At 61.9% G+C, this 53,940-nt stretch carries 57 protein-coding genes, 1 other RNA gene and 1 riboswitch (1 of these 59 only partly in view); of the genes, 36 read left to right on the forward strand and 22 right to left on the reverse strand.

Going from position 1 to position 53,940, the window contains the following annotated elements; genetic code table 11:
• Positions 1–57 precede the first annotated feature (57 nt).
• The 5 genes from Q8M42_RS08865 to Q8M42_RS08885 all read right to left on the reverse strand — a co-directional run bounded on the left by Q8M42_RS08865 (position 58) and on the right by Q8M42_RS08885 (position 4,137).
• Entirely contained in the window at positions 58–609 is a 552-nt protein-coding gene (locus tag Q8M42_RS08865; RefSeq protein ID WP_304866643.1) for a tetratricopeptide repeat protein, read from the reverse strand.
• 92 nt (positions 610–701) lie between these two features.
• Positions 702–1,358, reverse strand: coding sequence for a hypothetical protein (locus tag Q8M42_RS08870; RefSeq protein WP_304866640.1), 657 nt, complete (start codon positions 1,356–1,358; stop codon positions 702–704).
• Complete coding sequence (hemL, locus tag Q8M42_RS08875) at positions 1,358–2,647, reverse strand: glutamate-1-semialdehyde 2,1-aminomutase (RefSeq protein WP_304866637.1); 1,290 nt, start codon at positions 2,645–2,647, stop codon at positions 1,358–1,360. The genes Q8M42_RS08870 and hemL overlap by 1 nt, the downstream gene beginning before the upstream one ends.
• A 55-nt stretch (positions 2,648–2,702) precedes the next feature.
• Positions 2,703–3,329, reverse strand: coding sequence for a thiamine phosphate synthase (gene thiE, locus Q8M42_RS08880; RefSeq protein ID WP_304866634.1), 627 nt, complete (start codon positions 3,327–3,329; stop codon positions 2,703–2,705).
• A 13-nt stretch (positions 3,330–3,342) separates the two neighbouring features.
• On the reverse strand, positions 3,343–4,137 hold the full coding sequence (locus Q8M42_RS08885) for a hydroxymethylpyrimidine/phosphomethylpyrimidine kinase (RefSeq protein ID WP_304866632.1): 795 nt from the start codon (positions 4,135–4,137) through the stop codon (positions 3,343–3,345).
• Positions 4,138–4,384: 247 nt separating this feature from the next.
• Between Q8M42_RS08885 and Q8M42_RS08890 the strand changes: the two genes are divergently transcribed.
• The 5 genes from Q8M42_RS08890 to Q8M42_RS08910 all read left to right on the forward strand — a co-directional run bounded on the left by Q8M42_RS08890 (position 4,385) and on the right by Q8M42_RS08910 (position 10,774).
• On the forward strand, positions 4,385–6,766 hold the full coding sequence (locus tag Q8M42_RS08890) for a hybrid sensor histidine kinase/response regulator (protein WP_304866629.1): 2,382 nt from the start codon (positions 4,385–4,387) through the stop codon (positions 6,764–6,766).
• 249 nt (positions 6,767–7,015) lie between these two features.
• Positions 7,016–7,684, forward strand: a complete 669-nt coding sequence (locus tag Q8M42_RS08895) for a TetR/AcrR family transcriptional regulator (RefSeq protein ID WP_304866626.1) — start codon at positions 7,016–7,018, stop codon at positions 7,682–7,684.
• Complete coding sequence (locus Q8M42_RS08900) at positions 7,681–9,333, forward strand: acyl-CoA dehydrogenase family protein (RefSeq protein ID WP_304866623.1); 1,653 nt, start codon at positions 7,681–7,683, stop codon at positions 9,331–9,333. The genes Q8M42_RS08895 and Q8M42_RS08900 overlap by 4 nt, the downstream gene beginning before the upstream one ends.
• A gap of 10 nt (positions 9,334–9,343) precedes the next feature.
• On the forward strand, positions 9,344–9,799 hold the full coding sequence (locus Q8M42_RS08905) for a PaaI family thioesterase (protein ID WP_304866620.1): 456 nt from the start codon (positions 9,344–9,346) through the stop codon (positions 9,797–9,799).
• Positions 9,800–9,831: 32 nt separating this feature from the next.
• Positions 9,832–10,039: riboswitch (cobalamin riboswitch) on the forward strand.
• A 54-nt stretch (positions 10,040–10,093) separates the two neighbouring features.
• Complete coding sequence (locus tag Q8M42_RS08910) at positions 10,094–10,774, forward strand: energy-coupling factor ABC transporter permease (RefSeq protein ID WP_304866617.1); 681 nt, start codon at positions 10,094–10,096, stop codon at positions 10,772–10,774.
• A gap of 4 nt (positions 10,775–10,778) precedes the next feature.
• Here Q8M42_RS08910 and Q8M42_RS08915 read toward each other — a convergent pair whose 3' ends face one another.
• Positions 10,779–11,522, reverse strand: coding sequence for a hypothetical protein (locus Q8M42_RS08915; RefSeq protein WP_304866614.1), 744 nt, complete (start codon positions 11,520–11,522; stop codon positions 10,779–10,781).
• 107 nt (positions 11,523–11,629) lie between these two features.
• Here Q8M42_RS08915 and Q8M42_RS08920 point away from each other — a divergent pair, with 107 nt between their 5' ends.
• Complete coding sequence (locus tag Q8M42_RS08920) at positions 11,630–11,956, forward strand: DUF3703 domain-containing protein (RefSeq protein ID WP_304866611.1); 327 nt, start codon at positions 11,630–11,632, stop codon at positions 11,954–11,956.
• An 83-nt stretch (positions 11,957–12,039) separates the two neighbouring features.
• A complete protein-coding gene (amn, locus tag Q8M42_RS08925; protein WP_304866608.1) occupies positions 12,040–13,512 on the forward strand; it encodes an AMP nucleosidase in 1,473 nt (490 codons plus the stop codon).
• A 61-nt stretch (positions 13,513–13,573) separates the two neighbouring features.
• On the opposite strand, the gene Q8M42_RS08930 is transcribed toward amn, so the two are convergent.
• The gene (locus Q8M42_RS08930; protein WP_304866606.1) at positions 13,574–14,608 is read right to left on the reverse strand and encodes an NAD(P)-dependent alcohol dehydrogenase; all 1,035 of its coding nucleotides are present in this window, start codon (positions 14,606–14,608) and stop codon (positions 13,574–13,576) included.
• A 204-nt stretch (positions 14,609–14,812) separates the two neighbouring features.
• Here Q8M42_RS08930 and Q8M42_RS08935 point away from each other — a divergent pair, with 204 nt between their 5' ends.
• Positions 14,813–15,382 (forward strand): pseudouridine synthase, encoded by a 570-nt coding sequence (locus Q8M42_RS08935; protein WP_304866780.1) that lies wholly within the window; start codon positions 14,813–14,815, stop codon positions 15,380–15,382.
• On the opposite strand, the gene Q8M42_RS08940 is transcribed toward Q8M42_RS08935, so the two are convergent.
• The 5 genes from Q8M42_RS08940 to Q8M42_RS08960 all read right to left on the reverse strand — a co-directional run bounded on the left by Q8M42_RS08940 (position 15,383) and on the right by Q8M42_RS08960 (position 18,522).
• Positions 15,383–15,775 carry a globin gene (locus tag Q8M42_RS08940; protein WP_304866603.1) on the reverse strand — a complete coding sequence of 131 codons (393 nt, stop codon included), beginning with the start codon at positions 15,773–15,775 and terminating at the stop codon, positions 15,383–15,385.
• Positions 15,776–15,860: 85 nt separating this feature from the next.
• Positions 15,861–16,079, reverse strand: coding sequence for a DUF2788 domain-containing protein (locus Q8M42_RS08945; RefSeq protein ID WP_304866600.1), 219 nt, complete (start codon positions 16,077–16,079; stop codon positions 15,861–15,863).
• Positions 16,080–16,218: 139 nt separating this feature from the next.
• Positions 16,219–16,698, reverse strand: coding sequence for an Lrp/AsnC family transcriptional regulator (locus tag Q8M42_RS08950; protein WP_304866598.1), 480 nt, complete (start codon positions 16,696–16,698; stop codon positions 16,219–16,221).
• A gap of 394 nt (positions 16,699–17,092) precedes the next feature.
• Complete coding sequence (locus Q8M42_RS08955) at positions 17,093–17,959, reverse strand: cation diffusion facilitator family transporter (RefSeq protein WP_370692709.1); 867 nt, start codon at positions 17,957–17,959, stop codon at positions 17,093–17,095.
• 143 nt (positions 17,960–18,102) lie between these two features.
• Positions 18,103–18,522 (reverse strand): polyribonucleotide nucleotidyltransferase, encoded by a 420-nt coding sequence (locus tag Q8M42_RS08960; protein ID WP_304866595.1) that lies wholly within the window; start codon positions 18,520–18,522, stop codon positions 18,103–18,105.
• A gap of 166 nt (positions 18,523–18,688) precedes the next feature.
• Here Q8M42_RS08960 and hrpB point away from each other — a divergent pair, with 166 nt between their 5' ends.
• Complete coding sequence (gene hrpB / locus Q8M42_RS08965; RefSeq protein WP_304866591.1) at positions 18,689–21,223, forward strand: ATP-dependent helicase HrpB; 2,535 nt, start codon at positions 18,689–18,691, stop codon at positions 21,221–21,223.
• A gap of 2 nt (positions 21,224–21,225) precedes the next feature.
• Here hrpB and Q8M42_RS08970 read toward each other — a convergent pair whose 3' ends face one another.
• Positions 21,226–21,969 carry an ABC transporter substrate-binding protein gene (locus tag Q8M42_RS08970; RefSeq protein ID WP_304866589.1) on the reverse strand — a complete coding sequence of 248 codons (744 nt, stop codon included), beginning with the start codon at positions 21,967–21,969 and terminating at the stop codon, positions 21,226–21,228.
• A 304-nt stretch (positions 21,970–22,273) separates the two neighbouring features.
• Between Q8M42_RS08970 and Q8M42_RS08975 the strand changes: the two genes are divergently transcribed.
• Genes Q8M42_RS08975 through Q8M42_RS08985 form a run of 3 tightly spaced genes read left to right on the forward strand, consistent with a single transcriptional unit; the run spans position 22,274 to position 24,141 of the window.
• Positions 22,274–22,513, forward strand: a complete 240-nt coding sequence (locus tag Q8M42_RS08975; protein WP_304866587.1) for a CDGSH iron-sulfur domain-containing protein — start codon at positions 22,274–22,276, stop codon at positions 22,511–22,513.
• Positions 22,514–22,549: 36 nt separating this feature from the next.
• Entirely contained in the window at positions 22,550–23,395 is an 846-nt protein-coding gene (locus Q8M42_RS08980) for an SDR family oxidoreductase (RefSeq protein ID WP_304866585.1), read from the forward strand.
• Entirely contained in the window at positions 23,395–24,141 is a 747-nt protein-coding gene (locus Q8M42_RS08985) for an ABC transporter substrate-binding protein (protein WP_304866583.1), read from the forward strand. Before Q8M42_RS08980 ends, Q8M42_RS08985 begins: the two co-directional genes overlap by 1 nt.
• 19 nt (positions 24,142–24,160) lie before the next feature.
• Here Q8M42_RS08985 and Q8M42_RS08990 read toward each other — a convergent pair whose 3' ends face one another.
• Both Q8M42_RS08990 and Q8M42_RS08995 read right to left on the reverse strand, forming a co-directional pair.
• Positions 24,161–24,595 (reverse strand): VOC family protein, encoded by a 435-nt coding sequence (locus Q8M42_RS08990; protein WP_304866580.1) that lies wholly within the window; start codon positions 24,593–24,595, stop codon positions 24,161–24,163.
• Between the two features lie 30 nt (positions 24,596–24,625).
• On the reverse strand, positions 24,626–25,288 hold the full coding sequence (locus Q8M42_RS08995; RefSeq protein ID WP_304866578.1) for a hypothetical protein: 663 nt from the start codon (positions 25,286–25,288) through the stop codon (positions 24,626–24,628).
• Positions 25,289–25,421: 133 nt separating this feature from the next.
• Between Q8M42_RS08995 and Q8M42_RS09000 the strand changes: the two genes are divergently transcribed.
• From Q8M42_RS09000 to Q8M42_RS09010, 3 genes are all read left to right on the forward strand, one after another.
• A complete protein-coding gene (locus Q8M42_RS09000; protein WP_304866576.1) occupies positions 25,422–25,901 on the forward strand; it encodes an NYN domain-containing protein in 480 nt (159 codons plus the stop codon).
• Between the two features lie 3 nt (positions 25,902–25,904).
• A complete protein-coding gene (locus Q8M42_RS09005) occupies positions 25,905–26,531 on the forward strand; it encodes a PolC-type DNA polymerase III (RefSeq protein WP_304866574.1) in 627 nt (208 codons plus the stop codon).
• Between the two features lie 105 nt (positions 26,532–26,636).
• Positions 26,637–26,813 (forward strand): DUF6435 family protein, encoded by a 177-nt coding sequence (locus Q8M42_RS09010; RefSeq protein WP_304866572.1) that lies wholly within the window; start codon positions 26,637–26,639, stop codon positions 26,811–26,813.
• 62 nt (positions 26,814–26,875) lie between these two features.
• Here Q8M42_RS09010 and Q8M42_RS09015 read toward each other — a convergent pair whose 3' ends face one another.
• Both Q8M42_RS09015 and Q8M42_RS09020 read right to left on the reverse strand, forming a co-directional pair.
• Positions 26,876–27,841, reverse strand: coding sequence for a hypothetical protein (locus Q8M42_RS09015; protein WP_304866570.1), 966 nt, complete (start codon positions 27,839–27,841; stop codon positions 26,876–26,878).
• 134 nt (positions 27,842–27,975) lie between these two features.
• Positions 27,976–28,881, reverse strand: coding sequence for a GlxA family transcriptional regulator (locus tag Q8M42_RS09020; RefSeq protein ID WP_304866774.1), 906 nt, complete (start codon positions 28,879–28,881; stop codon positions 27,976–27,978).
• Between the two features lie 240 nt (positions 28,882–29,121).
• Here Q8M42_RS09020 and Q8M42_RS09025 point away from each other — a divergent pair, with 240 nt between their 5' ends.
• Positions 29,122–30,258: an acyl-CoA dehydrogenase family protein gene (locus Q8M42_RS09025; protein WP_304866568.1), complete on the forward strand. Its 1,137-nt coding sequence runs from the start codon at positions 29,122–29,124 to the stop codon at positions 30,256–30,258.
• A gap of 59 nt (positions 30,259–30,317) precedes the next feature.
• Here the strand turns inward: Q8M42_RS09025 and Q8M42_RS09030 are convergent, their stop codons facing one another.
• Positions 30,318–31,355 (reverse strand): NADP(H)-dependent aldo-keto reductase, encoded by a 1,038-nt coding sequence (locus Q8M42_RS09030; RefSeq protein WP_304866566.1) that lies wholly within the window; start codon positions 31,353–31,355, stop codon positions 30,318–30,320.
• A gap of 248 nt (positions 31,356–31,603) precedes the next feature.
• On the opposite strand from Q8M42_RS09030, the gene rplM reads away from it, so the two are divergent.
• From rplM to Q8M42_RS09065, 7 genes are all read left to right on the forward strand, one after another.
• The gene (gene rplM, locus Q8M42_RS09035; protein WP_090249152.1) at positions 31,604–32,032 is read left to right on the forward strand and encodes a 50S ribosomal protein L13; all 429 of its coding nucleotides are present in this window, start codon (positions 31,604–31,606) and stop codon (positions 32,030–32,032) included.
• 14 nt (positions 32,033–32,046) lie between these two features.
• Positions 32,047–32,439 (forward strand): 30S ribosomal protein S9, encoded by a 393-nt coding sequence (gene rpsI / locus Q8M42_RS09040; RefSeq protein WP_090249150.1) that lies wholly within the window; start codon positions 32,047–32,049, stop codon positions 32,437–32,439.
• Positions 32,440–32,695: 256 nt separating this feature from the next.
• Complete coding sequence (gene petA / locus Q8M42_RS09045) at positions 32,696–33,289, forward strand: ubiquinol-cytochrome c reductase iron-sulfur subunit (protein WP_304866563.1); 594 nt, start codon at positions 32,696–32,698, stop codon at positions 33,287–33,289.
• Entirely contained in the window at positions 33,289–34,500 is a 1,212-nt protein-coding gene (locus Q8M42_RS09050) for a cytochrome bc complex cytochrome b subunit (protein WP_304866772.1), read from the forward strand. Before petA ends, Q8M42_RS09050 begins: the two co-directional genes overlap by 1 nt.
• On the forward strand, positions 34,500–35,282 hold the full coding sequence (locus tag Q8M42_RS09055) for a cytochrome c1 (protein WP_304866561.1): 783 nt from the start codon (positions 34,500–34,502) through the stop codon (positions 35,280–35,282). The genes Q8M42_RS09050 and Q8M42_RS09055 overlap by 1 nt, the downstream gene beginning before the upstream one ends.
• A 163-nt stretch (positions 35,283–35,445) precedes the next feature.
• Positions 35,446–36,063, forward strand: a complete 618-nt coding sequence (locus tag Q8M42_RS09060; protein WP_304866559.1) for a glutathione S-transferase N-terminal domain-containing protein — start codon at positions 35,446–35,448, stop codon at positions 36,061–36,063.
• 15 nt (positions 36,064–36,078) lie between these two features.
• Complete coding sequence (locus tag Q8M42_RS09065) at positions 36,079–36,492, forward strand: ClpXP protease specificity-enhancing factor (RefSeq protein WP_304866557.1); 414 nt, start codon at positions 36,079–36,081, stop codon at positions 36,490–36,492.
• A gap of 69 nt (positions 36,493–36,561) precedes the next feature.
• Here Q8M42_RS09065 and Q8M42_RS09070 read toward each other — a convergent pair whose 3' ends face one another.
• Genes Q8M42_RS09070 through Q8M42_RS09085 form a run of 4 tightly spaced genes read right to left on the reverse strand, consistent with a single transcriptional unit; the run spans position 36,562 to position 39,910 of the window.
• Positions 36,562–37,095, reverse strand: coding sequence for a BON domain-containing protein (locus tag Q8M42_RS09070; protein ID WP_304866556.1), 534 nt, complete (start codon positions 37,093–37,095; stop codon positions 36,562–36,564).
• The gene (locus tag Q8M42_RS09075) at positions 37,092–37,685 is read right to left on the reverse strand and encodes a phosphoheptose isomerase (RefSeq protein WP_304866554.1); all 594 of its coding nucleotides are present in this window, start codon (positions 37,683–37,685) and stop codon (positions 37,092–37,094) included. The genes Q8M42_RS09070 and Q8M42_RS09075 overlap by 4 nt, the downstream gene beginning before the upstream one ends.
• 42 nt (positions 37,686–37,727) lie before the next feature.
• Positions 37,728–38,102, reverse strand: coding sequence for a YraN family protein (locus tag Q8M42_RS09080; RefSeq protein WP_304866552.1), 375 nt, complete (start codon positions 38,100–38,102; stop codon positions 37,728–37,730).
• On the reverse strand, positions 38,099–39,910 hold the full coding sequence (locus Q8M42_RS09085; RefSeq protein ID WP_304866769.1) for a penicillin-binding protein activator: 1,812 nt from the start codon (positions 39,908–39,910) through the stop codon (positions 38,099–38,101). The genes Q8M42_RS09080 and Q8M42_RS09085 overlap by 4 nt, the downstream gene beginning before the upstream one ends.
• 168 nt (positions 39,911–40,078) lie before the next feature.
• Between Q8M42_RS09085 and rsmI the strand changes: the two genes are divergently transcribed.
• The 13 genes from rsmI to murC all read left to right on the forward strand — a co-directional run.
• The gene (gene rsmI / locus Q8M42_RS09090; RefSeq protein WP_304866551.1) at positions 40,079–40,921 is read left to right on the forward strand and encodes a 16S rRNA (cytidine(1402)-2'-O)-methyltransferase; all 843 of its coding nucleotides are present in this window, start codon (positions 40,079–40,081) and stop codon (positions 40,919–40,921) included.
• Positions 40,922–40,962: 41 nt separating this feature from the next.
• An RNA gene (rnpB, locus tag Q8M42_RS09095) (RNase P RNA component class A) lies at positions 40,963–41,321 on the forward strand.
• A gap of 308 nt (positions 41,322–41,629) precedes the next feature.
• Positions 41,630–42,085 (forward strand): division/cell wall cluster transcriptional repressor MraZ, encoded by a 456-nt coding sequence (gene mraZ / locus Q8M42_RS09100; protein WP_090249128.1) that lies wholly within the window; start codon positions 41,630–41,632, stop codon positions 42,083–42,085.
• Positions 42,086–42,087: 2 nt separating this feature from the next.
• Positions 42,088–43,029 (forward strand): 16S rRNA (cytosine(1402)-N(4))-methyltransferase RsmH, encoded by a 942-nt coding sequence (gene rsmH / locus Q8M42_RS09105; RefSeq protein WP_304870487.1) that lies wholly within the window; start codon positions 42,088–42,090, stop codon positions 43,027–43,029.
• The gene (ftsL, locus tag Q8M42_RS09110) at positions 43,026–43,319 is read left to right on the forward strand and encodes a cell division protein FtsL (RefSeq protein WP_304870485.1); all 294 of its coding nucleotides are present in this window, start codon (positions 43,026–43,028) and stop codon (positions 43,317–43,319) included. The genes rsmH and ftsL overlap by 4 nt, the downstream gene beginning before the upstream one ends.
• Complete coding sequence (locus Q8M42_RS09115) at positions 43,316–45,043, forward strand: penicillin-binding protein 2 (protein ID WP_304870483.1); 1,728 nt, start codon at positions 43,316–43,318, stop codon at positions 45,041–45,043. Before ftsL ends, Q8M42_RS09115 begins: the two co-directional genes overlap by 4 nt.
• Complete coding sequence (locus Q8M42_RS09120; RefSeq protein WP_304870481.1) at positions 45,043–46,506, forward strand: UDP-N-acetylmuramoyl-L-alanyl-D-glutamate--2,6-diaminopimelate ligase; 1,464 nt, start codon at positions 45,043–45,045, stop codon at positions 46,504–46,506. Before Q8M42_RS09115 ends, Q8M42_RS09120 begins: the two co-directional genes overlap by 1 nt.
• Positions 46,499–47,869 carry a UDP-N-acetylmuramoyl-tripeptide--D-alanyl-D-alanine ligase gene (gene murF / locus Q8M42_RS09125; protein WP_304870479.1) on the forward strand — a complete coding sequence of 457 codons (1,371 nt, stop codon included), beginning with the start codon at positions 46,499–46,501 and terminating at the stop codon, positions 47,867–47,869. The genes Q8M42_RS09120 and murF overlap by 8 nt, the downstream gene beginning before the upstream one ends.
• Positions 47,869–48,951: a phospho-N-acetylmuramoyl-pentapeptide-transferase gene (gene mraY, locus Q8M42_RS09130; RefSeq protein ID WP_304870478.1), complete on the forward strand. Its 1,083-nt coding sequence runs from the start codon at positions 47,869–47,871 to the stop codon at positions 48,949–48,951. Before murF ends, mraY begins: the two co-directional genes overlap by 1 nt.
• 21 nt (positions 48,952–48,972) lie before the next feature.
• Positions 48,973–50,319: a UDP-N-acetylmuramoyl-L-alanine--D-glutamate ligase gene (gene murD / locus Q8M42_RS09135; RefSeq protein WP_304870476.1), complete on the forward strand. Its 1,347-nt coding sequence runs from the start codon at positions 48,973–48,975 to the stop codon at positions 50,317–50,319.
• Positions 50,319–51,545 (forward strand): putative lipid II flippase FtsW, encoded by a 1,227-nt coding sequence (gene ftsW / locus Q8M42_RS09140; RefSeq protein WP_304870492.1) that lies wholly within the window; start codon positions 50,319–50,321, stop codon positions 51,543–51,545. The genes murD and ftsW overlap by 1 nt, the downstream gene beginning before the upstream one ends.
• Complete coding sequence (gene murG, locus Q8M42_RS09145) at positions 51,535–52,605, forward strand: undecaprenyldiphospho-muramoylpentapeptide beta-N-acetylglucosaminyltransferase (protein ID WP_304870474.1); 1,071 nt, start codon at positions 51,535–51,537, stop codon at positions 52,603–52,605. Before ftsW ends, murG begins: the two co-directional genes overlap by 11 nt.
• Before the next feature lie 34 nt (positions 52,606–52,639).
• Positions 52,640–53,940, forward strand: the 5' portion of a protein-coding gene (gene murC / locus Q8M42_RS09150; RefSeq protein ID WP_304870491.1) for a UDP-N-acetylmuramate--L-alanine ligase. Its footprint extends 109 nt past the window's final position; 1,301 of the gene's 1,410 nt are visible here — the first part of the coding sequence; the start codon lies at positions 52,640–52,642; the stop codon falls past the right edge of the window.

Raw genomic sequence — 53,940 nt, forward strand, 5'->3', positions numbered from 1 at the left:
GCAGGGCTCTAGCTCGCGAGATCTTAAGCAGCGTCTAAGCGTGTTAGATGGGTTGAATCAGGGCAGCGGGGCAAACGGCGAGGTGAAGGTGTCGGCGTTCTGCAGTTCCAGCAGGTAGTTGCGGAAGATCTGCCCGAGCACCTGGCTGGCGATTTCCAGTTCGTTGCGCGGCATCTGTGCGGCGATCAGGTCGGCGCTGTCCATGGCTTCGTCCGAGCCGTTCACTGCGGCCATCTTCAGCACGATATAAGCCTGTATCGCGTTCGCCGGTACACCTTCACCGCGGAAGAACATCATGCCCAGGCGGTACTGCGATTGCGCGTGGCCTTGCAGCGAGGCCTGCTCGAACCATTGCAGCGCCTGGCTGAGATCGCGTTCGACGCGCTTGCCGTCGTAATAGAACTCGCCCAGCTCGAACTCCGCCTGCAGGTCACCATTGCGCGCGGCCTGCTCGCAGGCCTCAAGGGCGGTGGGCAGTTCTTCGGGGGCGGTGTTGAGTGAGCAGCTGCCAAGCGCGGGGATCAGCAAGGAGTTGCCGCTCGCCAAGGCGAGCAGTGGCAGCAGGAGCAACAGGCAGCCCAGGGACAGGGTGCGGCCGGTGCGTTTCATGAAAATCCGTTTACCTCGGGATGCACAACAGGCGATGTGCCTGGCCGCCGGAACGCGGCAGCCATCACATTATGAAATAAGCAGCGGCGTTCTTACAAAGTCTTTACCGGGTTTTCTTCCGTGCGGCCATGTTTTGCGCTGCCAGGCAGGCTCAGTAGCAGCCAGGCCAGCAGTGGGTAGGCGGGTGTCAGCAGGGCGTGGAACAGGTCAACCCGGCGTAACGAACCGATAAAGCCCTCGGTGCCAACGGCTAAACCGGCCAGCAGAAACAGCCCGACTACCGCAATCGCCGCAGCCAGTGGCGCATGCCTGGGCCACTGCATGGCGCCGGCATAGACAATCAGCAGCAGGGTCGCCAGATTCAGCAGCAGGCGGTAATCCTCCAGCAGGTTCATCTGCCGGAACAGTTCAAAGAAGGCGCACAGCCCCAGCAGAATGCGTCCCCAATTGGCGCGACTCCATTGCCAGCCACGGCCCAAAGCCAGCGCGGCGGCGCCGAGCAATGGCAGGCCGAGAAAGCTGCTGGCCTGGCTTAGCCACAAATGTGCGGCTTGTGCGCCGGGGTCGATGCCGAAGCGAACCACACCAACGGCCGCCGCAGCAGCCGGCAGGAGAAACCCCAGCAGGGCGCAGAACAGCGCCGGCTGATCGGCCTCGCCATGGTGCTTGCGGGCTTTGCCGATGGCAATTGCGCAGGCCAGACAGGCCAGGGCCAGAACAGCGTCGCTAAAGGCGGTGCTGTACTGCATCAGGCTTTCTTCAGCTCAGCGAAGGCGCGCTCGGCGGCGTCCAGGGTGATTTTCAACTCGGCATCGCCATGGGCGATGGAGGTGAAACCGGCCTCGAAGGCGCTTGGTGCCAGGTATACGCCGCCGGCCAGCATCAGGTGGAAGAAGCGCTTGAAACGCTCGGCATCGCTGGCCATCACATCATTAAAGGTGACGATATCGTCGGCGCCGCTGAAATACAGGCCGAACATGCCGCCCGCCTGGGTGGTGACGAACGGAATTCCGGCGGCATCAGCGCGGTCCTGTAGGCCCTGCAGCATGCGGCTGGTGTAGTCGGTCAGCTCGGCGTGGAAGCCTGGGCGCTTGATCAGACGCAGGGTGGCCAGGCCGGCAGCCATGGCCAGCGGGTTACCGGACAGGGTGCCGGCCTGATAGACCGGGCCGAGCGGGGCGATGCAATGCATGATTTCGCGCTTGCCGCCGAAACAGCCCACCGGCATACCGCCGCCGATGATCTTGCCGAAGGTGGTCAGGTCCGGGGTCACGCCGTAATACGCCTGGGCGCCGCCAAGGGCAACGCGGAAACCGGTCATCACTTCGTCGAAAATCAGCACCACGCCGTGCTTGTCGCACTGCTCGCGCAGGCCTTGCAGGTAGCCCGGTGCCGGCGGTACGCAGTTCATATTGCCGGCTACCGGCTCGACGATGATACAGGCGACGGTCGAGCCGACCTCGCTGAGCATCTGCTCGACGGCGGCCAGGTCGTTGAATGGCAGGGTCAGGGTGTGTTTGGCGAAGTCCGCCGGCACGCCGGCCGAGCTCGGCACGCCCTGGGTCAGCAGGCCGGAGCCGGCTTTCACCAGCAAGCTGTCGGAATGACCGTGGTAGCAGCCTTCGAATTTAATGATGTTGTCGCGACCGGTGTAACCACGTGCCAGACGGATGGCGCTCATGGTCGCTTCGGTGCCGGAGCTGACCATGCGCACCATTTCCATCGACGGCACCAGGCTGCACACCAGGTCGGCCATCTCGGTTTCCATGGCGGTCGGTGCGCCATAGGACAAGCCGTGCTGCAACTGGTTGCGCACCGCGTCGAGGACTTCCGGGTGGCTGTGGCCGAGGATCATCGGGCCCCAGGAGCCGACGTAGTCGACGTAGCGCTTGTCGTCTTCATCGGTGACGTAGGCGCCCTCGGCGTGCTTGAAGAACAGCGGGGTGCCGCCGACGCTTTTAAAGGCGCGCACCGGCGAGTTGACTCCACCGGGGATGTGCTTTTGCGCGTTGGCGAAGAGGGTTTCGGAACGGGACATGGCAGGGCCTCTCAAGCTGGGAGCCGGGGCGAGCCGTGTCGCCCCTGAAAAACGATTAGTTAGAAATAAACAGGGCACTAAAGGCGCGGGCGCGGCGCTCGACTTCAGCAGCCGAGTCGACGCCGAACAGGCCGTGCACCACCGCGACCATGCTGGCGCCGTGGGCAATCAGCTCAGGTGCGTTGTCCAGGGTCACGCCGCCGATGGCGACAATCGGCAGGTTGACCTTGGCTTTCGCCGCCGTCAGCAACGCGACGTCGGCAGCCGGTGCGCCGGGCTTGGTGTTGGAATTGAAGAAGCGGCCAAAGGCGACATAGCTCGCGCCTTCCTTGGCTGCGGCCTCGGCCAGCTCGAGCTGGGCGTGGCAGGTGCCGCCGATAATCGCCTGGCGCCCAAGCAGGGCGCGGGCGACGGACAGCGAACCGTCGCCTTGGCCCAGATGCAGGCCCACACCCAGGCGGGCGGCCAGTTCGGCGTCGTCATTGATGATCAGTGCGGCGCCATAGCGGTTGCACAGCTCACGCAGCGCTTCGGCTTCGCGCAGGCGGCGGGCGTCATCGCTGGATTTGTCGCGGTACTGCAGCAATGTCGCGCCGCCCTTGAGCGCGGCTTCGACGTAGGGCAGCAGTTTGCCCTTGAGCAACTCGCTGTCGGTGATGGCATACAGGCCACGCAGTTTCATCTGAGGCGCTCCATCAAGAGAGGTCTAGCGGCAGGCGGCGCGGAATAAACTGGCCGTGGCCAGGTTGTTCGGCGTCGCGCAGGGTGCGCCAGGTGTAGTCGAGGGCAAATTGCACAGCGCTGACCAGTTCCTGACCCAGGGCCAGGCGCCCGGCCAAGGTGCTGGCCAGGGTGCAGCCGGAGCCGTGGTAGCTGCCGGGCAGGCGCTGGCAGGTAAAGGTGTGGCGGCTGCCGTCGCGGCTATAGAGGCGGTTGTGCACTTCGTGCTCATCACCATGGCCGCCGGTGATCAGCAGGTGCTGGATATACGGCAGCAGCTTCTCGGCACACTCATCGGCGCTGCCGTCGGGCAGTTCGGCGAGGATGCGTGCTTCCGGCAGGTTCGGCGTGGCGATGGTCGAGACGGCAAACAGGCGCTCGCGCATGGCAAAGCCGACTTCGTCCTTGCCCAGTGCGCCACCACCACCGGCGCGCAGCACCGGGTCGCAGACCAGCGGGATGCCCGGCAGGCGCTGCATGATTTCCAGCACGGTTTCGACCATCTCGACCGAGCCGAGCATGCCCAGTTTGACCGCTTCGACCGGCAGGTCATTGATCACTGCATTGGCCTGGGCCAATACCCACTCGCGGTCGAGCACGCGAAAATCGGAAACGTTGACGGTGTCCTGCACGGTCAGCGCGGTCACAGTAGGGGCAGCGTGACAGCATTGGGCGAGCAGGGCTTCGATATCGGCTTGCAGGCCGGCACCACCACTGGGGTCATGACCGGACAGGCACAGCACTACGGGGCGAGAGGTAGGCATTTTCATGGTGCGCGAGCTTACCACCAAACCACGGCTTGCAGACCTCGAAACGCCAGGAAAGCCCGCCTGGCGGACGATCTGTCGCATGCGCATACCGTGCTGCAGTCTGTGTCAGCTAAGGCGAAAAACCCCAGACAGTTCAGGTTTTTCCTGGGACTCTGGCGCAAATGCCTATGCTAGAGTGCGGAACTTCTGAATACACCGTTCCTGTGGCGCTGTTTAATGCGCTGCTGGCTTACTCTGGCTGAGTTGCATGCACTACATCCTCCTCTGTTTCTTCATGCTGGTGCCAGGGTTGGCCGGGGCATTGGTTTTTGACGAAAACACCCGCAGCCTGCCGCTCGGCAAGGCCATGTCGGTATTCGAGGATGTACGCGGCGATGCCAGCATCGAGGACATCACCTCGCCGGCCCTGCAGGCCAGTTTCCGCCAGCACGACAAGGGCGTACTGAACGCCGGTTATTCGCGCTCGGTGTTCTGGCTGCGCCTGGATCTGGAATACCGTCCGCAACAGGCCACAGGTGCGCAGCCCTGGTTGCTGGAGCTGGCCTACCCGCCGCTTGATCATGTGCAGCTGTACCTGCCCGATGCACAGGGGCGTTATCAGCTGAGTCAGCACACTGGCGATGCCTTGCCGTTCTCCAGTCGCGAAATCAAACAGCACAATTATGTGTTTGAGCTGAGGTTGCCGCCGGCACAGCGGCAAAGCGTTTACCTGCGCCTGGAAAGCCAGGGTTCGATTCAGGCGCCGCTGACCCTCTGGGCGCCCAACGCCTATCTGGAAGAACAGCCGGCACGCATCTATGTGCTGGGCATCATCTACGGCGTGCTGCTGGTGATGCTGATCTACAACCTGTTTATCTTCCTTAGCGTGCGCGATACCAGCTACCTGTATTACATCCTCTATATCGCCTCGTTCGGTTTCTATCAGCTGTCGGTCAACGGCGCGGCCATCGAGTATTTCTGGCCCAACAGCCCCTGGTGGGCGAACGCCGCCACGCCGTTCCTGATTGGTGCGGCGGCGTTGTTTGGTTGTCAGTTCGCCCGCAGTTTTCTGCACACCGCCGAGCACAGTCCCTGGGTCGATCGTGCGTTGTTGCTGATGATGGCCTCTGGCGTGCTGGTGATGACCCTGGCACTGACGGCCAGTTACGCGCTGTCGCTGCGCCTGGCCACCTACCTGGCGCTGGGCTTTACCGTGGTGATCTTCAGCGCCGGTATCCTCGCCTGGATGCGCGGCATGCGCGTGGCGCGCTATTTCATCATCGCCTGGACCGCCTTTCTCGCCGGCGGAATGATCAACACCCTGATGGTGCTGGGCTACCTGCCGAACATGTTCCTCACCATGTATGCCAGCCAGATCGGCTCAGCGCTGGAAGTCGGCCTGCTTTCGCTGGCCCTGGCCGACCGCATCAACGCGATGAAGGAAGAGCGCACGCGCATCCTCCAGGAGGCCGGACTCAAGCTTGAAGCCTTCAACCAGGAGTTGGCCAACAGCAACCGCCTCAAGGATGAATTCCTCGCCACCGTCACCCACGAACTGCGCACACCGATGAACGGGGTGATCGGGTCGCTGGAGCTGATGCAGATGCTGGAGATCGATGGCGAGTTGGCGCACTACCAGCGCACGGCCGCCAGCTCCGCCCGCGACATGATGCGCATGGTCAATGACATCCTCGCTCTCACCGAGCTGCAGGCAGGGCGCCTGTACCCACGGCGTGAGCCGTTCAGTCTGCGTGGGCTGTTTGATGGTTTGCGTGCGCAGCACGCACCGCGTGCAGAGGAGAAAGGCCTGCGTTTTGTGCTGGAGCTGGATGACAGCCTGCCCGACACCCTTGAGGGCGATGCCAGCAAGTTGGTGCAGAGCCTGAACTGTCTGCTGGATAACGCCATCAAGTTCACCCAGCATGGCGACGTGCGTGTACGGGTTACTCGCGGCGGCACGGCCAGCGATATTCTGCCGCTGCGTATCGAGGTGATCGACACTGGCGTGGGCTTCGCCGTGCCGGTCGACGGCAAGCTGTATCAGCGCTTCCAGCAGTTGGATGGTTCCATGACCCGTGAGTACGGCGGTCTGGGTATTGGCCTGGCGATCTGCCGGCAACTGGTCGACCTGCTTGGCGGCGACCTCAGCCATGAATCCCATCCGGGGCAGGGCAGCTGCTTTCGCCTGGAACTGCCACTGGCCTTGCCGGTGCAGATGACCACTCCAGCCGCCGTCGTGCTGCGCGCCACCGGCCCGGCGCTGCGCGCGCCTGAGCAGTGCACGGTATTGATCGTCGAAGACAACGCGATCAACCAACTGGTAACCCGTGGCATGCTACTCAAGCTGGGTTATCAGGTGCGCACCGCCGATAACGGTGCCGAAGCGCTGGAAGTGCTGCGCAACGAGCCCATCGACGCCGTGCTGCTGGATTGTCAGATGCCGGTAATGGATGGTTTCGCCACCTGCCGGGCGCTGCGCAATTTGCCCGGTTGCCAGCTGCTGCCGGTGCTGGCGATCACCGCCCACAGCCACAGCGGCGACCGCGAGCGCTGTCTGGCCGCCGGTATGAGCGACTACCTGGCCAAGCCGGTGAAGTTCGAGCAGCTGCGCAATCTGTTGCACGACTGGGTGCTCTGCCGCGAGTCCTGATCTTACGATCTGCTGCGCGTCGGCCCTACTGCGTTAAAAGCAGGCTCGGAATGCTCATTTACAGCTCGTAAACTCCGCTTCCTCGCCTGCTTTTGCCTTGTATGGCTCTAGCTCGCGAGATCGTAAATTTATTATTGAGTTGTATGCGCCAACGGCTGGCTAATATGCCTGCTGTTGTGCCCGGAATCGCCCTTTAGTCAAACTCTGAATCCTGATTCACTTGAGCAATAGTGAATCAGGATTCAGACCATGGCCTATCGCACCACCGCCCTGCGTATCGACCGCGATCAAGCACTGCGTGAGCGCATCATTGGCGCCGCACTGGTGCGGGTTGCTGAGGGCGGTTTTGCTGCCTTGACCATGCAGGCGCTGGCTGAGGATGTCGGTATTGCCACTGGCAGTCTGTACCGCCATTTCAGCAGCAAGGGCAGCCTGGCGGCCGAGGTGTTTGCGGTGGCCAGCCAGCGTGAAGTGGATGCGTTAGCGGTCAGCGTGCGTGGCCCTGGCAGCCCGGTGCAGCGTTTGGCCGCAGGGCTTGAGCGTTTTGCTGCGCGGGCCTGGGACAGCCGCCGCTTGGCCTTCGCCCTGATCGCCGAGCCAGTCGACCCGGAAGTCGACGAGCAGCGCCTGTTCTATCGCGAAGCCTATGCCGATCTGTTCGTCGAATTGCTGCAGGAAGGCGCTGCGCAAGGCGTGTTCCGTGTGCAGCAGATCAACCTGGTCGCCGCCTGCCTGGTTGGCGCCATCGCCGAAGCCCTGGTCGGCCCTTTGTCGCCGCCCGCCCGTGCGGCCCGCGAGGCCGGTTATCCCGCCCCCAGCCTGGCTGAAGTCAGCCAGGCCCTGGTCACCTTTTGTCTACGCGCCGTGGGCGCCCCATTGCTCGCCCCATTGCCCAAAAAAGAGGAGCCTCAGCCATGAATGCCAGCCAACACGCCGAAACCCATGAAGTGTTTAACCAAGTGCCGCCGCTGGACGGTGCCAACCTGTATCGCGTTGACCTGCCGCTGCAGGAGTGGAGCAAGCGCTTCGGCGGCGGCTGGGCCGAGCAGCGCCTGGATGTGTATGGCGGCCTGGCCGGCGGCGAGTTGATGGCCGCAGGCTTTCTCGCCAACGAAAACAAGCCGGTGTTCAAAAGCCACGACCGCTATGGTCATCGTGCCGATCTGGTGGAGTTTCACCCGGCTTATCACCAGTTGATGAGCGCAGCCATTGAGCATGGTCTGCCGTCCATGCCCTGGACCGACCCGCGTGCCGGCGCTCAGGTGGCGCGCGCCGCCATGAGTTACCTGCACAGCCAGGCCGAGGCTGGCAGCGGTTGCCCGCTGACCATGACTTTCGCCAGCGTGCCCGCGCTCAAGCTGCAGGCCGATGTGGCCGAGAAGTGGCTGCCGAAAATTCTTTCCACCCGGTACGACCCGCGCAACCTGCCGATCGAGCAGAAAACCGGCGCGACCATCGGCATGGCCATGACCGAGAAGCAGGGCGGTACCGATGTGCGCGCCAACACCACCCGCGCTTATCCAGTCGGCCTTGGCGGCCCGGGCCAGGCCTACGAGCTGGTCGGCCACAAGTGGTTCTGCTCGGCACCGATGTGCGATGCCTTCCTGACCCTGGCATACACCACCAAGGGCCTGACCTGCTTTCTGCTGCCGCGCCATCGTCCGGATGGCACGCGCAACGAGTTGTATATCCAGCGCCTGAAAAACAAGCTGGGCAACTGGTCGAACGCCTCCAGCGAAGTGGAATTTCGCGGCGCCCTGGCCTGGATGGTCGGCGAAGAAGGCCGTGGCGTGCCGACCATTATCGAGATGGTCGCGCTGACCCGCTTCGACTGCATGATCGGCTCCAGCGCCCTGATGCGTCAGGCCCTGACCCAGGCTGCGCACCACTGCGCCCATCGCCAGGTTGGCGGCCGCGTACTGAGCGAGCAGCCGCTGATGCAGAACGTGCTGGCCGACCTGGCCCTGGAAAGCGAAGCGGCTCTGGCGCTGACCATGCGCATGGGCAAGGCGCTGGACAACCCGCATGACGAGCAGGAGGACAAGTTCGCCCGCCTGGTCACCGCCGTGGGCAAGTACTGGATCTGCAAACGCGCGCCGGCAATGATCAACGAGGCCGCTGAATGCATGGGTGGCGCCGGGTATGTCGAGGACACCATCCTGCCGCGCCTGTACCGCGAAGCGCCGGTCAACTCCACCTGGGAAGGCTCAGGTAACGTGCAGTGCCTGGACGTGCTGCGCGCCCTGTCCAAGGAGCCGGGTGTACTCGATGCGCTGTTCCATGAGCTCGGCGACGGCCATGGTGATGCACGCCTCAAGGTGCATATCGCCAAGCTGCAGGCGGACTTCCGCGACACCGCCGATATCCAGTACCGCGCCCGCCAGCTCACCGAAGACGTGGCCCTGGCGCTGCAGGCCAAGCTGCTGCTGGAAGCAGGCAATGCCGTGGTCGCCGATGCCTTTATCGCCAGCCGTCTGGGCGGGCAGGGTGGTCGGGTCTACGGCACCCTGCCGCGCGGGGTGAATGTAGAAGCGCTAGTGGCGCGCAGTACGCCGCATCTGATCTAAGGCGCCGAGCATGCACGCCAGTCTTTTTCAGCAGTTACAGGCCTGGCTGGCCGGTGATATCGGTACGGACTACGTTATCACTCAGCTGCAGGCGGAAACCGGAGTGGCGAGCTTCAGCAGTCAGCCGCCAGGCGTGCACTTCAATCCGCTCGGCGGAGTACACGGCGGCTACACCGCCACGCTATTCGATGCGGCGCTGGGGCTGGCGGTGTATTCGCAGGCCTGCGCCGAAGAGGTCTATGTGACCGCCAGCCTGCAGGTAAATTACCTGCGTCCGATTGGTCTTGCGGCTTTGCCGCTACGTACCGAAGCCCGTGTGCAGCAACGCGATGGGCGACAGGTCGCAGTACAGGCCACGGTGCACGATGCCCAGGGGCAGCTGTGCGCCAATGCCAGTGGCGTCTTCACCTGCTTGCGTCATACGGAGTCAGGCGCTACTCAGTCCGTTGGTTTACCTGCGCGGTAAACGCCAGACTCTGTCATTTCTCTCAGCCGCCGGGTAAGGTGGCCGCCGATGGTTCCAGCTCGTGTGATGCGACTGGATGAAAAGGGAACATGGAAAGCACCACGACCGGTGCGAAGCCATGGCTGCCCCCGCAACTGTAAACGGTGAATAACGCCCAGATGCCACTGACCGCAAAGTCGGGAAGGCGGGCGAAGTATCAAGCCGTGAGCCAGGAGACCTGCCATCGAAGCCGGGCACTTAAGCCCATCCCCTCTATCCAGATCATCGCGCGGTGGGCGCGATACAGGAACCTCTATGCACATCGAACCCGAAGTCGTTACTGGCGCCAAACTCTTCCTCAGTTATGCAACCGCCGCAGGTGCCTTTGGCCTCACGGCCAAGCTTGCCCTCGACAGCGTACGCAGCAACGGTGGCGCCGCCGCCCTGGCGCTGCGTAGCCTGCTGACCACTGCCTTGGTGTTCTGCTTCTTCGAGGTCTTTCCGCATCATGCGGTCGGGGTTTCCGAGGTGCACCTGATCCTCGGTTCGACCTTGTTGTTGCTGTTCGGCGCCGGTGCCACGGCGATCGGTCTGGCGCTTGGCTTGTTGTTGCAGGGCTTGCTGTTTGCCCAGTTTGACCTGCCGCAGTACGGCATGAACGTCACCACGCTGCTGGTGCCGCTGTGGGCTATCAGTCTGCTGGCCAAGCGCATCATCGCGCCGGGCACCGCTTACGTGGACCTCTCCTACAAGCAGGCGCTGGCGCTGTCGACGGCTTATCAGGGTGGAATCGTTGCCTGGGTCGGCTTCTGGGCGTTCTATGGCAATGGTTTCTCCGGCGAGAACCTGGCGGCCGTGGGCAGTTTCGGTCTGGCCTATATGAGCGTGATCCTGATCGAGCCACTGGTTGATCTGGGTGTGCTGGCCGCCGCCAAGGCGCTGTCGGCTTATAGCCGTGGGCCGCTGTTCAACGCGCGTCTGCACCAGCCGGCCTGATCGGTCATCGGCGACGCTGCCAGATCAGCTTGCCGGTATTGCTCTCAGTGACCAGGTACTGGTCACTGAAGCGATAGTAGGCGGCAGGCTGGTAGTCACTGCGGCCCTGCATCTGCACTTCCAACAGGCCGTTGTTGCTCTGCCAGCGACCGCTGTATTGCAGCTCGCCAGGGCTGTCGTAGTTCCAGTCGGCGCCACCTGCCACGCTGCGTGTCCATTGCGAAACGCTGCCGTCGCCCTGCAGTTGCAGAATCATCTGAGTGGTCATCGAGGCGAAATTGGCGCCGCCGCTGTTGATGATCTTCTCGTGTACCCAGGTGCCGATCAGCGCCGGGTCGCGTGTTGCGTTGCTGCTCGGGTTGCTACTTGGCGTGGCCGCTGCCGCGCTAAGGTTTTGCCGGTGAAACAGCGCCTTGCGTTCTAGGGTTGCCCCAGTCGTCGGATTGCGCGCGGCGATATGGGTGTTGAGCACGCCGTTGGCGTAGGTGGCATTCATATTGGCGATCAACTGCCCGGATTGCGCTTCGCTGATCTGCGCGCTGAGCAGCTGGCCGTCAAAGCTGCCGCTGATCTGCAGGCGCAACCTGCCGCCCTCCACATATTCCCCCGTGACCTGCTGGCCCTGGCTGCGCAGGTGCATTTCGGCTGGCTGGCCGTCCAGCGTGGTCAGGTAATGGCCGTCCAGGCTATCGGCCAGCAGAACACTGGGTAACAGGCACAGCACAAGAGTGAGCAGGGCGCGCGGCATGCGTTTTCCTCTAGATGATGGGTTGTTGAAGATTAGCTGTTGTTGCTTGACCTGGGGGCCGCCCCGCACTTGCAGACTGGCGCCGCAGCTTACATTGGAGTGTTGCCATGACCCGCGAACAAGCCTTCCTGCAGGAATACCAATTGTCCCGCGCCCAGCGCGGCCTTGACCCCGCCGCCGAGCTGGGCCATCTGGAACGCGCGCATATTCTCGGCCAGCGCTATTTCAGCGAACACCTGCGCAGCCACCTATGGATGCTGGCCTGGGCTTGGCGCCAGCGTGACTGGGCCGAAGGGCTGGCGCAGTTGCTGCGCATCCCCGGTAGTCTGGGCTCGTTGTTAGGCCTATTCCCCTTGGGTAATCCGGGTACGCGTCGCGTCGGTCCGCTGACCCCGCAGGCGCTGCCCGAGGATCTGCAAGCGCTGCTCAAGTAGCCTGCACAGGCAACACCGCGCTATCGCAAACGCGGCGGATCAGGGCAAGATAGAGCCATTACGTACAGCCAGGAAGGTGCCTTGTGAACCCTTGTTCCGATGACTTTATTGTCGCCAACACTGCTGAAGAAGCGGTGGATCGTCTGGCCGCCTTGCACCTGCAGGCGACCACGGGCTTGAGTCAGGCGCTCAAGCGCTACCTGAAAGAGCGCGTCAAGCCGGATGCCGCCCAGCAGTGCCAGTTCCGCTACCCCGAATTGCGTTTGATCTACCTGTGCCAGGGCGAAGTGCCGACCACTGTACGGGCCTACGCCAAGGTGCAGGTGCCGGGCACTTACAGCGTCACCGTCACCCACCCTGCGGCGTTCCGCAAATACCTGCTGGAGCAGCTGCGCCCGTTGATGAGCGACTTCACCGTTCGCGTGGAAGTGGGCATCAGCCAGCAGAACATTCCTTATCCCTATGTGGTCGAGCAGGGCGATGAGCTGGCCGGCTCCGGGGTCACCGCCGCCGAACTGGCGCGGGTATTCCCCAGCACCGATCTGTCTGCCGCCACCGACGGCACCGCCGATGGCCTGTATGACTGGGAAAACACCGACCCGCTGCCGCTGGCGCTGTTCGATGCCGCAAGGGTGGATTTCTCCCTGCGCCGTCTGGTGCATTACACAGGCAGCGACTGGCGGCATGTGCAGCCGTGGATTCTGCTGACCAACTACCACCGTTACGTCGACCAGTTTATTCGTCATGGTCTGGACATGCTGGTGGGCGAGTCGCGCTTCAACCGCATGGTGCTGCCGGGCAACGTGGTGATCGAGCGCGGCATGGCCGAAGGCGAGATGCAGGCGATTATCGAGAACGTCATCTGGCACCGTTACCAGATGCCGGCTTACCACCTGCAGGCCGACGACGGCCATGGCATCACCTTGGTCAATATCGGCGTCGGCCCGTCCAACGCGAAGAACATCACCGACCACCTGGCTGTGTTGCGCCCGCACTGCTGGCTGATGATCGGCCACTGCGGCGGCCTGCGCCAGTCGCAGACCATCGGCGATTACGTACTGGCCCATGCTTACATGCGCCGCGACGGCATTCTCGACCGTGTATTGCCGCCGAATATCCCGCTGCCGGCCCTGGCCGAGGTGCAGCAGGCGTTGCAGGAGGCCGCCAAGCAGGTCACTGGCGAACAGGGCGATGAGCTGAAAAAGCGCCTGCGCACCGGCACTGTGCTGACCTATGACGACCGCAACTGGGAGCTGCGCTGGGCTCAGGAGCGGCCGCTGATCAACCTGTCGCGCGCCGTAGCGGTGGACATGGAAAGCGGCACCATCGCCGCGCAAGGTTATCGCCTGCGCGTGCCCTATGGCACGCTGCTATGTGTGTCCGACAAACCGCTGCACAGCGAGATCAAACTGCCGGGTGCGGCCGGTGCCTTCTATGAGCGCGCGGTAACCCAGCACCTGCATATCGGCATCACCGCGCTGGATTTGCTGCGCAACCAGCTCAACTCGTTGCACTCGCGCAAGCTGCGCAGCTTCGACGAGCCGCCGTTCCGTTAGCGTTTCGTGTTGCATAAAAAAGCCCGAGGTTTTTGCCTCGGGCTTTTTAATCCAGGTCAGTCTATTTGCTGGCGTCCAGCACCACGCGGTAGCGCGCTTTACCGGCACGCAGGTGGTCGATGGCCTCGTTGACCTTGCTCATGGGGAAGTGCTCGACCTGCGGCAGGATCTGATGGCGCGCGCAGAATTCCAGCATGGTCGCCATATTGCTAGGCGAGCCGACCGGCGAGCCGGACAGGCTCTTCTGCTTGGGTATCAGGTTGAACACATGCACCGGGATTGCGCTGGGCACGATACCGACAAAGTGCAGGCGACCTTTGCCGCGCAGGGTGCCGAGCATGGCGTTCCAGTCCAGGTCCGCGCTGGCGGTGACCAGCAGGAAATCCAGGCTGCCGGCAATCGCTTTCAGCGCGGCGCTGTCGGTGGAGGCGACGACCTTATGTGCGCCCAGGCGTTTGGCTTCTTCCTGTTTACTCAGTGATGAGGTGAAGGCGGTGACTTCGCAGCCCCAGGCATTGAGAAAGCCCAAGGCCAGGTGGCCGAGGCCGCCGATGCCAACCACGCCGACTTTATCGGTGGGTTTTACATCGAAATCCAGCAGCGGGCTGAACACTGTGGAGCCGGCGCAGAACAGCGGGCCGACCAAGGCTGGGTCGAGACCGTCCGGCAGCGGCACGGCCCAGGCCCAGTGGCTGCGCAAACGGTCGGCAAAACCACCGTTGCTGCCGACAATCGTCGGTTTTACCGTGCCGCACAGCTGGTGCGCACCTTCCATGCAGGAGCTGCAGTGCATGCAGCTGCCCTTGTACCAGCCGATGCCCACCCGCTGGCCGAGCTTCAGGCCACGCGCCTGCGGGCCGAGGCGCACCACAGTACCGACCACTTCATGGCCGGGGATAAAGGGGTAGCGCGCATTGCCCCATTCGTTGTCGATCATCGACTGATCGGAGTGGCAGATGCCGCAGTATTCCACCGCCACTTCGACTTCTTCGGCGCCGAGCGGGCCTGGGTCATAAGTGTGCGGTTCGAGGGGCGCACCGGGGGCTTTGGCGGCCCAGCCGGTAAAGGTTTCGACGATGGATTCGGACGAACTCATAACAATGGCCTCGGGACGGGAAACACAACCTTGCCAGCATAGCCCGCTACGTCGGCGCAGGCTGCGCGGATCACTCAGGCTGATAGTCCAACCGTGGCCTCGGTTACACTGGCCGCTTCGTAACCTGTTGCTGGATCACCTATGTCGCGCCCACCTCGCCCTGCGCCCTCTCGTCCGCACAGCAGCAAAGCTGCTGTGCGCCGTGTGGCCAAGGCGCCACCCGCAGAGCCGCGCTTGCTGCTGCTGAATAAGCCGTTCGATGTGCTGACCCAGTTCAACGACGAGCAGGGCCGCGCCACCCTCAAGGACTTTGTCGATGTCCCCGGCGTCTATCCGGCTGGCCGGCTGGACCGTGACAGCGAAGGTCTGTTGCTGTTAACCAATGACGGCGGCCTGCAGGCGCGCATCGCCGACCCCAAGCACAAACTGGCGAAAACCTATTGGGTGCAGGTCGAGGGCGAGCCGAGTGACGCGCAGTTGCAGCAGCTGCGTGACGGCGTGCAGTTGAATGACGGCCCGACCCTGCCGGCCGAAGCGCGGCTACTGGAAACGCCCGAGTTGTGGCAGCGCAACCCGCCGGTGCGCTTTCGCAAAAGCATCCCGACGGCCTGGCTGGAGCTGGTGATTCGTGAGGGGCGCAACCGTCAGGTGCGGCGTATGACGGCTGCCGTGGGCCTGCCGACGCTGCGCTTGGTGCGCGTGCGGATCGGCCCGTTCAGCCTGGACGGCTTGCAGCCGGGACAGTGGCGCGAAGTGCCGGCCCGGCTGGATTGATCAGTAACCGGCTTTGATCACGGCGATGCCTTTATCCAGCACCTCATTCCAGGCGCTGCGGGTTTCGCTGCAGTACTGCTGATCATGCTCGCCGATGGTCTGCAGCAGTGCTTGCTGCCACAGCACATACAGCTCTGGGCGAATGTCCATGGCGGCGCGGGAGTGGCTGCAGCCCAGGGCGCGCAGCTTGGTGTCAGGCATGCCGCGCGCATGCATCACTAGATTGAGAATGCCCTGGCGCAGCAGCAGCTTTTGCCCGTTCATCTCGGTATTGGCGAACTTCTCGCGCACCTCGGGTGAGCTGGCGAGGAAGTGCCGGTAAAAACTGTCGAAAAAATCAGGGCTGGCGCAGCAGCGGCCATAGCTCTGCATCACCCGGTCGGTGGGGGACATGAATACTCCTGGGGAACGGCGCAAAACCGCATTCTAGCGCGGTTTGCTGCGGCTGGACGTGCAGTAGTCGGCGCGGGGCCGCTTTCTAGCCGTGGATGCCGCGACTCGCTTCAATGATGTAGGTGATGATCGGCTTGGCCAGAAAGGCGAATAGGCACAGGCCCAGACCGAGGAACAGGATCGCCGTACCCAGGCGGCCGGCTTTGGAGGTTTTTGCCAGGTCCCAGATGATAAAGAACATAAACACCATTAGCCCGCCGACCAGTGCGTACATCATCAGCGATTCGAACTGTTCGGTTTCCATTCGGGCCTCGTGAACCTGCAGGTGCTCGGCTGGGTGCCGAAAATCGATGCGTAGGCGGGCGCGGTGACGCTCGCCAGAGGGGCGCGATTATACGCGCCGGGGGCGGCCCTGCCAGCCGCGCATGACGAGGGTGCGGCGATCAGCCGCGCAGGTGCTGCAACGGCAGCTGGGTGCTGGAGAGAATCTGCTGCAGCACGAAGCTGGAGCGCACGCTGGAGACCCCCTCGATACGGGTTAGGGTGCCCAGCAGCAGTTGCTGGTAGTGATCCATGTCCGGCACCACCACCTTGAGCTGGTAGTCCGCGTCCATCCCGGTGACCAGGCAGCATTCGAGCACTTGCGGGCATTTGCGGATTTCTTCCTGAAAATGCTCGAAGCGTTCCGGGGTGTGCTTGTCCATGCCGATCAGCACGTAGGCGGTCAGCGTCAGGCCGAGTTGCTTGCGGTCCAGCAGGGCGACCTGGCCGAGGATATAGCCATCATCTTCCAGCTGTTTGACCCGTCGCGAGCAGGGCGAGGGCGACAGGCCGATGCGTTCGGCCAGCTCCTGGTTGGACAGAGTGGCGTCGCGCTGCAATTCGGCGAGGATATTCAGGTCATAACGATCAAGTCTGTTCATGTTTGCCGTGCTTTCGTTATTAGGTTGTGCGGGATGATGCGCTTGTGGTGATTAATTGCGCAAGTGGTGGGTATTTCAGCAATGTTCGCAATCTTTCACTGCGTCGGCGGGCGTAAGCTTTACCTCAACTTCAAGGCCCGGACGACACGTCCAGCCGCCTCGCCCAATCAGGTGAGCGGTCGCCGCCGATCCCACCGGATCGCCACGGCTCCCGGGTCCGCACTGCCCAACCAGGCAGGCGAAGAAAAGGCGTTACCAGCGCCACAATGACGGACACGCAAAAAAGGGGAAGGCCTGCAGGCCTTCCCCTTTTTTGTGTCCGCTGTCCTTGGCGGATCTTCGCAGCACGACGTCAACATTGCTCCAGGCAATTTTTGTTGCCTGCTAGTTGCGCTTACGAGGCCGTCGCCGGTTTCACCACGTTGCTGGGGTCGGCATGCACCAGTACTTCGGCGCGGGGGAATTCGCTGCGGATCGCCGCTTCAACCTGATCACACAGACTGTGCGCCTGCTGCAGGCTTAGCTCACCCGGCAGTTCCACGTGTAGCTGCACGAACCAGTGGGTACCGGACAGCCGTGTGCGTAAGTCATGCACACCCAGCACGCCTGGTACGGCGCAGGCCAGGCTGTACATCTGCGTGCTGATCTGCGGGTCGAGCTCCTGGTCCATTAGCACGGTAGCGGCTTCGCGGACGATGGTGATGGCGCTCCAGAAGATATACAGCGCAATGCCGATGCCGAACAGGGCGTCCATTTGTGGCCAGCCGTAACTGGCCAGCAGCAATGCCAGGAGGATACTGCTGTTGAGCAGCAGGTCTGAACGGTAGTGCAGTGAGTCGGCGCGAATCGCCGTGGAGCCGGTCAGTTTCACCACATGGCTCTGGAACAGCAGCAGGGCGATGGTCACCGCCAGTGACAGCAGCATCACCGCGATGCCCAGGGCCGGTGCACCGATCGGTTCGGGGTTGAGCAGGCGGTCGATGGCGTGACTGCCTACCAGCACGGCGCTGGCGCCGATAAACAGCGCTTGGCCCAGTCCCGCCAGGGCTTCGGCCTTGCCGTGACCGTAGCGGTGATCCTCATCGGCCGGGCGCAGGGCGTAGTGCACGGCAATCAGGTTGAGCAGCGAGGCGGCGCCATCGAGCAGCGAGTCAGTCAGTCCCGCCAGCAGGCTGACCGAGCCGCTGAGCCACCAAGCGATGGCTTTGGCCAGCGCCAGAGTGAGGGCAGCCGCCAGCGCGGCGAAGGTCGCCAGGCGCATCAGGCGGGCATGTTGCGGCGATATGTTCACGGGTTATCCAGAGTGGGGTGAGTTCTGCCAAGGCTAGCGCACCTGGATTTATAGAATAAGAAAAGCCCGTCGCAATAACGGGCTTTTACTTTGGAGGCTTTCTAGTGACGAGCTTAGGCTGCTGGGCGCAGACCATAGGCCGCCAGCTGCTCGACACTGCCGCTGTGCTGAATCAGGCGCGGGTCATCCAGTGGCAGGCTGTGGCCCGTCTGCACTTCGATCAGCGCCTTGAGCTTGGCGGCGTCGATCTTGCCGTCAGCATCCACCACATTCTGCAGGTCTTGTGGGTCAACCTGCGAGGTCAGGCCGCCAGGCAGGTAGATCGCGCCGGTGGCGAAGTCGATACCAAAGGCGATCAGCCCTGGGAGTACATAGAAGAGAATGCCGATTGCGTTGAGTCCGGCCACCACGGGGTCGATGCGGCCTTCGATCTGGCCGCGGCGATCCGGGAAGAACAGGGTGCCGCAGGCGGTCAGTTGAGTGAGCAGCGCGGCGACGATAAGGCCACCGATAACGCGGGTTTGGGTGCGCATTGAACATCTCCATGGAAAAAGTGGCGCAACTATACCAATGCCTGTATTGCAATGCCGCTGCGTCAGGCGCTGTCAGCGCTATTTCGCGCAGCCATACCTAACACTCAGACAGCGCCAATGCTCCACAGGTTCGCCGTTATAATCCTGCGCCTTGAATGGAGCCCGCATGAATTCCCTGCCCATCGATGTGCTGCTGCCTGAACTCTGCCAGGCCCTTGCTCTGCGTGATGAAGCCGTGCTGGAAGCGCCGCCCGGTGCCGGCAAGACTACCCGTGTGCCGCTGGCGCTGCTAACGCAGCCCTGGCTGGCCGGGCAGACCATTATCATGCTCGAACCACGGCGCCTGGCGGCGAGAGCGGCGGCCGAGCGACTGGCCAGCGAGTTGGGCGAGGCGGTGGGGGAAACCGTTGGCTATCGTATTCGCCTGGACAGCAAGGTCGGCCCGCGTACCCGTATCGAAGTGGTTACCGAAGGCATCCTGGCGCGGCGGCTGCAGGACGACCCTGCGCTGGAAGGCGTTGGCGTGGTGATCTTTGACGAATTTCACGAGCGCAGTTTGGACGCTGACCTGGCGTTGGCGCTGTGCCTGAATGGCCGGGCGATGTTTCGCGGTGCGGACTCTGGCGAGTTGCCGCTGAAGGTGCTGCTGATGTCAGCAACCCTGGAAGGCGAGCGGCTGGCGGGGCTGCTCGGCGATGCGCCGGTGCTGCGCAGCGAAGGGCGGATGTTTCCGGTGGATATCCGCTGGGGCGCGCCCTGGCAGACGGGCGAGTGGCTTGAGCCGAAGGTGCTGCAGTGCGTGCTGCAGGCGCTGGCTGATGAGTCCGGCAGCCTGCTGGTGTTTCTGCCGGGGCAGGCGGAGATTCGCCGGGTCAATGAACAGCTGGCCGAGTCCCTGGCTGGGCGCCGCGACATTCTGCTCTGTCCGTTGCATGGCGAACTGGACCTCAGCGCCCAGCGCGCGGCCATCGAACCCGCACCGCCGGGCCTGCGCAAGGTGGTGCTGGCGACTAATATCGCCGAAACCAGCCTGACCATCGATGGCGTGCGGGTGGTGATCGATGCTGGCCTGGCGCGGGTGCCGCGCTTTGACCCGAACAGCGGCATGACTCGCCTGGACACCCAGCGTATTTCCCGCGCCTCCGCCACCCAGCGCAGCGGCCGGGCTGGGCGCTTGCAGCCGGGCGTTTGTTATCGCCTGTGGTCGCAGGCGCAGCATGAGCAATTGGCAGCCTACGGCACGGCGGAAATGCTTCAGGCCGACCTCGCCGGTTTGGCGTTGCAACTGGTGCGCTGGGGCGTGCAGCCGGCTGAGCTGGTCTGGCTCGATCCGCCACCGGCGGCTGCCTATGCCCAGGCTTTGGAGCTGCTGGCGCGATTGGGCGCGGTGGATGCCCTGGGCGTGCTCACCAGTCACGGCCAGGCCATGGCCGAGCTGCCGACTCATCCACGTATCGCCCATCTGCTGTTGCGTGGTCAGGCGCTGGGCCTGGGGCCATTGGCCTGCGATCTGGCGGCATTGCTCGGCGAGCGCGACATTCTGCGTGGCGCGGGCGCCGATCTGCACAGTCGCCTGGCTTTGCTGGCCGGTGAGTCGCGCGGCGCCCGTGGTGCCCAAAGTGGCGTGCAGCGCGCTCGGCAGCTGGCCAGGCAGTTTCAGGGTTACCTCAAGCGCAGGCCCAGCCCGCAGGCAGTCAGTGATCCCGAACATCCGCGCTGGCTGGGCGCGTTGCTGGCCTTTGCCTACCCGGACCGCATCGCCCAGCAGCGCCGTGCCGGTGGCGCGGAATATCGTCTGGCCAACGGCCGGGCGGCGCTATTTGCCGAGGTCGATGGCCTGATGAAACACAGCTGGCTGGTGGTGGCTGACCTGGGCAGCCGCCAGGGCCAGCGCGAAGAGCGCATCTACCTGGCCGCCGAGTTGGAGCCGCAGTTGTTTGAGGGCGTGCTGGCCGAGCAGGTCAGCAACTTGGAAGTACTGGATTGGGATGAGCGCGAAGGCGCTCTGCGCGCAGAACGCCAGCGCAAGGTCGGTGAGCTGGTGTTGTCGCGTGAGGCGCTGACTGGGCTGGATGCGCAACAGCGCAGTCGCGCCATGCTCGGCCTGGTGCGGCGTAAGGGCCTGGCGCTGCTGCCCTGGACGCCGGAGTTACGCCAGTGGCAGGCGCGGGTGGCGTTGCTGCGCACGCTGGATCTGGCCAGCAAGGACGTCAGCGAATGGCCGGATGTCAGTGATGCCACCTTGCTGGCGACCCTGGAGAACTGGCTGCAGCCCTATCTGGATAACGTCACCCGGCTTAGCCATTTCGCCAACCTGGATTTACCCAGCCTGCTGCTGAATCTGCTGCCCTGGCCGTTGCCGCAGCGTCTCGATGAGCTGGCGCCGCGCAGCGTGCAGGTGCCTTCCGGTTCGCGCATCAGTCTGGATTACAGCGAACAGCCGCCGGTGTTGGCGGTGCGCTTGCAGGAGTTGTTCGGCTTGGCCGATACGCCGCGCATTGCCGGCGGTCGTCAGGTGGTCAAGCTGCACCTGCTGTCGCCAGCGCGGCGGCCGGTGCAGGTGACTCAGGATCTGGCCAACTTCTGGCGCAGTACCTACGCCGAAGTAAAGAAAGACCTAAAGGGGAGGTACCCCAAGCATTATTGGCCGGATGATCCGCTGATCGCCGAGCCTACCGCGCGTGCTAAGCCGCGCAAGTAGGTTCAGGGCAGGTGTAGATCTTCGCCAGCCGCCTGTAGCTCGGCATAGGCCCGATCCAATGCATCATGCAGGGCTTCGGCGCCGGGCGCTTTACTGGATACGATCAACTTCAGCGGGATGCGCTGCAGTTCCACATACGGCAGCTCGGACATGCCCAAGCGTTTGCGCGCCTGCTCCACCGGGGTCTGATAGTCGAGGAGGAAATCGCCGCGACGGCGCTGGAGCATTTCCAATGCGGCAGTGTGGGTGCCGGTGCGGTGTTGCTCAACAGCCAGCTGCGGGTCGTTGAGCATTTCGTTGACCGGCTGCCAGTAGGTGTAACCGCTGATCATGATTACCCCACGGCCCTTAAGGTCCTCGGGCAGGCGCGGCATCAGGGTGTCGCGGCGGAAATACAGGTTGAGCACGATCTCGCCCAGTTTGGTGTGGGTTTCCAGGGTGTGCTCGCGCAATTCCACCTTGCCCGGCGCCCCCGGCCAGACGTGCACACTGCCATCCTGCAGGGCGTTGTACAGCCGCGCGCTGGGGTAGGAGCGCAGCTCGGCGCGATAGCCGGCGTGTTCCAGCAGGCGCTTGCTCAGCTGCAAGATGGCACCCTTGGAGCGGCCTTGGCTGTCGGTGTAGGAATAGGGTGGAAATTCGTAATAACCCACCTGCACCAATGGCCGTTGATCATCGGTGGGAGCGGCGAGGCCGGAGCTGCAATACAGGGCTGCAGCCAGCGCAAGGCAGAGAAATCGTGGCATCAAATGGGTACGTACTGCGGCTATCTGCCGTCTTTTCGTTATAAAAGTGTCACTTTTGGCGAGCATGGCTAACTGCCAGCAGCTTTGTCCAGTGACTTGCTGAAAAAGCTTAGCCCAACGTTGGCAGCTGTAGGCCGGTAGCGATAAATACCCGCTAAGCGCCTGGTCGGACTGAGCAGGGCGCGCTGGGCAATGCGGCTAGGGGAGTTGGGGGCTGGCAGGTGAACTATGCTGATGGAGCATGCCGAAAATGTGTGGCGCTGCCAATGTTGCAGCGCCTTGCTCGGGTGCTTCAGGAGGCCACATGAATAGCCCAACGATTGCCCAGCGCAACCCCTATGCGGTTGCGGTCACCGCCGGCAACGACTACTTCTGGTGCCGCTGCGGGCTCAGCGCCGCACAGCCTTTTTGCGACGGCAAGCACAAAGGCAGCGGTTTTACCCCGTTGAAATACCACGCGGACGAGGACGCCACCCTGTACTTTTGTGGCTGCAAGCACACGCAGACGCCACCCTGTTGCGATGGCAGCCATAACAGGTTGTAGTAACGGCTTTTGCAGTAACTGGGTCGGGGACAGGTTATGTACCGCAAGGTGTTTGCCAACAAGGTATTCGACCGCAAGGTTGTGGTGATTACGGGCGGCTGTGCCGGCATCGGACGGGCGCTGGCCATGCGTTTGGCGCAGGCAGGCGCGCGCCTGGTGATTTTTGATCTGCAGCAGCAGGCGCTCGACAGCCTGGTGCAGCACCTGGCCGATCACCACAATGCCGAGGCCCTCGGCGTGCTCTGCGATGTGGCCGATGCAGCAGCGGTGGAACGGGCGATGGCCCTGACCGTCGAGCGTTTCGGCGGTATCGATGTGCTGGTCAACAACGCCGGGATTACCCATCGCAGCAGTTTTGCCGACACCGAGCTGGCGGTGTTTCAGCGGATCATGGCGGTCAACTATTTTGGCGCGCTGCATTGCACCAAGGCCGCGCTGCCCAGCCTGATCGCCCGCAGTGGGCAGGTCATCGTGCTCAGCTCGCTGTCAGGCTTCGCCCCGCTGCTTTATCGCAGCGCCTACAACGCCAGCAAGCATGCCCTGCATGGGCTATTTGAAACCCTGCGTTATGAACTGAAAGGCTCCGGGGTCAATGTGATGCTGGTGTGCCCCGGCTTTACTGCCACCGATTTGCGCAAGAATGCCCTGGTCGGCGATGGCTCGGTGGCCGCGCAACCGCCCTTGGCAATGGGCAAGGTGGCCTCACCGCAGGATGTCGCCGAGGCGATTTACCGCGGCGCCTTGAAGCGTCGCCGGCTGCTGGTGCTGTCGAATGTGGACTGGCGCGCGCGGGTGTTGGCGCGGTTCTTCCCGCGGCTGTTCGAGCGGGTGCTGCTGCCGCGTCTGTCCGGCTTGAAGCCGCAGCGTGCAGGTCGTTTCTGATGCGCCGCGCATGGCTCGCTCTGCTGCTTTTATTCGGCGCGCCGCTGCAGGCCGAGGAGCCGCCAGCGTTGCTGGTGATGACCGATATCTGGCCGCCTTTTCGTATGCAGGAGGGCGATGGGGCACTGAGCGGGCTGGATATCGACTTGCTTGCTCAGCTCAGTCAGCGCACCGGGCTGCGCTTCGAGGTGCAGCGCGCACCCTGGGCGCGCGGTTTGGCTGCGTTGCAGAGCGGCAAGGCCGACCTGATGACCGGGCTGGCGAAAACCCCCGAGCGGGAAGGCTATATCCATTACCTGCCGCAGCCCTACTACGCCTGTGCGCCGCGTTTCTACGCGGTCCCCGCGCAGGCTAAGGCGCTGCAGAGCTACAGCCAGTTGGCCAGTCTGACCATTGGCTATGTGCTGGAGTCGGCGTACTTCGAGCCATTTGATTCGGATCAGCAGCTGCGCAAAACCGCGGTCAACACGGAGAGCCAGTTGCTGGAAATGCTGGTGCGCGGCCGCCTGCAAACGGTGATTGGCACCGATTGCCAGGTCGACTATGAGTTGCGCGATGCGCGCTGGAATGGCCGTATCGCCAAGGCGGCGTTTCAGCCCGAGGCGCGTACCGATTTGTATATCGGCTTCTCCCGCCAGCGCGGTTTGCAGGCGCAGTACCAGCGGGTAAGCGAGGCACTGGCGCAGATGCAGGCCGAGGGTTGGATCGCCAAGGCAGCGCAGCGCTATCAGTCCGCTGCGCCTTGAGCTCAAGCGCCTTTAGGCATCAATGCTCGTGCGGCTCGATATACACCTCGTAGATCATTTCCAAATCCCAGAACGCCGCTTCGATCTTGTGCCCGTCGAGGTCGCGGACAAAGCAGCCGTAATAGGGCTCGCCATATTCTGCGCGCGGGCCGGGGGCGCCTTCGTCGCTGGCGCCAGCTTCCAGGGCGGCCTGATAGAAGTCGTGTACGGCGGCCCTGTTTGAAGCAACAAAGCCAAAGTGGCTGCCATTGCCAATACTCGCCGGTTTGCCGTTGATCGGCGTTTGCACCCAGAACTCCGGGTATTCACGGCCATAGGCGACTGCGCCAGGGTGGGCGAGTACGCGTTTGCAGCCGAGGGTAGCGAGGACCTGGTCGTAGAAGGCGGTGGCCTTGTCGAATTGATTGGTGCCGATGGAGATATGCGAAAGGATGCTGGGGTTGGCGTCAGCCATGGGCCGGTCCTCCTTGGGTGTCGCTGGCGTTCACTCGACTTCGGGCTGGGCGCTGCGCAGCATAAATAGACGAAACAGCACTACGCTTGAGAATAGTTGTAAAAAGCGGCTTGTGCAGTCCAGCAGCAAACTGGCCAAGGCGTTATCGGTGAAGGCCGCGCTGGATTGACTCCAGCCATCCAGCAACCACAGCGGCAGCATGACGATCAGGATGCAGCCGAGCATGGGCCAGAAGTAACCGCTGCTCAGTTGGAAGCTGTCGTGCAGCGCCTTCATCGGGCTCAGGCCGCTCAATACCAGCAGGTACTCGGCAAACGCCAGTTTGACCATCAGCCAGATTCCCGGCAGCACGAACAGCGATGCGCCGAGCAGAATCGCCAGGGTATTGAGGCCCGCCAACAGGGCAAAGCTTGGCCACAGACGCAGGCCGGCGGCCAGCAGGTCGCGAGCGCGCGGCTGCAGGCCTTGGCTGCGGGCATCGAGAAACAGGATCAGCGCAGCGCTGTACAGCGGGTAGAACAGCAGGCCCGCGAGCAAGCGCCAGAGGGTGGCGGATTCGGCGGCCACCAGGCTGGTGACCTGCTGCAGCAACAAGCCTTCGAGCACAATAAGCGGCAGGCACAGGCGGGCAATCGCAGCCAGGTTATGGCTGAAGAAATACCAAGAGTCGCGTAGAGCGAAGAGCATATTCATGGAGGACGCGTGTCGAGTCTGAGATGCGCCACTCTAGCCGATTGCCCCTGGCGCTCCAATTTATGCCGGCTCTGCAAGTGTGCTGCATCTGGCATACTGCCCGGCGCTTATTGCCCTGCCATGAGGATTACCGGTGAAGAAGATCGCCGTATTCGCCGATGTACAGAACCTCTATTACACCGTGCGCCAGGCCTATGGTTGTCATTTCAGCTACGCCGCGTTGTGGGCTGACATCAGCCAGCATGGGCAGATTGTCGAAGCCTACGCCTACGCCATTGATCGCGGTGATCAGAAGCAGCAGCAGTTTCAGCAGATCCTGCGCAACCTCGGCTTTACCGTAAAGCTCAAACCCTTTATCCAGCGCAGCGATGGCTCGGCTAAGGGCGATTGGGATGTTGGTATCACCATCGACATCATGGACGCCGCGCCGCGTGTCGATGAAGTGGTGCTGGCCTCCGGTGACGGTGACTTCGACTTGCTGCTGGACAAGATTCGCGGCAGTTATGGTGTCGATGCCGTTGCTTATGGCGTGCCGGGGCTGACCGCGCAATCGTTGGTGCGTGCCGCTAGCCGCTATGTGCCGATCGACGGCGCACTGTTGCTGAGAAACTGAGTAATGCTTGCCGATTCCATTGCCGCACTCGATTTTGAAACCACCGGTATGTCGCCAGCTCAGCAGGCGCGTGCCACTGAAATCGGCGTGGTGATCGTCGAGGATGGGCGAATTGTTGCGCGCTACCAGAGCCTGATGAACAGCGGCGCCTGGGTGTCGCCGTTTATCGAGCAGCTCACTGGCATCAGCAACGCCATGCTGCGCACGGCACCGCCCGCTGCGCAGGTGATGCAGGAGGTGGCGGAGTTTGTTGGCGACCGTCCGCTGCTGGCGCATAACGCCAGCTTTGACCAGAAATTCTGGGACGCCGAGCTGGCGCTGATTCGCCGTCGACGCGTGCAGCCGTTTGCCTGCTCCTTGCTGTTGTCACGCCGACTCTTGCCGATGGCGCCGAGCCACAAACTGGGCAACCTCAACCAGTGGATCGGCCTGCCCGATACCGGCAAGGCGCACCGCGCGCTGGCCGATGCGGAAATGGCCGCCAACCTGACCTGCTTTATGGCAGCGCTGCTGCGCGATCGCCATGGCATTACCGAGATTTCCCATGAGTTGCTGTGCAACCTGCAGCGGGTGCCAGCGGCGAAGATGTCGCTGGCGTTGCAGAAAATCCGCGACCACGCCTTCGGTTGAAGGCGCTTTATCAGCTTGTTACATCTGTGCCGCAAGTATGGTGCGTGACTGAATTAAGCTGGGCAGGCACCTATCCGGGGCTTTTTGTCGACAGAGGCACACAGCATGTTCGGTTTGTTTAAAAGCGATCCCGCAAAAAAGTTGCGCAAGCAATACAGCGCCAAGCTGGAAGAGGCCATGCGCGCTCAACGCAATGGTGATATCCGCAGCTATGCCACGCTGAGCGAAGAGGCGCAGGCGCTGTGGGCCCAGCTTGAGCCGCTGGAACGCGACAAGCCCTGAAGAGGTTTGCGGGGATATAAAAAAGGCTGCCAGTAGGCAGCCTTTTGCATTTTTGCGTGCGTTCAGTTGTGCGCCAGCTTTTGCTGGTACTGGGCGAGCATTTTCTGCGCGTGGGCCACTTCCAGGGCTTCCATGGCGTTGATCGGCTTGATCGCCACGGCGCGCTTGAGGTGTCGCAGGGCCTTGTCTTGTTCGTCGTCGCCGTATACGTAGGTCAGGGCGTTGGCGTATTCATAATGGCCGATGGGCAGGTCGTCCTGGGCCTGGAAGCTGCGGCTGAAATACGTCTCCATATTGTCGGCGCTGACGCCGTAGGTCATGCGCCCGACCATCTTGCCGACCTTGCGGATTACCCCAGCCTCATAGCCGCCATACAGCGCCAGGGCGAACGGTTGCTGCGGGTGTTTGGCCAGCAGGGCCTTGAGTTCGTTGGGAATTTGCGAGGTGTAGCCGCGCTTGAGCACCACCGGCACCGACAGCTCCTCGCCCAGGCGCGCCTTGGCATAGACGCGGCCGAACTGTGCGGCTACGTCGGCTTGGACCAATTCGCCGGCCTGGTCGGTGTAGGTGATTACTTCTTCCAGCAGGCGGTGCTTTTCTTCCTGCTCTGGCACCAGAAACATGGCATAGATTACCTGCGCGAACATCGCCGGGATCTGCCCGCCAACACCCAGGGCCAGGCCCTGTTGCTTGGCCTGGGCGAAATCGCCGCGAAACACCAGACGCCATACGTCCTGCAGTTTTGCTGCGTAGAGCTCAGCCTCCTCCGGTTTGCCGGTAAAGCCGGTATTGGCCAGTACGGTTTTTTCCAGTGCCTGAGGATGGGTCGTAGCCATGGTCACCACCCAGTCGGCGTCGGGGAAGGGATAGTCGGTGCCGAAGCCGCGAGTCAGTTGTGGCCAGGCCTGGCGCAGCTTGTCGCCCGAATAGTCATAGGCGCTTTGGTCGTACGGGAAGGGCTTCCAGTTGTCGGCGGCGACAGCGCTGAAGCTGCAGGCGGCAAGTAAGGCAATAAGTATGCGGCGCATGGCGATGACCTGATTGTTGTTGTAGGTAGTCCTCAAGGGATGCGCCGATCATAGAGCGCTGCCGCCTGTGCCCCACCCATCCAAGGATGAGTTGCGCGGGTTTTCAGTGCGCGGGGTGCACGCTCGTGCCGATCTTAAGCATGGCTGTCCTTGTGCTGGAACTGCCGGCGGTACTGGTTGGGTGACAGTTCCGTGTGCTGACGAAACAGCCGGGCGAAGAAGCTGGCATCGTCGTAACCCACTTCATAGCTGATGGTCTTGATGCTTTTGCGGGTGGCGCTGAGCAGGCCCTTGGCGGTTTCGATGCGCAGGCGCTGCAGGTAGTGCAGCGGCTTGTCGCCGGTGGCGGTTTGAAAGCGCCGCATAAAGTTGCGAATGCTCATGCCGTGCTCGCGGGCAACATCCTCGAAGCGGAACTTGTCGGCGAAGTGGTCCTCCAGCCATTGCTGGATTTGCAGGATGGTCATGTCGTGGTGCAGCTTCTGCCCGCCAAAACCGATGCGCCCGGGGGCGTAGTTGCGTTGCACTTCATACAGGATGTCGCGGGCCACACCCTGGGCCACGCTGGCGCCGCAGAAGCGTTCGATTAGGTAGATATACAGGTCGCAGGCCGAGGTAACACCGCCGGCGCAGTACAGGTTATCGGCATCCGACAGGTGTTTCTCCTGATTGAGCAGCACCTTGGGGAAGCGCTCGGCAAACTCGTTGAAGAAGCGCCAGTAGGTGGTCGCTTCCTTGCCGTCGAGCAGGCCTGCCTGAGCCATCCAGAACACCCCGGTGGCTTCGCCGCAAATCGCGCTGCCGGCGGCGTGGCGCTGTTTCAGCCAGCTAAGCACCTGTGGGTGGCGCTGGCACAGCGCGTCGAAGTCATCCCAGAAAGCCGGCAGGATGATCACGTCGGCATCTTCCAGCGCGCCATCGACCGGAATCAGCACATCACTGAAGCTGCGCACCGGCTTGCCGTCGGGGCTGACCAGGTGGATTTCGAAGGTTGGGGTTAGGCCCAGACCCTGCTGTTTGCCGTAGCGCAGGCTGGCCATGTGGAAGAAGTCCTTGGCTTGCATCAGGGTCGAGGCGAACACGCCTTCGGTGGCAAGAATGCTGACGCGGTGCAGCGGCGCTGGTGACTGAATAGGCATAGATATTGTTCTTATTAAGGCTAAGTGGTCATGAGCTGGCTGGATCGTCTTATTTTTTGGCGCTTGTGTCCAGTGTGACCAAGCGTTTGCTTGGCTAAAGTCGAGGCCAGTTTAAAACCGTCCATATTTGTAGGTGTTGCCATGATTCCCAGAACGATTTTCAGCTCCGAACACGAGCAGTTTCGCGACAGCGTGCGCAAGTTCCTTGAGCAGGAAGCCGTGCCTTTCCATCAGCAGTGGGAGAAGGATGGCCACATTGATCGTGCGCTGTGGAATAAGGCGGGGGAGGCGGGGATGCTCTGCTCGCATATTCCGGAAGAGTACGGTGGCATGGATGCGGATTTTCTCTACAGCACCGTGGTGATCGAGGAAGTCGGCCGTCTGGGCCTGACCGGTATCGGTTTCTCGCTGCATTCGGACATCGTTGCGCCCTACATCCTGCATTACGGCAGTGAGGCGCAGAAGCAGCATTACCTGCCCAAGCTGGTGTCCGGCGAGATGGTTACCGCCATCGCGATGACCGAACCGGGTGCTGGCTCCGATCTGCAGGGCGTGAAAACCACTGCCGTGCTGGATGGCGATGAGTATGTGATCAACGGCTCGAAGACGTTTATCACCAACGGCTTTCTCGCTGATCTGGTGATTGTTGTGGCCAAGACTGACCCGAAAGCGGGTGCCAAGGGCACTAGCCTGTTTCTGGTCGAAGCCAATACGCCTGGTTTCTCCAAGGGCAAGCGTTTGGAAAAGGTCGGCATGAAGGCGCAGGACACCTCCGAGCTGTTCTTCCAGGATGTGCGCGTGCCCAAGGAAAACCTGCTGGGGCAGGCCGGTATGGGCTTCGCCTACCTGATGCAGGAACTGCCGCAGGAGCGCCTGACTGTCGGTATTGGCGCGCTGTCTTCTGCCGAGGCGGCGCTGCAGTGGACGCTGGAGTACACCCGCGAGCGCAAGGCGTTTGGCAAGGCGATTGGTGACTTCCAGAACACCCGCTTCAAGCTGGCGGAAATGGCCACGGAAATTCAGATCGGCCGGGTGTTTGTCGACCGCTGCCTGGAGCTGCACCTGCAGGGCAAGCTGGATGTGCCGACTGCGGCCATGCTCAAGTACTGGGGCACCGACCTGCAGTGCAAGGTGCTCGATGAGTGCGTGCAGTTGCACGGCGGCTACGGCTATATGTGGGAATATCCGGTGGCGCGCGCCTGGGCTGATGCGCGAGTTCAGCGCATCTATGCCGGCACCAACGAGATCATGAAAGAGATCATCGCCCGCTCGCTGTGATCATTTGCGGAATAAAACAAGCCCGGCAGTTGCCGGGCTTTTTTGTGCCGCTTTAATGGTCAGGGCGCCGGGTTGGGCTGAGCTTTGTGAATCGCCTCGATGCCGGCCAGTACTTCTGCTGAGAGTTGCAGCTCGCTGCTGGCCAGGTTGCTGTCCAGTTGCTCCAGACTGGTCGCACCGATGATGTTGCTGGTGACGAAGGGTTGCGCGGTGACAAAGGCCAAGGCCATCTGCGAAGGAATCAGGCCATGCTCGCGCGCCAGGGCGACGTAACGTGCGCAAGCGCTTTCGGACTCCGGGTTGGTGTAGCGGGTAAAGCGACTGAACAGGCTGATGCGCGCATTGGCCGGGCGTGCGCCGTCAGCGTACTTGCCGGAGAGCATGCCGAAGGCCAGGGGCGAGTAAGCCAGCAAGCCACATTGTTCGCGTAGGGCTATTTCTGCCAGGCCCACTTCAAAGCTGCGGTTAAGCAGGTTGTAGGGGTTCTGGATCGACACGCTACGCGGCCAGCCGCGTTGTTCGGCCAGTTGCAGAAATTTCATGGTGCCCCAGGGCGTTTCGTTGGACAGGCCAATATGGCGAATTTTGCCGGCCTTGACCTGTTCATCCAGGGCTTCGAGGGTTTCCTCCAGCGGCGTGTGCTCACTGTCCTGGTGGCGATAGCCAAGTTGGCCGAAGTAGTTGGTCGGACGTTCCGGCCAGTGCAGCTGGTAGAGGTCGATCCAGTCGGTCTGTAGGCGCTTGAGGCTAGCATCCAGCGCTGCTGCGATATGCGCGCGATTGTGTTTGAGTTGGCCGTCGCGGATATAGCCGATGCCATTGCCGGGGCCGGCGATCTTGCTGGCTAGCACCCAGTCGGCGCGATCACCGCGTTGCTTGAAGTAGTCACCAATGATCTGTTCGGTCTTGCTGTAGGTCTCGGCGCGTGGAGGTACCGGGTACATCTCGGCGGTATCGATGAAGTTTACCCCGTAGGCCTTGGCGCGCTCGATCTGGGCGAAGCCCTCGCTAGAGCTGTTCTGTTCGCCCCAGGTCATGGTGCCCAGGCACAGACTGCTGACCTTGATGTCGGTGCGGCCGAGTTGACGGTAATCCATTGCTAGCTCCTTGAAAAAGCGGGTTGGCATAATCGTGTTGAAATTCTCCGCGCAATCTGCATAATTGCGCACCTCTTTCTGCAGTGGAAGTGATGCGCCGCCTGCCGAAGAATCTTGCCGTATTACGGACGCGCTGACCCGAGCCCCCGATAGCGCCTGTTTTCGGCTGCCTTTGACTTGTCAAAGTACGCACTATTCAGTAAGATCCGCCGTCTTATTTATCAGGGCGGCCCCTGAGGCTATAAAGAATGAAAACTTTTACTGCTAAACCGGAAACAGTTAAGCGCGACTGGTTTGTCGTCGACGCTGCAGGTCAGACCCTGGGTCGTCTGGCTACCGAAGTTGCAAGCCGTCTGCGTGGCAAGCACAAGCCTGAATACACTCCGCACGTTGATACCGGTGACTACATCGTCATCATCAACGCTGAGCAGATTCGCGTTACCGGTGCCAAGACCACTGACAAGATGTACTACTCCCACTCCGGTTTCCCGGGCGGCATCAAGTCGATCAACTTCGAGAAGCTGATCGCTAAAGCCCCTGAGCGCGTGATCGAGACCGCGGTTAAAGGCATGCTGCCGAAGAACCCGCTGGGTCGCGACATGTATCGTAAGCTGAAAGTGTATGCGGGCGCTGCTCACCCCCACACTGCTCAGCAGCCCCAAGAACTGAAGTTTTAACGGAATAGTTCATTATGTCGGCGACTCAAAATTACGGCACTGGCCGTCGCAAGACTGCAACCGCTCGCGTTTTCCTGCGTGCGGGCACTGGCAAAATCTCCATCAACAATCGCACTCTTGATGGTTTCTTCGGTCGCGAAACTGCCCGCATGGTAGTTCGTCAGCCGCTGGAACTGGTTGAGATGACCGAGAAGTTCGATATCTTCGTTACCGTTATCGGTGGCGGTGTAAGTGGTCAGGCTGGCGCAATCCGCCACGGCATCACCCGCGCCCTGATGGACTACGACGAAGCTCTGCGTCCTGCACTGCGTAAAGCTGGCTTCGTGACTCGCGATGCCCGTGAAGTTGAACGTAAGAAGGTTGGTCTGCGTAAAGCGCGTAAGCGTCCGCAGTACTCCAAGCGTTAATTCGCTACCTGCGTTCCCCAAAACGCCCAGTTTCCCTTCGGAGCTGGGCGTTTTTTGTGGGCGCTTATTTGCTCTGCGGCATCATGCCGCATCCGTGAATGCCCTGATTTGTAAGGGCTTGCGTCCGCTCTGTCTGGGTAATTACCTTGTCAGTAGAGGGGCTTTTCTTTACCATTTGGCAAATTTTTTGCGCGACTCGATTTTTACCTAGTATAGGCCTGACCAACAGGCCATAAAGCTGATGGGAGACGACTGAATGAGCAATGACGGCGTGAATGCAGGCCGGCGTCGCTTTCTGGTAGCGGCCACCTCTGTGGTGGGCGCTGCAGGAGCGGTGGGTGCCGCGGTCCCGTTCGTAGGGTCCTGGTTCCCAAGCGCCAAGGCTAAAGCTGCCGGAGCACCTGTAAAGGTGAACGTCAGCAAGATTGAGCCTGGCCAGCAAATGGTTGCCGAGTGGCGGGGGCAGCCGGTGTTTATCGTGCGCCGTACCGAGGAAATTCTCAGTAACTTGGTGAAAATCGAAGGTCAGCTCGCTGACTTCGACTCCAAGGCCTCCGAGCAGCCGAGCTATGTCGATCCGAAAACCCGTTCGATCAAGCCGGAATTGCTGCTTCTGGTAGGTCTGTGCACCCACTTGGGTTGCGCGCCGTCCTTCCGTCCGGAAGTGGCGCCTGCGGACCTCGGTGCTGATTGGGTCGGTGGCTATTTCTGCCCATGCCACGGTTCGCGCTACGACCTCGCAGGTCGCGTGTACAAGGCTCAGCCTGCGCCCTTGAATCTGCCGGTGCCGCCGCACACGTATGAGACGGATGATGTGATCATCATCGGTGTGGATCAGGAGAAAGCATGATGAGTAAATTCATGGAATGGGTTGATGCGCGCTTTCCCGCGACCAAGATGTGGGAAGACCATCTGTCCAAGTACTACGCGCCAAAGAACTTCAACTTCTTCTACTTCTTCGGCTCACTGGCGCTGCTGGTGCTGGTCAATCAGATCGTTACCGGTGTCTGGCTGACCATGAGCTACACCCCGTCGGCTGAGGAGGCGTTTGCGTCGGTCGAATACATCATGCGTGATGTGGAGTACGGCTGGATTCTGCGCTACCTGCACTCCACCGGTGCTTCGGCATTTTTCGTGGTGGTCTACCTGCACATGTTCCGCGGTCTGCTCTACGGCTCCTACCAGAAGCCGCGTGAGCTGGTGTGGATCTTCGGCATGCTGATCTACCTGATGCTGATGGCAGAGGCCTTTATGGGTTACCTGCTGCCGTGGGGCCAGATGTCCTACTGGGGTGCCCAGGTGATCATCTCGCTGTTCGGTGCCATTCCAGTGATCGGCGCGGACCTGACTCAGTGGATTCGTGGTGACTACCTGATTTCCGGGATTACCCTGAACCGCTTCTTCGCCCTGCACGTTGTGGCGCTGCCGATTGTGATTCTCGGTCTGGTGGTGCTGCACATTCTGGCGCTGCACGAAGTGGGCTCGAACAACCCGGACGGCGTCGACATCAAGAAGAAGAAGGACGAGAACGGCATTCCGCTCGACGGCATCGCCTTCCACCCGTACTACACCGTGAAAGATATCGTCGGTGTCGTGGTGTTCCTGTTTATCTTCTGCTTCGTGATCTTCTTCTTCCCGGAAATGGGCGGTTATTTCCTCGAGAAGCCGAACTTCGAGGCGGCCAACCCGTTCAAGACCCCTGCGCACATTGCTCCGGTGTGGTACTTCACGCCGTTCTACGCGATTCTGCGTGCGGTGCCGGACAAGCTGCTCGGTGTAATCGCCATGGGCGGCGCGATCGCGGTGCTGTTCGTGCTTCCGTGGCTGGATCGTAGTCCGGTCAAGTCGATGCGTTACAAGGGCTGGATGAGCAAGGTCTGGCTGCTGATTTTCTGCGTGTCCTTCGTGATTCTCGGCGTGCTGGGTGTGCTGGCACCGACACCAGGCCGTACGTTGCTGTCGCAGGTGTGTACTTTCCTGTACTTCGCGTACTTCATCCTGATGCCGTTCTACACCAAACTCGAGAAGACCAAACCGGTTCCGGAAAGGGTGACTGGCTGATGAAAAAGCATTTTGCTGCATTAATTATTGCGCTTCTGCCAGGCCTGGGTTTTGCCGCTGGTGGTGTTGAGTATCCACTGGACAAGGTTGAGATTGATCTGGCCGATAAAGTGGCTCTGCAGGATGGGGCGCGTACCTTTGCCAACTACTGCATGGGCTGTCACTCGGCTCAATATCAGCGCTATGAGCGGGTCGCCAATGATTTGGGGATTCCCCATGAGGTCATGCTGGAGAACCTGATCTTCAATGACGCCAAAATTGGCGAGCACATGAAGATCGGCATGAAGCCCGCTGATGCTAAAGCCTGGTTTGGTGCTGCGCCGCCCGACCTGACTCTGGTTGCTCGTGTGCGTGGTAACGACTGGCTGTACACCTACCTGCGTACCTTCTACGACGACCCGACTCGTCCGCTGGGTGCCAATAACAAGGTCTTCCCGAACGTCGGCATGCCGAACGTGCTGGTCGGCCTGCAGGGTAAGCAGGTGATTGGTTGCAAGCAGGTGCAAGTGGTTGAGGGTGGTAAGAAGCTGTTCGATCCACTGACCGGCACACCAATCACTCACGAAGCTTGCGACCAGCTAACTATCGAGCCGAAGACCGGCACGCTGAGCACTGAAGAGTTCGATGAGAAGATCCAGAACCTGGTGACCTTCCTCGCTTACTCGGCCAACCCGGTCAAGTTGCAAAGTCAGCGCATCGGTACCTACGTTCTGCTGTATCTTGCCTTCTTCTTCGTATTCGCCTATCTGCTCAAGCGCGAGTACTGGAAGGACGTGCATTAATCCGTTGCATCTCCGCTGTTGACCTGCGCGCCCCTTTGGGCGCGCAGGTTTTGTACCCTGCCATCCCTGGCGGCTACCCCTGCGGGGCCGTCGCAAGCGACGTCAAAAATTGCTCCGGCAATTTTTTCTGCTTCACATAACTTTATAAGCGAGGAGGACCGCCATGGGCGTGACCAATCGGTTGGCCTGTTACTCCGACCCCGCCGACCACTATTCCCACCGCGTACGCATTGTGCTCGCCGAGAAGGGTGTCAGCGCCGAGATCATCAGTGTCGAAAAGGGCCGTTATCCGGCCAAGCTGCTGGAGGTTAACCCCTACGCCAGCCTGCCGACTCTGGTAGATCGCGATTTGGCTCTGTATGAGTCGACTGTGGTGATGGAATACCTGGATGAGCGTTACCCGCATCCGCCGTTGTTGCCGGTGTACCCGGTGGCCCGTGCCAATAGCCGTCTGCTGATCCATCGCATCCAGCGTGACTGGTGCGCGCAGGTGGATTTGATTCTTGATCCGCGCAGCAAAGAGCCGGCCCGCGCCCTGGCGCGCAAGGAGCTGCGCGAGAGCCTGACGGGTGTGTCACCGCTGTTTGCCGACAAGGCGTATTTCCTCAGTGAGGAATTGAGTCTGGTGGACTGCTGCCTGCTGCCGATTCTTTGGCGTTTGCCGATTCTGGGGATAGAGTTGCCCAAGCCGGCCAAGCCATTGCTGGACTACATGGAGCGTCAGTTTGCTCGTGAAGCGTTCCAGATCAGTCTGTCGCCTGTCGAACGTGATATGCGTTAACCCGAGGAGGTAGTGATGAAGTCGAGTCGTCCTTATCTGGTTCGTGCCCTCTATGAGTGGATCGTGGACAACGACTGCACCCCGCACCTGCTGGTTAATGCCGAATTTGCCGGTGTGCAGGTGCCGGCAGGGTTTGCCAGTGATGGGCAGATCGTGCTGAATGTCTCGCCCACTGCTGTGCGTCATCTGCATATGGATAACGAGGCGGTGAGCTTCGAGGGGCGTTTTGCCGGGGTGCCGCAAAGCCTGTATATCCCCGCAGCCGCCGTGCTGGCGATCTATGCGCGGGAGAATGGCCAGGGCATGGTGTTTGATGCGGAGTCGTCAATGCTCGATGCTGAAGAGATCGAAGATCCGGGTGAGCAAAGCCCGCCGGATGATGAGCCGCCGCGTCCCAGTGGCAGGCCCAGTCTGAAAGTGGTCAAGTAAACATAAAAAAGGCGATCCGAAGATCGCCTTTTTTATTGCCGTCACGCAAGTGGTGCATGGGTGGGGCTGTCAGTTGACGTACTCGAACAGCTTCACCACTTTCTGTACGCCGGAGACGCTTTGCACCAGGTTTGTGGCGTGAGTGGCTTCGGCCTGCGAGACCACGCCGAGCATGTAGACGATGCCGTTCTCGGTGATCACCTTGATGCGTGAGCCGGGCACGCTGCTGTCGGCGAGCATCTGGGTCTTGATGCGGCTGGTTAGCAGTGAGTCGTTGCTGCGCACCAGCAGTGAGGTGGGCTGCAGGACCTGCAGTTCGTTATGCACCTTCTTCACGTTGCTGACCTTGCGCGCAGCCTGCTCGGCCATGCCTTTGAGGTCATTGCGTGGGGTCTGGCCGGCCAGTAGCACAACGCCGTTGTAGCTGGTAACCACGATGCGCGAGGTTGGGCTGGTCAGGTCGATATGCGCGCGGGCCACGCTAGAGCTGACCTCGGACGGGATGAACTGGTCGTCAATCTTGTTGCCGACGCTGCGGTTACCGCAGCCGGCGAGGGCCAGGGTCAGCGCCAGGGCGGCAAGGATCAGTGGTGAACGGGTCATTCTTCACTCCCAAACAGTTGGCTGTCGATCAGGTCGCACAGGCAGTGGATGGCCAGCAGGTGGACTTCCTGAATGCGTGCAGTGACTTTCGAGGGGACGCGGATTTCCACGTCTTCCGGCAGCAGCAGTGAAGCCATGCCGCCGCCATCGCGGCCGGTGAGGGCGACCACGGTCATCTCGCGGTCGTGAGCGGCCTGGATGGCCTGGATCACGTTGGCCGAGTTGCCGCTGGTGGAAATTGCCAGCAGCACGTCGCCGGGCTGACCGAGCGCGCGAATTTGTTTGGAAAAGATCTCGTTGTAGCTGTAGTCGTTGGCAATCGAGGTGATGGTCGAGCTGTCGGTGGTCAGGGCGATGGCCGGCAAGCTCGGGCGCTCGCGCTCGAAGCGGTTGAGCAGCTCGGAGGAAAAATGCTGGGCGTCGCCAGCCGAACCGCCGTTGCCGCAGGTGAGGATCTTGCCCTCGCTAAGCAGTGCCTGAACCATGGCCAGGCTGCCTTGCTCGATAAAGGGGATGAGCACTTCCATGGCCTGCTGCTTGGTTTCAATGCTGGCTTGGAATAGGTGGCGAATACGGGCTTGCATGTCCATTGGCATATCCATTGGCGATAGAACCTTCAGTGTGGCTTCTGTTCAGGTATCAAAAGCGTTTTGAATCCAGTCCAGTTGCGCGGGGGCTTGGCTGTCGGCGTTTATGGCAATCACATCAAAACGGCATGGGTACTTGGCCCAGCGTGATTCTTGTTGCAGGAAGTGCTGAGCGGCGCGGCTGAGTTTCTCACGTTTGCGTGCATCCACGCTCTCTGCTGCGCCGCCCCAGGCGCTATGGTGCCGATAGCGAACTTCTACGAATACTACTGTATCGGCGTCGAGCATGACCAGATCGAGCTCGCCGAGACGACAGCGCCAGTTCTGCGCCAGCAGGCGTAGGCCGTGCTGCTCGAGATGCTGCCGGGCCAGTGCTTCGGCAGCATCTCCGCGTTGTTGCGTGCTGATGCGCTCGCTCAATTGATGCTGTCAGGCAGTGGCTGAACCTGGCCGTCGCGGAATTCGGCCCAGGGCAGTTGCCGCTCGATACGCTGGCTCGGGTTCAGGCTCAGGTTACCCGACAGGCCTTGCAGGCGGGTCTCGGGCAGGGCCTTGAGCTGGTTTAGGCGCGGCGCCAGCTGGTAGGCATCGGCGCCCATGGCATACAGACGGCCGAGGCTGCTGCCGGCTTGCGGCCATTGTGTGCTGGCTTGCTGGCGCAGTGGGTCGTTGACGTTCAGCAGCCATGGGGTTTCGCAGAACATGATGCCGTTGAGGTCGATGTACTGCGCCTGGTTGTAGGTGCCGGTAAACAGGTGCGAGGTGGCATACACCGGTACATCGCCGGCGTACTGGAAGGCCAGGGTCGGTTTGATTTGCTGAGCCTGCTGCGGGGTGGCGGCGAGGAAGATAAAGTCAACATCACGGCGACGCGATGGGGCAGCAGCAACCGAGGTGCCTAGGGTGTTTTGCAGGCGCTTGCTACGGGCTTCGCTTTCGCGCAGCTGGAACAGATCGGCGATCTGTCGAGCCAATTCGACCGGCTGATCAACGTGTTCGGCGGCAATCAAGGTGCCGCCCTGGGCTTGCCAGCTCTGGCGGAACGCGGCGAGCACGCGGTCGCCCCATTCGCCGTTGGGCACCAGTGCTACGGCGCGGCGCATACCGTCAGCCCAGGCGCGGCGCGCCACTTCGCGGGCTTCGTCCTCGGCGGCGAGGCCGAACTGGAACAGTTGCGCCGGACCTTCCTGGCTGCCTTCGCTGTAGTTCAGGGCCAGGGTGGTGATCGGCAGCTGTTCACGGCTGCTCAGCTGGCTGACCAGATTCTTTTCCAGCGGGCCGATCACCAGTTGCACGCCGGCGGCCTTGGCCTGGGCGTAGAAGGCGTCCATAGAGCCGATGCGCGAGCTGTCGAACATCTGAATGTTCGGTGGGTTCTGCCCGGCTTGTTGCGCCTGATAGTGCGCCGCGAGGAAACCGTCACGCAGTGCGCGGGCCACGCTGGCCAGTTGGCCATCCTGCGGCAGCAGCAGGGCAATTTCAGTCAGTGGTTGGCTGGAAAGCTTTTTCAGCTCGACCAGCGCTTGCGGCAGTTGTTGTGCGGCAGGGTGCTGTGGGTTGGCGGCGACCCAGGTGTCAATAGCGCTTTGTTGCTGCTCCAGGGTGCCGGCGCTCTTGGATGCGCGGGCCAACTCCAGCCAGCCGTCGAGGTCGGCATCGCCGCTGGCTTGCAGCTCGCTCGCGGGCAGGCTGGAAACCAGGGTCCAGATGGCCTCCTGGTTGTGCGCGGCGCTGGCACCGCTGAGCAGTGGGGCAATAAAGACGCGTTCGCGAGCGGCGGCCAGGGTTTGTCCGCTGGCTTGCAGGGCGTTGGCGCGCACCAGTTGGCTGCGTACCTGTTGTTCAACCGGTAGCTCGCCGAGGCGTTCCATGCTCGGGTGACTGAGGGCGCGCAGGGCTGCCTTGGGCTTGTTGCGGCTCATATCCAGTTCGGCGCGCAGGGTGCTGGCGTAAATCTGCTGGGCCGGCTTCAGGCTTTCCAGCTGCACTTGTTCCAGAATGCTGCTGGCGCGGGCCAAGTCCTTCTGTTTATAGGCCAGGTCGGCTGCTGACAGGCGCAGCGCCGCAGCCTGCTCAGTCGGGCTTTCTGCTGCTTGCTGCAGCAGTTGTTCGATGCTGGCTTGCGGCGTACGGGGCAGCTCGCCCAGTGTCGATGAGGGCTGGCTGGCACAGGCTGCAAGCAGGCCGGCAAGGCAGATGGCAGAAAGCGGGCGCAGGCAGGTGATCAGGCGGGTGGGCATGTAGGGCGTTCCTGATACTTGATCAAATTGAGCGTCGAATTGTACCCAAGCCCGCCGGGTGACGCGATGTCGAAGGTTGGAAACGGGCTACAATGCGCGCTTTGCTGATTTTGAGAGGCCTGTGCTGTGACCACTTCCGCTGCTGCGAATTCGCCTTTGGGCAGTCTTTATGTGGTGGCTACACCCATTGGCAACCTGGATGACATCAGCGCGCGGGCGCTGACCATCCTGCGTAGCGTTGCCTTGATCGCCGCAGAAGACACGCGCCATTCCGCGCGCCTGATGCAGCACTTTGGCATCGGCACGCCACTGGCGGCCTGCCATGAGCACAACGAGCGCGATCAGGGTGGGCGCTTCCTCGCGCGGTTGCTGGCGGGTGACGATGTGGCGCTGATCTCCGATGCCGGTACGCCGCTGATTTCCGATCCGGGCTATCACCTGGTGCGTCAGGCGCGCGCTGCCGGTGTTGCGGTGGTGCCCGTACCGGGGGCTTGCGCATTGATTGCCGCGCTGTCTGCTGCGGGGTTGCCGTCGGATCGCTTTATTTTTGAGGGATTTCTGCCCGCTAAGGCGGCTGGACGACGCGCGCGCCTTGAGCAGGTAAAGGAAGAGCCACGCACGCTGATCTTCTATGAGGCGCCGCACCGCATCCTCGAATGCCTGCAGGATATGCAATCGGTGTTCGGTGATGAGCGCCCAGCGTTGCTGGCGCGCGAGCTGACCAAGACCTTCGAGACGCTCAAGGGTATGCCGCTGGCCGAGTTGGCCGCCTGGGTAGCCGCCGACAGCAATCAACAGCGTGGCGAGTGTGTGGTGCTGGTCGCGGGTTGGCAGGCGCCGGAGGGCGAGGAGGCCGTAAGCGCCGAAGCCATGCGTGTGTTGAATCTACTCTTGGCGGAAATGCCGCTGAAGCGCGCGGCGGCACTGGCCGCGGAGATCACCGGGGTGCGCAAGAACTTGCTCTATCAGGTGGCCCTGGAACAGCAGAGAGACGTTTAAACCTTGTTCTATAGGGCGCGGGCCGTTAACCTTGCCCGCGGAGAGTCGATCGGACAGTCGCTGCCGTGTTGCGTTCTGCGTAATGCGGGGGAGGAAAGTCCGGGCTCCATAGGGCGGAGTGCCAGGTAACGCCAGGGAGGCGTGAGCCTACGGAAAGTGCCACAGAAAATAACCGCCTAAGCGCTTCGGTGCCGGTAAGGGTGAAAAGGTGCGGTAAGAGCGCACCGCGCGACTGGTAACAGTTCGTGGCTAGGCAAACCCCACTCGGAGCAAGACCAAATAGGGTTCCATTGGCGTGGCCCGCGCTGGAACCGGGTAGGTTGCTAAAGGCGTGCAGTGATGTACGTCGTAGAGGAATGACTGTCCTCGACAGAACCCGGCTTACAGATCGACTCTCCACCTTCCTCATTCATCCGCTTCACTGCTTCACCTCCTTTCTAAGACCGAAAAAATCTTACTCTTAACAAACTACTTTAACTTCGCAGTTCAACGCGCTGCATAAGCTCATTTTTATATCCATTTCTTCACGTCATTTCTCCGTTTTGCCCCTCTCAAAGTTCGCTAAATCGCCGTTCTATAAGGATTTTTCCCGCCAAGCGTGCCTTGACGGTGGGGGGCGTGCGTTCCTATAGTGTGCGCGAGTGGTAGGAAGTGGCACAAAGTGGGTTTCTTAGGCATGGATAGCTAATAAAAAGGGGTAGCGCGATCGTGTTTCGCGGAGCAAACGCCATCAGTCTCGACGCCAAAGGGCGACTCGCGATGCCAAGTCGGTATCGGGACGAGCTTGTGTCGCGTTGCGCCGGCCAGCTTATCGTCACGATTGATGCCATCGACCCCTGCCTCTGCGTCTATCCACTGTCCGAGTGGGAGCTGATTGAAGCCAAGCTCCGCGAGCTCGCCTCCTTCCGTGAAGAAAACCGCCGCCTGCAGCGTTTGCTGATCGGTAACGCCGTTGACCTTGAGCTGGATGCCAGCGGTCGTTTCCTGGTGCCGCCGCGTCTGCGCGAATACGCCAAGCTGGACAAGCGCGCGATGCTGGTCGGTCAACTCAATAAATTCCAACTGTGGGATGAAGATGCCTGGAATGCCGTGGCCGATGCCGATCTGGCCGCGATCAAGCAACCGGGTGCTCTGTCCGACGACCTACGTGACCTGATCCTGTGACCATGACCAGCAATTTCCGCCACATCACCGTGCTGCTCGACGAGGCTGTCGAAGGGCTGGCTGTGCGCGCCAATGGTTGCTACCTGGATGGCACCTTCGGGCGCGGCGGGCATAGCCGGCTGATCCTGGAAAAGCTCGGGCCAGACGGTCGCTTGCTGGGGTTTGACAAAGATCCCCTGGCAATTGCGACGGGAAATGCGCTGGCGGCCGAAGACGGCCGCTTTGTCGTTGTGCAGCGCAGCTTTGCCGAGCTGGGCGCCGAGCTGACGCAGCGCGCGCTGGGCGGCCAGGTCAGCGGCATTCTGCTCGATCTCGGTGTGTCATCGCCGCAACTGGATGACGCCGAGCGCGGCTTCAGCTTTATGAATGACGGCCCGCTGGATATGCGCATGAACCCGGATGCGGGTGTCAGCGCTGCAGACTTTATTGCCAGCGCCGCTGAAGAAGAAATTGCCCGGGTATTTAAGGACTACGGCGAAGAGCGCTTCGCCAAGCGCATGGCCCGTGCCGTGGTCCTGCGCCGCGCCGAACAGCCGTTTACCCGCACCGCCGACTTGGCTCAGGTGCTGACCGTCGCTAATCCAGCCTGGGAAAAGGGCAAGAATCCGGCGACTCGTGCCTTCCAAGGTCTGCGCATCTATATCAACAACGAACTGGGTGATCTGGAAAGCGGCCTCGATGCCGCTCTGGAAAACCTCGAAGTGGGCGGTCGCCTGGTGGTGATTAGCTTCCACTCGCTGGAAGACCGCATCGTCAAACTCTTTATGCGCAAGCATGCCAAGGGTGAGATGGACAAGCTGCCGCGTGATCTGCCGATCATCCCGAAAGCCTTCGAGCCACGCTTGAGGCTGATCGGCAAACCGGTATTCGCCTCCGAGGCTGAGCTTGCCGCCAATCCACGTTCGCGCAGTGCGGTGATGCGCATTGCCGAGAAAGTGCGATGAGCGCGCTGTTCGCCAAGCCATTGCCAGGTGGCAGCTTATTCATGCTGCTGCTGTTTATGGCTGTGTTGGTGTCTGCGATTGGGGTGTCTTACAGCGCGCACTGGAACCGTCAGCTGCTTAACGACCTGTATGCCGAACTCAGTGTGCGCGACAAAGCGCAGGCGGAGTGGGGGCGGCTGATTCTCGAGCAAAGCACCTGGACCGCGCACAACCGTATCGAAACCCTGGCCTCTGAGCGCCTGAGCATGCGTATCCCGGATGCCGCCGAAGTGCGCATGGTGGCGCCATGATCGGTCTTGAAGGCGCGCTCTACCCCTGGCGCTTTCGCCTGGTGCTGCTGCTGTTGGCACTGATGGTGGGCGCGATTGCCTGGCGTATCGTCGACCTGCAGGTATTCGATCAGAGCTTCCTGCAGGCCCATGGCGACGCACGCAGCGTGCGGCATATCCCGATTCCAGCGCATCGCGGGCTGATCACTGATCGCAATGGCGAGCCCCTGGCCGTCAGCACCCCGGTGACCACCCTGTGGGCTAACGGCAAGGAACTGCAAAGCGGCAAGGCCAAGTGGAATGAGCTGGCTACTGCCCTGGGCCAGGACGCCAATACCTTCTCCGCACGCCTGGCGGCTGCCCACGAGCGCGAATTTATGTACCTGGTGCGCGGGCTGACGCCTGAGCAGGGTCAGCGCATTCTCGACCTGAAAGTGCCGGGCGTGTACGGCATCGAAGAGTTCCGCCGCTTCTACCCGGCCGGTGAGGTGGCCGCCCATGTGGTGGGCTTTACCGATATCGATGACCGTGGCCGCGAAGGGATGGAGTTGGCCTTCGAGGATTGGCTGGCCGGCGTGCCCGGCAAGCGTCAGGTGCTCAAGGATCGGCGCGGACGGCTGATCAAGGACGTCCAGGTTGCACAGAATGCCAAGGCCGGTAAGGCCTTGGCATTGTCGATTGACCTGCGCCTGCAATACCTGGCGCACCGCGAACTGCGCAATGCGGTCACCGAGTTTGGCGCCAAGGCCGGCAGTCTGGTGCTGCTCGACGTACAGACCGGCGAAGTGCTGGCCATGGTCAACCAGCCGACCTACAACCCGAACAACCGTCGTAACCTGCAGCCAGCGGCCATGCGTAATCGCGCGATGATTGATGTGTTTGAACCCGGTTCGACCGTTAAGCCGTTCTCCATCGCCGCTGCCCTGGGCTCCGGCCGCTGGACTCCAGAAATGACCGTAGATACAGCGCCGGGCAGCTTGAAAATTGGCCGTTACACCATTCGTGATGTGTCTCGTGGTGGGGTGCTCAACCTGACCCAGATTTTGATGAAGTCGAGCAACGTCGGCATCAGCAAGGTGGCCTTCGATATCGGCGCAGAGCCGATTTACGCCGTAATGCAGCAAGTCGGTCTCGGTCAGGATACCGGCCTGAGCTTCCCTGGCGAGCGCGTCGGCAGTCTGCCCAACTACCGCGTCTGGAAGCAGGCCGAGACCGCTACCCTGGCCTATGGCTATGGCCTTTCGGTAACCGCGGTGCAGTTGGCGCATGCCTACTCGGTGTTGGCCAACCACGGCGGCAATGTGCCGCTGTCGATGGTACGCCTGGATCGTCAGCCGGTTGCCACTCAGGTAATCGATCAGCAGATCGCCAAGACCGTGCTCGGCATGCTCCAGTCGGTGGTTGAAGAGCCGGGCGGCGGCGGTGCGCGGGCCAAGGTGCCGGGCTACCACGTCGGCGGCAAGAGCGGCACCGCGCGTAAAGCCGCGACCGGCGGCAGCAAGGGCTATGTCGACAAAGCCTATCGCTCGTTCTTCGCCGGTGTTGCGCCTATCGATAACCCGCGTATCGCCGCGGTCATCATGATTGATGAGCCGGGTGAGGGCGGCTATTACGGCGGCCTGGTCGCTGCGCCAGTGTTTGGCAAGGTCATGGCCGGTGCGCTGCGGCTGATGAACGTCGCCCCGGATAACCTGCCGGAACCGCAGACCGCCATCGTTGAAGTTATTAAAGGAGGGCGCATCTGATGCCTATGCCCCTTAATCAGTTGTTGCCAGAAGCTGCCAGTTCCACCCTGATTCGTGAATTGACCCTGGACAGTCGCAAGGTGCGTCCGGGCGACCTGTTTTTGGCCGTACCGGGCACCCAGCAGGACGGCCGCGTGCATATCGCTGATGCGGTCGCCCGTGGCGCCGCCGCCGTGGCCTATGAAGCTGAAGGTGCTGCGGTGATGACCGCGCACAGCGCCGAATTGGTCGCCCTCAAAGGCCTGGCCAACCAGCTGTCGGCAATTGCCGGGCGCTTCTATGGCGAGCCAAGCCGTGGCCTGCACCTGGTTGGCATCACCGGTACCAACGGTAAAACCAGTGTCAGCCAATTGTTGGCCCAGGCGCTGGATCTGCTTGGCGAGCGCTGCGGCATCGTCGGCACCCTCGGCAATGGCTTCTACGGCGCACTGGAGCAGGGCCGTCACACCACGCCTGATCCCATCGGCGTGCAGGCCACCCTGGCCGATATGAAAAACGCCGGTGCCCGTGCGGTGGCCATGGAAGTGTCGTCCCACGGTCTGCATCAAGGGCGCGTGGCGGCTCTGGCGTTTGATGTGGCGGTGCTGACCAATCTGTCGCGCGATCATCTGGATTATCACGGTTCGATGCAGGCCTACGCCGAGGCAAAAGCCGCGCTGTTCGCCTGGTCGGGCCTGCGTTGCCGCGTGCTTAACCTGGACGATGCCTTTGGTCGGGAACTGGCCGCTGCCGAGCACGAGTCGCGGCTGATCAGCTACAGCCTGATCGACGCCGACGCCTACCTGTATTGCCGCGATGCGCAGTTTGACGAGCAGGGCGTGCGCGCCACGCTGGTGACGCCGCGCGGTGAAGGCAGCCTGCGCAGCTCGCTGCTCGGTCGCTTCAACCTGAGCAACCTGCTGGCCGTGGTCGGCGCGCTGCTCGGCCTGGATTATCCGCTGGATGAAATTCTCAAGGTGCTGCCACAGCTGCAAGGGCCGATTGGCCGTATGCAGCGTTTGGGTGGCGTCAAGCAGCCGCTGGTGGTGGTGGATTACGCGCACACCCCGGATGCTCTGGAAAAAGTGCTCGAAGCTTTGCGCCCGCACGTCAAAGGCCGCCTGCTGTGCCTATTCGGTTGTGGCGGTGATCGCGATAGCGGTAAGCGCCCGCTGATGGCCGCGGTGGTTGAGCGTCTCGCCGATGGCGTGCTGGTGACCGACGACAACCCACGCACGGAAGTACCTGCACAGATTTTCAGCGATATCCGCGCCGGCTTTGCCAGCCCGGAATCGGTGCAGTTTATTCACGGTCGTGGCCAGGCGATTGCCCAACTGATTGCCGCTGCCAGTGCCGATGACGTGCTGGTGTTGGCCGGCAAAGGCCATGAGGACTATCAGGAAATCAATGGCGTACGTCAGCCGTTCTCCGACTTGGTCGAAGCGGCCAACGCTTTGGCCGCATGGGAGGTGGCTCATGCTTAAGCCGCTGCGGTTGAGCGAAGTGGCTGCACCATTGGCTGCCCGGGTGATCGGTGCGGACGTGGCATTCAGCGCCGTCAGCAGCGACAGTCGGGCGATTCAGCCGGGCCAGCTGTTTGTCGCCCTGGCCGGTCCGCGCTTCGATGGCCATGACTACCTGGCTGAAGTCGCCAGCAAAGGCGCAGTGGCCGCTTTGGTTGAGCGTGAAGTCGTTGGTGCGCCATTGCCGCAACTGCTGGTCGCCGATACCCGTTTGGCCCTCGGCCAGCTGGGCGCGCTGAATCGCCAGGCGTTCACCGCGCCAGTGGTGGCTATTACCGGCTCCAGCGGTAAAACCACCGTGAAAGAAATGTTGGCCAGCATCCTGCGGGAAGGCCTGCAGGGCCCGGTGCTGGCGACCCGTGGCAACCTGAATAACGACCTCGGCGCGCCGCTGACCCTGCTGGAACTGGCGCCTGAGCATGTCGCCGCAGTGATCGAGCTGGGCGCCAACCATATCGGCGAAATTGCCTACACCGTCGGTCTGACCCAGCCGCAGGTGGCCATCATCAATAATGCCGGTAACGCTCATGTCGGCGAGTTCGGCGGCCCGGACAAGATTGTCGAAGCCAAAGGCGAGATCCTCGAAGGCCTGAGCGACAACGGCGTGGCCGTGCTTAACCTTAACGACGTCGCGTTCGCCACCTGGCAGCAGCGCGCCAAAGGCCGTGCAACCAGTAGTTTCGCCCTGCGTAATTCTGCGGCTGACGTTTATGCCAGCGAGCTGGCCCGTGACGCTCGTGGCTGCTCGGCCTTCACCCTGCATTGCGCCAGCGGTCAGGTACGTATTCAGCTCAACCTGCTCGGCGAACACAATGTGGCCAATGCCCTGGCCGCTTCCGCTGCTGCCCTGGCGCTGGGGCTTGCTCCTGCTGCGATCAAGGCCGGTTTGGAAAGCCTGCAGCCGGTCAAGGGTCGTGCCGTCGCGCAGATCGCAGCGAACGGCCTACGGGTGATCGACGACAGCTACAACGCCAACCCGGCATCCGTTTGCGCAGCCATCGATATTCTCGCTGGTTTCTCTGGCCGCCGCGTGTTGGTGCTGGGCGATATCGGCGAGCTGGGTGCGTGGTCCGAGCAGGGGCATCGCCAGGTTGGCAGTTACGCCGTTGGCAAGGTTGATGCGGTTTATGCCGTTGGCCCACTGATGGCTTATGCCATTGAAGAATTCGGCGCAAATGGCCGGCACTTCGCCGACCAGGCCAGCCTGATCGACGCACTTCACGCTGAGCGGGGCGACACCACCCTTCTAATTAAAGGTTCACGCAGCGCGGCGATGGAAAAAGTCGTCGCGGCGCTGTGTGGCACGTCTGGGGAGATTCACTAATGCTGCTGCTGCTGGCGGAATACCTGCAACAGTTCCACAAGGGTTTCGCAGTGTTTCAGTACCTGACACTGCGCGGCATCTTGGGCGTGCTGACCGCGTTGGCCTTGTCACTGTGGCTCGGCCCGTGGATGATCCGCACCCTGCAGATCCGCCAGATCGGCCAGTCGGTGCGCAACGACGGCCCGCAGTCGCACCTGTCGAAGAAGGGCACGCCGACCATGGGTGGCGCGCTGATTCTCTCGGCCATCGCCGTCAGCACGCTGCTCTGGGCTGACCTGTCCAACCGCTATGTATGGACCGTGCTGGCCGTAACCCTGCTGTTCGGCGCCATTGGCTGGGTCGATGACTACCGCAAGGTGATCGAGAAGAACTCCAAGGGCCTGCCGAGCCGCTGGAAATACTTCTGGCAGTCGGTATTCGGCCTCGGTGCCGCGCTCTTCCTTTATATGACTGCGCAAAGCCCGGTGGAAACCACCCTGATTCTGCCGATGCTCAAGGATTTCAGCCTGGAGCTGGGCCTGGGCTTCGTGGTGCTGAGCTATTTCGTCATCGTCGGTTCGAGCAACGCGGTCAACCTCACCGATGGCCTTGACGGCCTGGCCATTCTGCCCACCGTGATGGTCGGCGGTGCGCTGGGGATCTTCTGCTACCTGTCGGGTAACGTGAATTTCGCCGAATACCTGTTTATTCCCTACGTGCCCGGGGCGGGCGAGTTGATCGTGTTCTGCGCCGCACTGGTCGGTGCAGGCCTGGGTTTCCTCTGGTTCAACACCTACCCGGCGCAAGTGTTTATGGGCGACGTTGGCGCTTTGGCCCTGGGCGCAGCCTTGGGCACCATCGCCGTGATCGTCCGTCAGGAAGTGGTGTTGTTCATCATGGGTGGCATCTTCGTGGTGGAAACCCTGTCGGTGATTATCCAGGTCGCCAGCTTCAAGCTGACCGGCAAGCGCGTGTTCCGCATGGCGCCGATCCATCACCACTTTGAACTGAAAGGCTGGCCCGAGCCGCGCGTGATTGTGCGCTTCTGGATCATCACCGTGATTCTGGTGCTGATTGGCCTTGCCACCCTGAAACTGCGTTGAGCACTGAGGATTGATAACCGCATGACCCTGATCGCTTCTGACCACTTCCGCATCGTTGTCGGCCTCGGCAAGAGCGGCATGTCCCTGGTGCGCTTCCTTGCGCGCCAGGGCCTGCCGTTTGCCGTGGTCGACACCCGTGCCAACCCGCCGGAGCTCGCCACCTTGCGTGAGCAGTTCCCGCAGGTGGAAGTGCGTTGTGGCGAACTGGATGTGGAGTTCCTCTGCCGCGCCAGCGAGTTGCTGGTCAGCCCGGGCCTGGCCATCGCCACCCCGGCGCTGCAGGCGGCCGCTGCGCGCGGGGTCAAGCTGTCGGGTGATATTGACCTGTTCGCCCGTTACGCCAAGGCGCCGATCGTGGCGATTACTGGCTCCAACGCCAAAAGCACCGTGACCACCCTGGTCGGCGAAATGGCGGCTGCGGCCGGCAAGAAGGTCGCCGTCGGCGGCAATCTGGGTACGCCGGCGCTGGACCTGCTGAATGATGAGATCGAGCTGTATGTCATGGAGCTGTCGAGCTTTCAGCTGGAAACCACCGACCAGCTCAACGCTGAAGTGGCGACCTGCCTGAACATCAGCGAAGACCATATGGATCGCTACGCCGATCTGCCGGCTTATCACCTGGCCAAGCACCGCATCTTCCGCGGCGCCCGGCAGGTGGTGGTGAACCGCGATGACGCGTTGTCGCGTCCGCTGGTGGCTGATCAACTGCCGTGCTGGTACTTCGGCCTGGGCAAGCCGGACTTCAAGCGCTTCGGCCTGCTCATCGAGCATGGCGAGAAATCCCTGGCCTACCAGTTCGCAGCGCTGCTGCCGGTGCGTGAGCTGAAGATTCGCGGCGCACACAACCAGTCCAACGCCCTGGCGGCCTTGGCGCTGGGGCATGCCGTGGGGCTGCCGTTCGAGCCGATGCTCGAAACTCTGAAGCGTTTTGCTGGCCTGCCGCATCGCTGCCAGTGGGTCGGCGAGCGTAATGCCGTGAGCTACTACGACGACTCCAAGGCCACCAACGTCGGTGCTGCGCTGGCGGCTATCGAAGGCCTGGGGGCGGATATCAGCGGCAAGCTGGTGCTGATTGCTGGTGGCGATGGCAAGGGCGCTGATTTCTCGGCGCTGAAAGCTCCGGTCGGTAAGTTTTGCCGCGCCGTGGTGCTGCTGGGGCGCGATGCCGAGCTGCTGGCTGAGGCCTTGGGCGAAGCCGCCCCGCTGATCCGGGTCAAGACCCTGGAAGAGGCTGTGCAGCGCGCGGCTGAACTGGCCGAGGCGGGCGATGCCGTGCTGCTGTCGCCGGCCTGCGCCAGCCTGGATATGTTCAAGAATTTTGAAGAGCGCGGGCGTCTGTTCGCCCAGGCTGTGGAGGGTTTGCAATGATGCTGGCCCGCCTGCTCGCCGCACCTTCGCCGCTGCATACCCGTCGTGGTATCGACCTGGACTTCCCGCTGCTGGCCGGTTGCCTGGCGCTGCTCGGCCTGGGCCTGGTGATGATTGCGTCGGCCTCTTCGGAAGTAGCGGCAGCACAATCAGGCAACCCGCTGTACCACATGATTCGTCATCTGATTTATCTGACTATCGGTTGTGGCGCCGCGCTGGCCACGCTGTTGGTGCCGATGGCGTTGTGGCAGCGTTACAGCGGCATGCTGCTGCTGGCGGCGGTGGTGCTGCTGATTCTGGTCTTGCTGCCGGGTATCGGTCGTGAGATTAACGGGGCCAAGCGCTGGATCGGTTTTGGCATCTTCAACCTGCAGCCGTCCGAGCTGGCCAAGCTGTTTAGTGTGATGTTTATCGCCGCCTACCTGGTGCGTCGCCAGGAAGAGGTACGCGAGAAGCTCACCGGCTTTATCAAGCCGATGCTGGTGTTGGGGCCGATTGCCGCGTTGCTGCTGGCCGAGCCGGACTTCGGCGCCACCGTGGTGCTGGTTGGGGCGGCCATCGCCATGCTGTTCCTCGGTGGGGTCAACCTGCTGCGCTTTATTCCGCTGGCGGCCGGCGTGCTCGGCCTTGGCGTGCTGGTGATGACCAGCCAGGCCTATCGCCTGCAGCGCCTGACCAACTTCGTCGACCCCTGGGCTGACCAGTACGGCGCCGGTTACCAGCTGAGCCAGGCGCTGATTGCCTTCGGCCGTGGCGAATGGTTCGGCGTCGGTCTGGGTAACAGCGTGCAGAAGCAGTTCTACCTGCCGGAAGCCCATACCGACTTCGTGTTTGCCGTGCTGGCCGAAGAGCTGGGCATGGTCGGCGCACTGATTACGGTGGGTCTGTTCGTCTTCGTTAGCGTACGCGCCCTGTATATCGGCCTGTGGGCGGAGAAGGCCAAGCAGTTCTTCTCGGCGTATGTGGCCTACGGTCTGGCGTTCCTGTGGATCGGTCAGGTGCTGATCAATATCGGCGTGAACGTTGGCCTGCTGCCGACCAAGGGTCTGACCCTGCCGTTCCTCAGCTATGGCGGCAGCTCGCTGGTGATCTGCTGCGTCAGCCTGGCGCTGTTGCTGCGTATCGAGTGGGAGCGTCGCACTCAGCTGGGCAGCGAGGATGTCGACTTCAAGGAATCGGATTTCTTCGAAGGCCAGTCCGCCGAGGAGGTTCAGCATGCGCGGTAATGTGCTGATCATGGCCGGTGGCACCGGTGGGCACGTATTCCCGGCGTTGGCCTGCGCCCGCGAGTTCAAGGCGCGTGGCTACAGCGTGCATTGGCTGGGTACACCGCGCGGTATCGAGAATGAACTGGTGCCGGCTGCCGGTCTGCCGCTGCACCTGATCGATGTGACGGGCTTGCGTGGCAAGGGCAAGCTGTCGCTGCTGAAAGCGCCGTTCCAGCTGATCAAGGCGCTGTTCCAGGCACGCAAGGTAATGCGCGAGCTGCAGCCGGTGTGCGTGCTGGGCATGGGCGGTTATGTCACCGGCCCCGGTGGCCTGGCTGCGCGCATCAGCGGCGCGCCGCTGATCATCCACGAGCAGAACGCCGTGGCCGGCACCGCCAACCGCAGCCTGGTGCCATTCGCCAGCCGCGTCTGCGAAGCCTTCCCGAATACCTTTGGTAACAGCGACAAGCGCCGCACTACCGGCAATCCGGTGCGTGAAGAGCTGTTTCTGGAAACCCCGCGTGATTCGCTGCGCAACCGCCAGCCGCGTTTGCTGGTGCTGGGCGGCAGCCTGGGCGCCGAACCGCTGAATAAATTGCTACCCGAAGCCCTGGCTTTGGTGGCCGCTGAGCTGCGCCCTGAAGTGTTCCATCAGGCCGGCAAGCAACATGATGCAATTACTGCTGAACGCTATCGCGCGGTTGACGTCGAAGCGCAGGTCGCGCCGTTTATCAAGGACATGGCGCGGGCGTATGCCTGGGCCGATCTGGTGGTGTGCCGGTCCGGCGCCTTGACCGTCAGCGAACTGGCCGCCGCAGGCCTGCCGGCGTTCCTGCTGCCGCTGCCGCACGCGATTGACGATCACCAGACTCGTAATGCCGATTATCTGGCCAGTGCCGGCGCTGCCGTACTGCTGCCGCAACGCTCCACTGACGCCGCCAAGCTGGCCGCGCAGCTGACCGAGGTTTTGATGCACCCCGAACAACTCACTCAAATGGCGCAGACGGCTCGTCGTCTGGCCAAGCCCGATGCAACCTGCACCGTTGTCGATATCTGCCTGGAGGTGGCCCGTGGCTAAGTCTCCCGCCGCTGCACGCTCGGAAATCCGCCGTATGCGCCGCATTCGCCGTATCCACTTTGTCGGCATCGGTGGTGCCGGCATGTGCGGTATTGCCGAAGTGCTGCTTAACCTCGGCTATGAAGTCTCCGGCTCCGACCTCAAGGCCTCGGCCGTGACCGAGCGCCTGGAAACCTTCGGTGCGCAGATTTTCATTGGCCACCGCGCCGAGAACGCCGAACAGGCCGACGTGCTGGTGGTGTCCAGCGCGGTAAATACCAGCAACCCGGAAGTCGCCACCGCCCTGGAGCGTCGCATCCCCGTGGTGCCGCGCGCCGAGATGCTGGCTGAACTGATGCGCTACCGCCATGGTATTGCCGTTGCCGGCACCCATGGCAAGACCACCACCACCAGCCTGCTGGCCTCGGTGTTCGCCGCAGGCGGCCTGGACCCGACGTTCGTCATCGGTGGTCGGCTGAATGCAGCCGGCACCAACGCGCAACTGGGCAGCAGCCGTTACCTGATCGCCGAAGCCGATGAGAGTGACGCCAGCTTCCTGCACCTGCAGCCGATGGTCTCGGTGGTCACCAATATCGACATGGACCACATGAGCACCTATGGCGGTGACTTCAACAAGTTGAAGAAAACCTTCATTGAGTTCCTGCATAACCTGCCGTTCTACGGTCTGGCGGTGATGTGTGTGGACGACCCGATCGTGCGCGAAATCCTGCCGCAGGTGGCCCGTCCGACCGTGACCTACGGTTTTGATGAAGATGCCGACGTGCGTGCGATCAACGTACGTCAGCAGGGCATGCAAACCTTCTTCACCGTGCTGCGCCGCGACCGCGAGCCGCTGGACGTGTCAGTGAACATGCCGGGCAACCACAACGTATTGAACGCCCTGGCCACCATCGCCATCGCCAGCGACGAAGGCATAAGTGATGAAGCCATCGTTCAAGGCCTGTCGGGCTTCCAGGGTGTGGGTCGACGCTTCCAGGTGTACGGCGAACTGCCGGTGGATGGCGGCAGCGTGATGCTGGTCGATGACTACGGCCACCACCCGCGTGAAGTCGCCGCAGTGATCAAGGCCGTGCGCGGCGGTTGGCCGGAGCGCCGCCTGGTAATGGTTTACCAGCCGCACCGCTTCAGCCGTACTCGTGACCTGTATGACGATTTCGTCCAGGTGCTCGGCGATGCCCAAGTGCTGTTGCTGATGGAAGTCTACCCGGCCGGCGAAGCGCCAATTCCAGGTGCTGACAGCCGCAACCTGTGCCACAGCATCCGTCAGCGCGGTCAGCTTGACCCGATCTACATCGAGCGCGGCGTCGACCTCGCGCCCATCGTCAAACCGCTGCT

The organism is Pseudomonas sp. (genome assembly GCF_030684895.1).
In the GTDB taxonomy this organism is placed as follows: Bacteria; Pseudomonadota; Gammaproteobacteria; order Pseudomonadales; family Pseudomonadaceae; genus Aquipseudomonas.

What these genes read in the sequence shown, in the direction of transcription:
- Q8M42_RS08865 (WP_304866643.1), bottom strand. Translation starts at nt 609, where the DNA reads ATGAAACGCACCGGCCGCACCCTGTCCCTGGGCTGCCTGTTGCTCCTG.
- Q8M42_RS08870 (WP_304866640.1), bottom strand. Translation starts at nt 1,358, where the DNA reads ATGCAGTACAGCACCGCCTTTAGCGACGCTGTTCTGGCCCTGGCCTGT.
- hemL (WP_304866637.1), bottom strand. Translation starts at nt 2,647, where the DNA reads ATGTCCCGTTCCGAAACCCTCTTCGCCAACGCGCAAAAGCACATCCCC.
- thiE (WP_304866634.1), bottom strand. Translation starts at nt 3,329, where the DNA reads ATGAAACTGCGTGGCCTGTATGCCATCACCGACAGCGAGTTGCTCAAG.
- Q8M42_RS08885 (WP_304866632.1), bottom strand. Translation starts at nt 4,137, where the DNA reads ATGAAAATGCCTACCTCTCGCCCCGTAGTGCTGTGCCTGTCCGGTCAT.
- Q8M42_RS08890 (WP_304866629.1), top strand. Translation starts at nt 4,385, where the DNA reads ATGCACTACATCCTCCTCTGTTTCTTCATGCTGGTGCCAGGGTTGGCC.
- Q8M42_RS08895 (WP_304866626.1), top strand. Translation starts at nt 7,016, where the DNA reads ATGGCCTATCGCACCACCGCCCTGCGTATCGACCGCGATCAAGCACTG.
- Q8M42_RS08900 (WP_304866623.1), top strand. Translation starts at nt 7,681, where the DNA reads ATGAATGCCAGCCAACACGCCGAAACCCATGAAGTGTTTAACCAAGTG.
- Q8M42_RS08905 (WP_304866620.1), top strand. Translation starts at nt 9,344, where the DNA reads ATGCACGCCAGTCTTTTTCAGCAGTTACAGGCCTGGCTGGCCGGTGAT.
- Q8M42_RS08910 (WP_304866617.1), top strand. Translation starts at nt 10,094, where the DNA reads ATGCACATCGAACCCGAAGTCGTTACTGGCGCCAAACTCTTCCTCAGT.
- Q8M42_RS08915 (WP_304866614.1), bottom strand. Translation starts at nt 11,522, where the DNA reads ATGCCGCGCGCCCTGCTCACTCTTGTGCTGTGCCTGTTACCCAGTGTT.
- Q8M42_RS08920 (WP_304866611.1), top strand. Translation starts at nt 11,630, where the DNA reads ATGACCCGCGAACAAGCCTTCCTGCAGGAATACCAATTGTCCCGCGCC.
- Q8M42_RS08930 (WP_304866606.1), bottom strand. Translation starts at nt 14,608, where the DNA reads ATGAGTTCGTCCGAATCCATCGTCGAAACCTTTACCGGCTGGGCCGCC.
- Q8M42_RS08940 (WP_304866603.1), bottom strand. Translation starts at nt 15,775, where the DNA reads ATGTCCCCCACCGACCGGGTGATGCAGAGCTATGGCCGCTGCTGCGCC.
- Q8M42_RS08945 (WP_304866600.1), bottom strand. Translation starts at nt 16,079, where the DNA reads ATGGAAACCGAACAGTTCGAATCGCTGATGATGTACGCACTGGTCGGC.
- Q8M42_RS08950 (WP_304866598.1), bottom strand. Translation starts at nt 16,698, where the DNA reads ATGAACAGACTTGATCGTTATGACCTGAATATCCTCGCCGAATTGCAG.
- Q8M42_RS08955 (WP_370692709.1), bottom strand. Translation starts at nt 17,959, where the DNA reads ATGCGCCTGGCGACCTTCGCCGCGCTGGCGGCTGCCCTCACTCTGGCG.
- Q8M42_RS08960 (WP_304866595.1), bottom strand. Translation starts at nt 18,522, where the DNA reads ATGCGCACCCAAACCCGCGTTATCGGTGGCCTTATCGTCGCCGCGCTG.
- hrpB (WP_304866591.1), top strand. Translation starts at nt 18,689, where the DNA reads ATGAATTCCCTGCCCATCGATGTGCTGCTGCCTGAACTCTGCCAGGCC.
- Q8M42_RS08970 (WP_304866589.1), bottom strand. Translation starts at nt 21,969, where the DNA reads ATGCCACGATTTCTCTGCCTTGCGCTGGCTGCAGCCCTGTATTGCAGC.
- Q8M42_RS08975 (WP_304866587.1), top strand. Translation starts at nt 22,274, where the DNA reads ATGAATAGCCCAACGATTGCCCAGCGCAACCCCTATGCGGTTGCGGTC.
- Q8M42_RS08980 (WP_304866585.1), top strand. Translation starts at nt 22,550, where the DNA reads ATGTACCGCAAGGTGTTTGCCAACAAGGTATTCGACCGCAAGGTTGTG.
- Q8M42_RS08985 (WP_304866583.1), top strand. Translation starts at nt 23,395, where the DNA reads ATGCGCCGCGCATGGCTCGCTCTGCTGCTTTTATTCGGCGCGCCGCTG.
- Q8M42_RS08990 (WP_304866580.1), bottom strand. Translation starts at nt 24,595, where the DNA reads ATGGCTGACGCCAACCCCAGCATCCTTTCGCATATCTCCATCGGCACC.
- Q8M42_RS08995 (WP_304866578.1), bottom strand. Translation starts at nt 25,288, where the DNA reads ATGAATATGCTCTTCGCTCTACGCGACTCTTGGTATTTCTTCAGCCAT.
- Q8M42_RS09005 (WP_304866574.1), top strand. Translation starts at nt 25,905, where the DNA reads ATGCTTGCCGATTCCATTGCCGCACTCGATTTTGAAACCACCGGTATG.
- Q8M42_RS09010 (WP_304866572.1), top strand. Translation starts at nt 26,637, where the DNA reads ATGTTCGGTTTGTTTAAAAGCGATCCCGCAAAAAAGTTGCGCAAGCAA.
- Q8M42_RS09015 (WP_304866570.1), bottom strand. Translation starts at nt 27,841, where the DNA reads ATGCGCCGCATACTTATTGCCTTACTTGCCGCCTGCAGCTTCAGCGCT.
- Q8M42_RS09020 (WP_304866774.1), bottom strand. Translation starts at nt 28,881, where the DNA reads ATGGCCAGCCTGCGCTACGGCAAACAGCAGGGTCTGGGCCTAACCCCA.
- Q8M42_RS09025 (WP_304866568.1), top strand. Translation starts at nt 29,122, where the DNA reads ATGATTCCCAGAACGATTTTCAGCTCCGAACACGAGCAGTTTCGCGAC.
- Q8M42_RS09030 (WP_304866566.1), bottom strand. Translation starts at nt 31,355, where the DNA reads ATGGATTACCGTCAACTCGGCCGCACCGACATCAAGGTCAGCAGTCTG.
- rplM (WP_090249152.1), top strand. Translation starts at nt 31,604, where the DNA reads ATGAAAACTTTTACTGCTAAACCGGAAACAGTTAAGCGCGACTGGTTT.
- rpsI (WP_090249150.1), top strand. Translation starts at nt 32,047, where the DNA reads ATGTCGGCGACTCAAAATTACGGCACTGGCCGTCGCAAGACTGCAACC.
- petA (WP_304866563.1), top strand. Translation starts at nt 32,696, where the DNA reads ATGAGCAATGACGGCGTGAATGCAGGCCGGCGTCGCTTTCTGGTAGCG.
- Q8M42_RS09050 (WP_304866772.1), top strand. Translation starts at nt 33,289, where the DNA reads ATGAGTAAATTCATGGAATGGGTTGATGCGCGCTTTCCCGCGACCAAG.
- Q8M42_RS09055 (WP_304866561.1), top strand. Translation starts at nt 34,500, where the DNA reads ATGAAAAAGCATTTTGCTGCATTAATTATTGCGCTTCTGCCAGGCCTG.
- Q8M42_RS09060 (WP_304866559.1), top strand. Translation starts at nt 35,446, where the DNA reads ATGGGCGTGACCAATCGGTTGGCCTGTTACTCCGACCCCGCCGACCAC.
- Q8M42_RS09065 (WP_304866557.1), top strand. Translation starts at nt 36,079, where the DNA reads ATGAAGTCGAGTCGTCCTTATCTGGTTCGTGCCCTCTATGAGTGGATC.
- Q8M42_RS09070 (WP_304866556.1), bottom strand. Translation starts at nt 37,095, where the DNA reads ATGACCCGTTCACCACTGATCCTTGCCGCCCTGGCGCTGACCCTGGCC.
- Q8M42_RS09075 (WP_304866554.1), bottom strand. Translation starts at nt 37,685, where the DNA reads ATGGACATGCAAGCCCGTATTCGCCACCTATTCCAAGCCAGCATTGAA.
- rsmH (WP_304870487.1), top strand. Translation starts at nt 42,088, where the DNA reads ATGACCAGCAATTTCCGCCACATCACCGTGCTGCTCGACGAGGCTGTC.
- ftsL (WP_304870485.1), top strand. Translation starts at nt 43,026, where the DNA reads ATGAGCGCGCTGTTCGCCAAGCCATTGCCAGGTGGCAGCTTATTCATG.
- Q8M42_RS09115 (WP_304870483.1), top strand. Translation starts at nt 43,316, where the DNA reads ATGATCGGTCTTGAAGGCGCGCTCTACCCCTGGCGCTTTCGCCTGGTG.
- Q8M42_RS09120 (WP_304870481.1), top strand. Translation starts at nt 45,043, where the DNA reads ATGCCTATGCCCCTTAATCAGTTGTTGCCAGAAGCTGCCAGTTCCACC.
- murF (WP_304870479.1), top strand. Translation starts at nt 46,499, where the DNA reads ATGCTTAAGCCGCTGCGGTTGAGCGAAGTGGCTGCACCATTGGCTGCC.
- mraY (WP_304870478.1), top strand. Translation starts at nt 47,869, where the DNA reads ATGCTGCTGCTGCTGGCGGAATACCTGCAACAGTTCCACAAGGGTTTC.
- murD (WP_304870476.1), top strand. Translation starts at nt 48,973, where the DNA reads ATGACCCTGATCGCTTCTGACCACTTCCGCATCGTTGTCGGCCTCGGC.
- ftsW (WP_304870492.1), top strand. Translation starts at nt 50,319, where the DNA reads ATGCTGGCCCGCCTGCTCGCCGCACCTTCGCCGCTGCATACCCGTCGT.
- murG (WP_304870474.1), top strand. Translation starts at nt 51,535, where the DNA reads ATGCGCGGTAATGTGCTGATCATGGCCGGTGGCACCGGTGGGCACGTA.